49 protein-coding genes are annotated in these 56,797 nt (G+C 70.1%); 35 read left to right on the plus strand and 14 right to left on the minus strand.

Annotation, left to right across the window (positions count from 1 at the left end):
- The first annotated feature begins 69 nt into the window (after positions 1–69).
- The 4 genes from ACFYPM_RS04780 to ACFYPM_RS04795 all read left to right on the plus strand — a co-directional run bounded on the left by ACFYPM_RS04780 (position 70) and on the right by ACFYPM_RS04795 (position 3,645).
- Entirely contained in the window at positions 70–744 is a 675-nt protein-coding gene (locus ACFYPM_RS04780; protein WP_387191247.1) for a GPP34 family phosphoprotein, read from the plus strand.
- Between the two features lie 28 nt (positions 745–772).
- Complete coding sequence (locus ACFYPM_RS04785) at positions 773–1,441, plus strand: GNAT family N-acetyltransferase (protein WP_387191249.1); 669 nt, start codon at positions 773–775, stop codon at positions 1,439–1,441.
- Positions 1,442–1,957: 516 nt separating this feature from the next.
- Positions 1,958–2,776, plus strand: a complete 819-nt coding sequence (locus tag ACFYPM_RS04790; protein WP_387191251.1) for a hypothetical protein — start codon at positions 1,958–1,960, stop codon at positions 2,774–2,776.
- A 245-nt stretch (positions 2,777–3,021) separates the two neighbouring features.
- Complete coding sequence (locus ACFYPM_RS04795) at positions 3,022–3,645, plus strand: hypothetical protein (protein WP_387191253.1); 624 nt, start codon at positions 3,022–3,024, stop codon at positions 3,643–3,645.
- A gap of 275 nt (positions 3,646–3,920) precedes the next feature.
- On the opposite strand, the gene ACFYPM_RS04800 is transcribed toward ACFYPM_RS04795, so the two are convergent.
- The 4 genes from ACFYPM_RS04800 to ACFYPM_RS04815 are packed head-to-tail and all read right to left on the minus strand — an operon-like array spanning position 3,921 to position 11,823.
- Positions 3,921–7,136, minus strand: coding sequence for a type I restriction endonuclease subunit R (locus ACFYPM_RS04800; protein WP_387191255.1), 3,216 nt, complete (start codon positions 7,134–7,136; stop codon positions 3,921–3,923).
- A gap of 31 nt (positions 7,137–7,167) precedes the next feature.
- A complete protein-coding gene (locus ACFYPM_RS04805; RefSeq protein WP_387191257.1) occupies positions 7,168–8,373 on the minus strand; it encodes a restriction endonuclease subunit S in 1,206 nt (401 codons plus the stop codon).
- Positions 8,366–9,982 (minus strand): N-6 DNA methylase, encoded by a 1,617-nt coding sequence (locus ACFYPM_RS04810; RefSeq protein WP_387191259.1) that lies wholly within the window; start codon positions 9,980–9,982, stop codon positions 8,366–8,368. The genes ACFYPM_RS04805 and ACFYPM_RS04810 overlap by 8 nt, the downstream gene beginning before the upstream one ends.
- Positions 9,983–10,002: 20 nt before the next feature.
- Complete coding sequence (locus ACFYPM_RS04815; RefSeq protein WP_387191261.1) at positions 10,003–11,823, minus strand: SAM-dependent DNA methyltransferase; 1,821 nt, start codon at positions 11,821–11,823, stop codon at positions 10,003–10,005.
- Between the two features lie 365 nt (positions 11,824–12,188).
- Between ACFYPM_RS04815 and ACFYPM_RS04820 the strand changes: the two genes are divergently transcribed.
- From ACFYPM_RS04820 to ACFYPM_RS04845, 6 genes are all read left to right on the plus strand, one after another.
- Complete coding sequence (locus ACFYPM_RS04820; RefSeq protein ID WP_387191263.1) at positions 12,189–14,597, plus strand: AAA family ATPase; 2,409 nt, start codon at positions 12,189–12,191, stop codon at positions 14,595–14,597.
- Positions 14,594–14,968 carry a hypothetical protein gene (locus ACFYPM_RS04825; protein WP_387191265.1) on the plus strand — a complete coding sequence of 125 codons (375 nt, stop codon included), beginning with the start codon at positions 14,594–14,596 and terminating at the stop codon, positions 14,966–14,968. Before ACFYPM_RS04820 ends, ACFYPM_RS04825 begins: the two co-directional genes overlap by 4 nt.
- Complete coding sequence (locus ACFYPM_RS04830) at positions 14,962–15,456, plus strand: hypothetical protein (protein WP_387191266.1); 495 nt, start codon at positions 14,962–14,964, stop codon at positions 15,454–15,456. The genes ACFYPM_RS04825 and ACFYPM_RS04830 overlap by 7 nt, the downstream gene beginning before the upstream one ends.
- Positions 15,457–15,793: 337 nt before the next feature.
- Positions 15,794–19,849, plus strand: coding sequence for an AAA domain-containing protein (locus ACFYPM_RS04835; protein WP_387191268.1), 4,056 nt, complete (start codon positions 15,794–15,796; stop codon positions 19,847–19,849).
- The gene (locus tag ACFYPM_RS04840) at positions 19,846–20,682 is read left to right on the plus strand and encodes a hypothetical protein (protein ID WP_387191270.1); all 837 of its coding nucleotides are present in this window, start codon (positions 19,846–19,848) and stop codon (positions 20,680–20,682) included. The genes ACFYPM_RS04835 and ACFYPM_RS04840 overlap by 4 nt, the downstream gene beginning before the upstream one ends.
- A gap of 204 nt (positions 20,683–20,886) precedes the next feature.
- The gene (locus ACFYPM_RS04845) at positions 20,887–22,728 is read left to right on the plus strand and encodes a hypothetical protein (protein ID WP_387191272.1); all 1,842 of its coding nucleotides are present in this window, start codon (positions 20,887–20,889) and stop codon (positions 22,726–22,728) included.
- 75 nt (positions 22,729–22,803) lie between these two features.
- Here the strand turns inward: ACFYPM_RS04845 and ACFYPM_RS04850 are convergent, their stop codons facing one another.
- From ACFYPM_RS04850 to ACFYPM_RS04865, 4 genes are all read right to left on the minus strand, one after another.
- Entirely contained in the window at positions 22,804–24,087 is a 1,284-nt protein-coding gene (locus tag ACFYPM_RS04850; RefSeq protein WP_387191273.1) for a hypothetical protein, read from the minus strand.
- A gap of 158 nt (positions 24,088–24,245) precedes the next feature.
- The gene (locus ACFYPM_RS04855; protein WP_387191275.1) at positions 24,246–24,983 is read right to left on the minus strand and encodes a DUF2637 domain-containing protein; all 738 of its coding nucleotides are present in this window, start codon (positions 24,981–24,983) and stop codon (positions 24,246–24,248) included.
- Positions 24,980–25,372 carry a hypothetical protein gene (locus ACFYPM_RS04860; protein WP_387191277.1) on the minus strand — a complete coding sequence of 131 codons (393 nt, stop codon included), beginning with the start codon at positions 25,370–25,372 and terminating at the stop codon, positions 24,980–24,982. Before ACFYPM_RS04860 ends, ACFYPM_RS04855 begins: the two co-directional genes overlap by 4 nt.
- A gap of 276 nt (positions 25,373–25,648) precedes the next feature.
- Complete coding sequence (locus ACFYPM_RS04865; RefSeq protein WP_030490864.1) at positions 25,649–25,771, minus strand: 50S ribosomal protein L36; 123 nt, start codon at positions 25,769–25,771, stop codon at positions 25,649–25,651.
- A gap of 110 nt (positions 25,772–25,881) precedes the next feature.
- Here ACFYPM_RS04865 and ACFYPM_RS04870 point away from each other — a divergent pair, with 110 nt between their 5' ends.
- Positions 25,882–26,241: an SdpI family protein gene (locus tag ACFYPM_RS04870; protein ID WP_387191279.1), complete on the plus strand. Its 360-nt coding sequence runs from the start codon at positions 25,882–25,884 to the stop codon at positions 26,239–26,241.
- Positions 26,242–26,298: 57 nt separating this feature from the next.
- On the opposite strand, the gene mgrA is transcribed toward ACFYPM_RS04870, so the two are convergent.
- The gene (mgrA, locus tag ACFYPM_RS04875) at positions 26,299–27,294 is read right to left on the minus strand and encodes an L-glyceraldehyde 3-phosphate reductase (RefSeq protein WP_387191281.1); all 996 of its coding nucleotides are present in this window, start codon (positions 27,292–27,294) and stop codon (positions 26,299–26,301) included.
- A gap of 70 nt (positions 27,295–27,364) precedes the next feature.
- Here mgrA and ACFYPM_RS04880 point away from each other — a divergent pair, with 70 nt between their 5' ends.
- The 8 genes from ACFYPM_RS04880 to ACFYPM_RS04915 all read left to right on the plus strand — a co-directional run bounded on the left by ACFYPM_RS04880 (position 27,365) and on the right by ACFYPM_RS04915 (position 35,903).
- Positions 27,365–28,345 carry an aldo/keto reductase gene (locus ACFYPM_RS04880; RefSeq protein WP_387191283.1) on the plus strand — a complete coding sequence of 327 codons (981 nt, stop codon included), beginning with the start codon at positions 27,365–27,367 and terminating at the stop codon, positions 28,343–28,345.
- Complete coding sequence (locus ACFYPM_RS04885) at positions 28,342–28,848, plus strand: hemerythrin domain-containing protein (RefSeq protein ID WP_124854064.1); 507 nt, start codon at positions 28,342–28,344, stop codon at positions 28,846–28,848. The genes ACFYPM_RS04880 and ACFYPM_RS04885 overlap by 4 nt, the downstream gene beginning before the upstream one ends.
- 54 nt (positions 28,849–28,902) lie before the next feature.
- A complete protein-coding gene (locus tag ACFYPM_RS04890; RefSeq protein WP_387191285.1) occupies positions 28,903–30,147 on the plus strand; it encodes a histidine kinase in 1,245 nt (414 codons plus the stop codon).
- Positions 30,144–30,794 (plus strand): response regulator transcription factor, encoded by a 651-nt coding sequence (locus ACFYPM_RS04895; protein ID WP_387191287.1) that lies wholly within the window; start codon positions 30,144–30,146, stop codon positions 30,792–30,794. The genes ACFYPM_RS04890 and ACFYPM_RS04895 overlap by 4 nt, the downstream gene beginning before the upstream one ends.
- Before the next feature lie 76 nt (positions 30,795–30,870).
- Complete coding sequence (locus ACFYPM_RS04900; RefSeq protein WP_387191289.1) at positions 30,871–31,938, plus strand: hypothetical protein; 1,068 nt, start codon at positions 30,871–30,873, stop codon at positions 31,936–31,938.
- Between the two features lie 56 nt (positions 31,939–31,994).
- Positions 31,995–33,455 (plus strand): sigma 54-interacting transcriptional regulator, encoded by a 1,461-nt coding sequence (locus ACFYPM_RS04905; RefSeq protein ID WP_387191291.1) that lies wholly within the window; start codon positions 31,995–31,997, stop codon positions 33,453–33,455.
- Between the two features lie 2 nt (positions 33,456–33,457).
- The gene (locus tag ACFYPM_RS04910) at positions 33,458–35,410 is read left to right on the plus strand and encodes a VWA domain-containing protein (protein ID WP_387191293.1); all 1,953 of its coding nucleotides are present in this window, start codon (positions 33,458–33,460) and stop codon (positions 35,408–35,410) included.
- 28 nt (positions 35,411–35,438) lie between these two features.
- The gene (locus tag ACFYPM_RS04915) at positions 35,439–35,903 is read left to right on the plus strand and encodes a hypothetical protein (RefSeq protein WP_387191295.1); all 465 of its coding nucleotides are present in this window, start codon (positions 35,439–35,441) and stop codon (positions 35,901–35,903) included.
- A 147-nt stretch (positions 35,904–36,050) separates the two neighbouring features.
- On the opposite strand, the gene ACFYPM_RS04920 is transcribed toward ACFYPM_RS04915, so the two are convergent.
- Positions 36,051–37,055, minus strand: a complete 1,005-nt coding sequence (locus tag ACFYPM_RS04920) for a GlxA family transcriptional regulator (protein ID WP_387191297.1) — start codon at positions 37,053–37,055, stop codon at positions 36,051–36,053.
- 1 nt (position 37,056) lies between these two features.
- Here ACFYPM_RS04920 and ACFYPM_RS04925 point away from each other — a divergent pair, with 1 nt between their 5' ends.
- Positions 37,057–38,412, plus strand: a complete 1,356-nt coding sequence (locus ACFYPM_RS04925) for an MFS transporter (RefSeq protein WP_387191482.1) — start codon at positions 37,057–37,059, stop codon at positions 38,410–38,412.
- A 19-nt stretch (positions 38,413–38,431) separates the two neighbouring features.
- On the opposite strand, the gene ACFYPM_RS04930 is transcribed toward ACFYPM_RS04925, so the two are convergent.
- On the minus strand, positions 38,432–39,115 hold the full coding sequence (locus tag ACFYPM_RS04930) for an RICIN domain-containing protein (RefSeq protein WP_387191299.1): 684 nt from the start codon (positions 39,113–39,115) through the stop codon (positions 38,432–38,434).
- 73 nt (positions 39,116–39,188) lie between these two features.
- Positions 39,189–39,659 carry an aminoacyl-tRNA deacylase gene (locus ACFYPM_RS04935; protein ID WP_387191301.1) on the minus strand — a complete coding sequence of 157 codons (471 nt, stop codon included), beginning with the start codon at positions 39,657–39,659 and terminating at the stop codon, positions 39,189–39,191.
- Positions 39,660–39,752: 93 nt separating this feature from the next.
- Here ACFYPM_RS04935 and ACFYPM_RS04940 point away from each other — a divergent pair, with 93 nt between their 5' ends.
- The 9 genes from ACFYPM_RS04940 (at position 39,753) to ACFYPM_RS04980 (ending at position 48,823) form a co-directional block, all read left to right on the plus strand.
- Positions 39,753–41,150 carry an FAD-binding oxidoreductase gene (locus tag ACFYPM_RS04940; protein ID WP_387191303.1) on the plus strand — a complete coding sequence of 466 codons (1,398 nt, stop codon included), beginning with the start codon at positions 39,753–39,755 and terminating at the stop codon, positions 41,148–41,150.
- On the plus strand, positions 41,147–42,490 hold the full coding sequence (locus ACFYPM_RS04945; RefSeq protein ID WP_387191305.1) for a class I SAM-dependent methyltransferase: 1,344 nt from the start codon (positions 41,147–41,149) through the stop codon (positions 42,488–42,490). The genes ACFYPM_RS04940 and ACFYPM_RS04945 overlap by 4 nt, the downstream gene beginning before the upstream one ends.
- A 101-nt stretch (positions 42,491–42,591) precedes the next feature.
- Entirely contained in the window at positions 42,592–43,149 is a 558-nt protein-coding gene (locus ACFYPM_RS04950; protein WP_387191307.1) for a helix-turn-helix domain-containing protein, read from the plus strand.
- Positions 43,142–44,011 (plus strand): SRPBCC family protein, encoded by an 870-nt coding sequence (locus ACFYPM_RS04955; protein WP_387191309.1) that lies wholly within the window; start codon positions 43,142–43,144, stop codon positions 44,009–44,011. The genes ACFYPM_RS04950 and ACFYPM_RS04955 overlap by 8 nt, the downstream gene beginning before the upstream one ends.
- A 236-nt stretch (positions 44,012–44,247) precedes the next feature.
- Entirely contained in the window at positions 44,248–44,481 is a 234-nt protein-coding gene (locus tag ACFYPM_RS04960) for a zinc-ribbon domain-containing protein (protein WP_357376428.1), read from the plus strand.
- Between the two features lie 6 nt (positions 44,482–44,487).
- Positions 44,488–44,664 (plus strand): hypothetical protein, encoded by a 177-nt coding sequence (locus ACFYPM_RS04965; protein ID WP_357376429.1) that lies wholly within the window; start codon positions 44,488–44,490, stop codon positions 44,662–44,664.
- A gap of 248 nt (positions 44,665–44,912) precedes the next feature.
- Positions 44,913–47,168 carry a putative bifunctional diguanylate cyclase/phosphodiesterase gene (locus ACFYPM_RS04970; RefSeq protein WP_387191311.1) on the plus strand — a complete coding sequence of 752 codons (2,256 nt, stop codon included), beginning with the start codon at positions 44,913–44,915 and terminating at the stop codon, positions 47,166–47,168.
- Between the two features lie 50 nt (positions 47,169–47,218).
- A complete protein-coding gene (locus ACFYPM_RS04975) occupies positions 47,219–47,977 on the plus strand; it encodes a MerR family transcriptional regulator (protein ID WP_387191313.1) in 759 nt (252 codons plus the stop codon).
- Positions 47,978–48,049: 72 nt separating this feature from the next.
- Entirely contained in the window at positions 48,050–48,823 is a 774-nt protein-coding gene (locus ACFYPM_RS04980) for a hypothetical protein (RefSeq protein WP_387191315.1), read from the plus strand.
- A gap of 7 nt (positions 48,824–48,830) precedes the next feature.
- Here the strand turns inward: ACFYPM_RS04980 and ACFYPM_RS04985 are convergent, their stop codons facing one another.
- Positions 48,831–50,183: a serine hydrolase gene (locus ACFYPM_RS04985; RefSeq protein WP_387191317.1), complete on the minus strand. Its 1,353-nt coding sequence runs from the start codon at positions 50,181–50,183 to the stop codon at positions 48,831–48,833.
- Between the two features lie 157 nt (positions 50,184–50,340).
- Here ACFYPM_RS04985 and ACFYPM_RS04990 point away from each other — a divergent pair, with 157 nt between their 5' ends.
- Positions 50,341–50,625, plus strand: coding sequence for a putative quinol monooxygenase (locus tag ACFYPM_RS04990; RefSeq protein WP_387191484.1), 285 nt, complete (start codon positions 50,341–50,343; stop codon positions 50,623–50,625).
- A gap of 23 nt (positions 50,626–50,648) precedes the next feature.
- On the opposite strand, the gene ACFYPM_RS04995 is transcribed toward ACFYPM_RS04990, so the two are convergent.
- A complete protein-coding gene (locus ACFYPM_RS04995; protein WP_387191319.1) occupies positions 50,649–52,202 on the minus strand; it encodes a gluconokinase in 1,554 nt (517 codons plus the stop codon).
- Positions 52,203–52,447: 245 nt separating this feature from the next.
- Here ACFYPM_RS04995 and ACFYPM_RS05000 point away from each other — a divergent pair, with 245 nt between their 5' ends.
- The 5 genes from ACFYPM_RS05000 to ACFYPM_RS05020 all read left to right on the plus strand — a co-directional run bounded on the left by ACFYPM_RS05000 (position 52,448) and on the right by ACFYPM_RS05020 (position 56,695).
- Complete coding sequence (locus tag ACFYPM_RS05000) at positions 52,448–53,581, plus strand: hypothetical protein (RefSeq protein ID WP_387191321.1); 1,134 nt, start codon at positions 52,448–52,450, stop codon at positions 53,579–53,581.
- 45 nt (positions 53,582–53,626) lie between these two features.
- A complete protein-coding gene (locus tag ACFYPM_RS05005) occupies positions 53,627–54,166 on the plus strand; it encodes a hypothetical protein (RefSeq protein ID WP_387191323.1) in 540 nt (179 codons plus the stop codon).
- Positions 54,167–54,224: 58 nt separating this feature from the next.
- Positions 54,225–55,499: an RNA polymerase sigma factor gene (locus ACFYPM_RS05010; RefSeq protein WP_387191325.1), complete on the plus strand. Its 1,275-nt coding sequence runs from the start codon at positions 54,225–54,227 to the stop codon at positions 55,497–55,499.
- 115 nt (positions 55,500–55,614) lie between these two features.
- Positions 55,615–56,280, plus strand: a complete 666-nt coding sequence (locus ACFYPM_RS05015; RefSeq protein ID WP_387191327.1) for a DUF998 domain-containing protein — start codon at positions 55,615–55,617, stop codon at positions 56,278–56,280.
- Between the two features lie 34 nt (positions 56,281–56,314).
- Positions 56,315–56,695, plus strand: coding sequence for a YciI family protein (locus tag ACFYPM_RS05020; RefSeq protein ID WP_387191329.1), 381 nt, complete (start codon positions 56,315–56,317; stop codon positions 56,693–56,695).
- Positions 56,696–56,797 lie beyond the last annotated feature (102 nt).

A 56,797-nucleotide genomic window follows, 5' to 3' on the forward strand; every position in this document is an offset into this window, starting at 1 on the left:
GCCCCCGCCTACGGCGGGGTACACGCCCAGCTGCGGCAGCACGCGACCAGACTGCGATAGGGGCAGGCGATGACCGCGTCGACTCCTCAACTGCCGCTGCGCGACGAGCTGTTCTTACTCGGCCATAACGACGACACCGGCCAACCCCACGTCCACCGCCAGGCCCTCGCCCTCGGCATGGCCGGCGCGGTCCTGATCGACCTGTTCCTGGCCGGGAGGATCGCCCTCGACGACGGCCGCCCGGGCGGGCAACAGCGGCTGTGGTTGCACCTCGACCGGCCCGTCGGCGACCTGATCGCCGACACCGCCATCGCCTCCGTCCGCTACGCCAACCCCGCCCCACCCCTGCGGGGATGGCTGACATGGTTCGCCGACGACCTGTACGAACGCACCCGCGCCGGGCTGCACGCCGGCGGCATCTTGCGCCACACCACGCATCGCCGCCTCGGCGGCCTGGCCCGCGCCGACAGGTACCTCGCCACCGACACCAAATGGGCGGTCGTCGCCCGGGCCCGGCTGCGTTACCTCGCCGTCGGTCGGGACCAACCCGACAACCACACCGCCGCCCTCGCCGGACTCGTCACCGTCCTGGGCCTGACCGAACACCTCTACCTCGACGAGGACACCGCCGCCCTCACCGCTCAACTGCGGGCCATCGCCGAACAGCACCACCGGCAGGTACGCGACATAACCACGGCCGTCGACGCCGCCGTCGGTGACCTCGCCACCGCCGCCTACCGCTAACCACCCGAAGGACAAGGAGACCGAATCGATGGACACTGACATGCGCATCCGCGCCGCCCGCTGGGCAGACAAAGACCCCGTCGCCGCGCTGATCGCCGCCGCACTGCATCCAACCCCGCTCGCCGCGTGGCTCGTACCCGACCCGGCCGGGCGGCGCCGGGTACTAACCGATGTCCTCGCGATCTGGGTGGAGCACGCCATGTTCTACGGCGACAGCCACGTCGCCGACGACCTGACCGCCGCCACCGTTGGGTTCCACCGCTACCGGCCCATTCCACCACCGGCCAACTACCGCAGCCGGCTGCTCGACGCTGCCGGTCCGCACGCCGACCGTTTCGACCAGCTCGACACCCTGCTGGCCGCGTCACGGCCCACCGAACCGCACTACCACCTGGCGTTCCTCGCCGTACACCCCGACGCCCGAGGCGCGGGACGGGCCACGGCGATACTCACCCACCACCGCAGCCGACTCGACCGCATCGACCTGCCCTCCTGGACCGACACCACCACCGACGCCCACACCCTGTACACCCGCCACGGCTACACCCCACGACCGCCGGCCACGCTGCCCGACGGACCGACGCTGTGCCCGATGCGCCGCGATCCCGACCGCAGTTCGGACACCTGGCCCACCAACCGTGCCCACCCCGCCGCAGCCGATCAGACAAGCGCCGCCCCCTCAGCGGCACGACGTTGAGGTTTCAGCGGCAGGATGCCGCGGCGCATGACGCCCGCATTTCGCCCGAGCTGACCGCGGCTGTCGACGCCTGTCGTCGTCGCCGGGCCTGCCCGACACGCTGGCCAAGCGGTCAACGCCACCCACGTCCGAGCATCAACGAGCTGTCCGAGGAACGTCGAGCCAATGGCCTACCCCCGCAAGTACTCTGACGACTTCATCGGCGCCACGGTCCAACGGGTGGCCGACGCACGTGACAACGGGCACCGTGGTCCGATCTCCGCGGTCGCCCGCGAGCTGAACCTCGATCGGCGTCTCGTGCAGGAGTGGGTCAGCAGGACCCGAACCACCGGCGCCGCCCCACCCGCCCCTCCGCCCGAGGCCCAGCTGGTCGAAGACCCGTCACGGGTTGTTCTGTCAGCCGAACTTCTGCTCTGCCGCACCTGCGAACAACCCATGACGGGCGCTCCTGACGGCGACCGGCTCGTCTACCAATGCCCGGGAAACTGCCGGCCGCGCGGACTCGACGCCGCCGCTGTGGCCGATACCGTCGGTCGGGCGGTCCTGCGCCACACACCCGCCATCATCACCGCCACCGGCCACCCCAAGAGCGCCAACCTCGCCGCCGCGCACGCCAGCCGGGTCCTCGCCCGCATCACCGCCGGGCACACCGCCACCGACCTGCGCTTCACCTGGCGCGTCGCTCTCGCCCCGGCAGAACACGCCACGCCGGCCCTCGCCGATCGGCTGCGCTCAGCCCGAACTCTCGCCGCCACCGACCCCGTGCGCGCCCGCGAGGTCCTGCGTGACGCCCTCGCCGGCGTCGACCCAGCCACCGCCGAGGCGAACCCCGCCCTCGCCGACGCCGCGCACCTGCAAGCCGAGTTACTCATCCGCCTCGGCAACTCCGCCGCCGCGATCCGTTGGGCCAGCTACGCCCACCACAGTCACGCGCACCTGCACGGACCCTCCGCCCGGCCCGTCCTCGCCGCTCTGCACACCCTCGCCACCGCCCAACGGCAGGCGGGGCATCACCAACGCGCGTACTACGCCTACCGGCACCTCGCCGACCAACTCACCGTCACCGCAGGGCCGGGCGCCCACCCCACCCTCGCCATGCAGGCCACCCTCGCTCTTGTCCTGCGCGACCTCGGCCACTGCGGCGCCGCCCGACGCCTCCTCGCCGACACGATCACCACGCACCGCCGTGCCCACCCCCACCACCCCGCCACCGCCCGCATGCTTCAACACTTGAACGAGCTGCGGCGGCACTGCGCAGACCGCGGACACAACCACCCCGACATCGAGTTCGATGCCGCGGAAAACCAGCGGCAGCACAGCCAGGCGGGGAACTGAGACCTTTCGGCACCGCCGACGGTCACGTGTCCAGCCGTCGAGCAGGCGGCACGCGTGCGACCGGACCGACAGGCCGACGGGATCTGTACCGTTGCGTCAATGAGCACCGAGTCCTCACACGCGAAGTCGGGGACGGTCACTGGCGCCCAGCCATGATCGACTCGCGACCGGAAAACCCTCCCACGATCACGTCCGAGGGCGGTCACAACGCTGAACCGCCGAGCCCTCGCGTCCTCGCCCACCCCGTGAGCCGGCAGGCCGATGTCGGAGCGAACCGGATCCGGGTCCAGGTGCTCGGCACACCTACCATCCTCGGCGTCCCCGACGGGCAGCACATCCGCCCACAGGCGATGGAATTCCTCGTCTACCTGATCGTGCGCGGAGGATCGGCCTACCAGCACGATATTCTCGGCGACCTCCTCCCCGAGCCGACGCACCGCCTGGCCACGCAACGGCTGCACACCTACACCTACAACCTGCGCCAGACCTTCCGCACCATCAGCGGCGACAACACCTACCTGCGACTACGCCGACACCACTACACCCTCGACACCGACGCCTTCGACGTCGACCTCTGGACCATGCGCGACGCCATCACCGCAGCCCAGCACGCCACCAGCACCGCCGCCCTCCGCCGCGCCGTCGCCGCCTACCGCGGGCCCCTCGCCGCCAACACCGCATACCTCTGGCTCGCCCGACACCAGCAAGCGGTATCCCGCGAGTTCCTGACCGCGGCCATCAACCTCGCCGAGGCACTCGCCCACCGCCCCGCAGAAGCCAACGCCGTCCTCGACATCGCCGCCCACCACCACCCGGACGACGAAATCCTCGCCGCCGCCGCTGCCACCATCTGTGATCGGCTGGGCTGACGGCCGCCCTCGCCTCCGCCGCTGCCACGAACGACCTGAAGGTCTCTGCACTAACCAAAACGGCTTCTGTCAGATTCTACGAACGCCTCAACTTCGTGATCTTGCAAAATTTATCCGATTGACTGACGCTTAGAGCGGGATAAATAACGTCAGAACGGACACGGGTGAGTCACACCACAACCACCGTCACCAGATGCGGATCGGACCACAATCTACTCCGCGTCACCGAGACGCGTAGCCCAACCATTCGACTGGGCGTACGCCGCCCGATCCTGTCACCGTTGCGAGGCCGGACCTCCCGGAACCCACTCGTTCGCGAACGTCTCCATCTGGCGAATGACCAAGTCGACGGCCGCGCGCTCGTGGTCCGGCGGATAGTCGAAGCGGGCCAGCAGACGGCGGATGTGGCTGCGGAGCTTGGCACGTACCGGCTCGCGCGAGAACCAGTCCACCGTGATCGACGACTGGATCGACTTGACCAGCTGCCGGGCGATCTCCGCCAGGGTGCCAACGCCCATGAGCTCCGTAGCCGCCCCGTTCTGGGCAACGGCGTCGTAGAAGGCCAGTTCGGCGTGGTTGAGCGGAGGGTCGAACTGCTGGCCCCGCCGCGCGTCCGCGGACACCTGCTTGGCCAGCTCGACCAACTCGACGATCAGCTGCGCGCTGGTCAGCTGCTGGCGCATGTAGCGGTTCATCAGGTCTTCGAGCTGGACCGAGAAGCGTTCCTGACGGACCACGTTGTGCTTGGTGACCTCGCGCATCTTCCGCTCGATCAGCCGGCGCAGCGCTGCGGCGGCCAGGTGCGGGGTCTCCGAGTTCTGCAGGCGCTGCAACGCCACCCCGTTGAGCTCGGTAATGTCGAGCTTGCCGAGGCCCGCCTCCTCGTAGATGTCGGTGATGTCGGCGGCATCGACCACCTCGGCGGCGAGCTGGGACAGGTAGCGTTCCACCTCGGCCGTGTTGGGAAGGCCTTTGGCCTCCCGGTCGGCGGCCTCCTCCTTGACGATCCAGACCCGCACGTCGCGGAAGTAGTGGATGTCTCGGCGCATCCCATGGATGTCACCGGCACGTTCTACGAAGTCGCGGCTGGTCGCGCAGAGCGTGTAGAACCGTTCGAGCCGGCCCGCCGAGTCACGGAACCGCCGGTGCAGCGGCTTCGTGCCGGGTTCGACGTCGTTGCCGGGGGTCCGTGGGTTGCGTAGGAAGTTGGCAGCCTTCTTCACCGCCCGGCGCCAGCGGGTCGGGTCCGTCTCGTCGTCCAGGATCTTGCGCCACTTGACCGGGGTCAGCATGGCCTCGAGGACGGAGATCTCGTTGTGCACCTCACTGATGGCACGCTCGATCTCGCGGCCGAGGGTCTGGTCTTTCTGGTCGCTGGGCGTGTACTCGGTGAGTGCCTTGCGCAGGTTCTCGGTCAGCGGGGCGTAGCCGACCAGCAGGCCGTCCTGCTTCTCCCGGAACCGGCGGTTCACCCGGGCGAGCGCCTGCATCAGGTTGGCGCCTTTCATTGGCCGGTCCATGTAGATGGTGTGGATCGGCGGCGCATCGTAGCCGGTCAGCAGCATCGAGTGCACGATCAGCAGCTCCAGCTCGTCGTCCGGGTCCTTGGCGCGGGCCTGGATGGTCTTTTGCTGCGACGGGCGCAGGTGGTGCGGGCGTAGCACCTCCTTGTCGCTGGGCACCCCATGGAAGACGATCTTCATCTTGCCCTTGTCGACGGCCGAGTCCAACCAGTCAGGCCGCAGCTCCTTGAGGGCGTCGAAGACGCGGACGCAGATCTCCCGGGTCGCGCAGACCAGCATGGCCTTGCCCGGTCCGCCGAGCTGCGGCCGCATCAGCTCCCGCCGTTTCTCCCAGTGCTCGACGAGGTCCTTTGCGAGGGTCTCGACCCGGTCGGGGGCGCCGTAGACGGTGTTCATGGTGGCCGCGTACGCCTCGGCCCTACGCCGCTCTGCGTCGTCCAGGCTGGCGGTGAGCGTCTCCACCTGCTCGTCGATGCTGTCCGGGTCGATGTCGGGCGGCAGTGACACCGGGATGATCCGCGGCTCGTGGTAGACCCGCACGGTCGCCTCGTCATCGACGGCACGCTTGAGGTCGTACACGTCGATGTAGTCGCCAAAGACGGCCTGAGTGTTCACCTCGGCGGTGGCGATCGGGGTGCCGGTGAAGGCGATGAACGTGGCGTGCGGTAGCGCGTCGCGGAGATGCCGGGCGTAGCCGTCCAGGCTGTCGTAGTGGCTGCGGTGTGCCTCGTCGACGATCACCAGGATGTTGCGCCGATCGGAAAGAAGCGGATGCGGCCTCCCGGCGTCGCGCTCTTCTTTCGTACGCCCGAACTTCTGCAACGTGGTGAAGATGATGCCGCCGGCGTTCCGGTTCGACAGCTTTTGCCGCAGTTCGGCGCGGGTGTCGGCCTGCTCCGGCTCCTGGCCCAGCAGCGTCTGGCTGTCGAGGAACGTGTCGAAGAGCTGGTCGTCGAGGTCGGTGCGGTCGGTGAGCACCACGGTGGTCGGGTTCTTCAGGGCTGGGTGCCGGGCGGTCAACGCCGCCGTGCACACCATCTCCTCGGACTTGCCGGAGCCCTGGGTGTGCCAGACGACGCCCGCCTTCCCGTCGCTCTGCGACGCCCGCACGATGCACTCGACGGCCCGGATGACCGCGAAGTGTTGGTGCGCCTTCGCGATCCGCTTCGCCTTCGACGTGAAGTTGACGAAGCCGCCGGTGAGCTGCAGGAAGCGCCGCTGGTTGAACAGGCCGTAGAGGGCGACGGTGAGCGCCTCCGGGCCGTCGTAGTCCGGCGAGGTGGTGTCGACCCGTTCCCCCTCGTCGTCGACGTTCCACGGCGCGAAGTGCTCGTAGGGGGTGAACGGGGTGCCGTACTTCGCGGTGACCCCGTCGGAGATCAGGCACAGGACGGTGTGCCGGAAGGCGAGCGGAAACTCCGCGAGGTACGCCTGGAGTTGGGCGTGCGCACCGGTGAGGGTTGCGTTTTCATCGGCGGCGTTCTTTAGCTCGATGATGGCGACCGGCAGTCCGTTGAGGTAGAGCACGAGGTCGAACCGGCGCCGGAAGTCGCCGTCGACGATCGTGACCTGGTTAATCGCCCGGTAGACGTTGCAGTCGGGGTCGTTTAGGTCGGCCAGGCGCACGGTGGGGTTGTGCTCGGCACCGAATGCGTCGGTGTATGTGATCGATCGGATGCCGTGGACCAGCCGCTCGTGCGCCGCCCGGTTCTCGGCGAACGCCTCCCGAGAGGCCACGTCGGTGGCGGCCCGCACCGCGTCGACGACCGCCGTGGGCAGCAGGTCGGGGTTGAGCCGCTCGATCGCGGCCCGCAGGTCCTCGACGAGCACCAGATCGGCCCAAGACTGCCGCTGCCCCGACCCCGGCGCGAAATCCTTCCCGGCACCCGGCTCCCACCCGAACTCACCGAGCTGATCCAGCGCAAGCGCCTCCCAGTCCGCCTCGCTCATCCACCCGCCCACACCCATCACCACCCCTTCCCGCGAACCGTCTACTTACTTAAACCGCTTCTTCGACAACCTTCTCGGCGTCCTTGACCCGCATCCGTCCCGACATCAGCTCTGGCAACAGGCTGTCCCGTAGCGCAGCCAGCGTCAGGGACTCCTGCTCGGCAACTAACGCGCGCTGCCACAGGCTCCCCGCCTGTCGATCGAGACGGTCGATGGCTTCGGGGATCGGCATAACCACCTCTTCGTCTAGGTGGCGTCGCTGAATGTGCCCCATCGTGGTCGCTTTGTCTGCGGCGATGGCTCGATAATCAGCTAGTTTTGATTTCACCGCTTCAAAGGCGAGCCACTTCGGGGTGTCGCCATGCGGGATCACCTTGAAGATATGCTGATTGATAATTGCCTCGGGCCTGAACCAGCGCGCGACTGTAAGAGAGCCGGACCAGGAGAATAGCACGTCGCCAGGGCGGGCGAGGTGCTTCTCGTCTACCACTATATCGTTGTAAACCGTAGCTGGTCCCGGGCCGGAGTTAATTTCCGCGATGCGGACTACCATGCGGCCATTTCCAGTAGCGCCCTTCGTGAAGGCGCGGCCGTTGATGAACTCGGCCACCTGCGATAAAGGCTGGGCCACGAACTCGCTCGGCTGCTGCTGCGCGTCGGTCAGGAGTGCCGAACGAAGCATGTCGGCCACGGCTGCGATGCGGCCGTTGGCCGCAATTCTTTCATCTAGTGCACCAAGGGCTTCTGCTGTCGCTCGCTGCACCGCTAGTGGAGGATGTGGAACGCGGATGGCTTTGATCGTTGCGACAGGTTGGGCCAGCCCTGGAACTCCAACCGTCGATATTCCGCTAAGCAATGCGCGCTGGCCGGCAGGCGAAAGGAACCAGTATAGGTAAAATTCCGGTAGGGCGATATTTGAATCGAGGCGAGCCTTGACCTGACTTGTTGAGACGATATATCGGGGGAACCTTGGTGAGCGTGGCACCATTGCTACTTGACCGATGACACCCCGATGGGTAAATACCAGGTCGCCTCCTTGAAGATTTGCTCCAGGCGCTTTATCTGCCTTGCTTTCGGAGATGTATACGAAGTTTTCATCGATGAATTTTCCTGTTCCCAGGTTTGCTCCCCGCACCATGGGGATTCCGGACTCAACGTAGTCTTTGGCGGTGAATGCCGAGCCGTAAGGCTTCGATATCGAGCTTCTCTCGCTAGCCGCCAACTCTTCTAAGCGAACCATCGGCCAGTCAGGCATCAAGCCTCCCGAGCTGGTCGCGGACGACTGCTTCGAGCCGCGACGACTCATCGAAGTGGGCATACAGCTCCTTGGTAAGGCGGTCGATCCGATCCGCAAGCGGCTCGGCGTCCGGGTCCTCTTCGGCTTCGGCAGCGCCGACGTAGCGGCCGGGGGTGAGGGCGTGGTCGTGGGCGGCCACCTCGTCGAGCTTCGCGGAGTAGCAGAAGCCGGGACTGTCCTCGTACGTATGACCCTTGGTCTGTGCAGACTTGGTTCCGCGCCAGGCGTGGTAGGTGTTGGCGATTTTCGCGATGTCATCGTCGGCGAGGATGCGTTCGGTGCGGTCGACCATCGTGCCGAGGGCGCGGGCGTCGATGAAGAGGATCTCGCCGCGCCGGTCGGTCAGCGCCTTCGCGCCTTGCGGGGTCTTGTCCTTGGTCAAGAACCAGAGGCAGGCGGGGATCGCGGTGGTGCGGAACAAGTTCGGCGGGAGCGCGACCATGCAGGCCACCATGTCCGCTTCGACCATCGCGCGGCGGATCTCGCCTTCGCCTGATTGCTTCGAGGACATTGAGCCGTTGGCGAGGACGACGCCAGCGCTTCCGCGGTCGCCGAGCTTAGAGAGTATGTGCTGGAGCCAGGCGTAGTTGGCGTTGCTCTGCGGCGGCGTCCCGTAGCGCCAGCGCGGGTCACCCACCTTGCGCGCCCAGTCGCTCATGTTGAACGGCGGGTTGGCAATGATGAAGTCGGCCCGCCGGTCCGGGTGCTTGTCGTCGGCGAACGTGTCGGCCCATCGGTCACCGATGCCGACTGGATCCATGCCGTGGATGGCGAGGTTCATCTTCGCCAGTCGCCAGGTACGCTCGTTGGCTTCCTGGCCGTAGACGGCGATGTCGTGGGTGTGGTCGCGGCCGGCGCGGGCCTCGACGAACTTCTTGGACTGTACGAACATGCCGCCGGATCCGCAGCACGGGTCGTAAACCCGACCCTCGTAGGGTTCCAGCACCTCGACAAGTACCCGCACCACGCTGGACGGGGTGTAGAACTCGCCGGCCCGTTTGCCCTCGGCTCGGGCGAAGCGTTCCAGGAAGTACTCGTACACCTCGCCGAGGACGTCCTGTGCCTTCCGATCGCCGTGGCCGGTGAAGCGGGCGTCGCTGATCAAGTCGACGAGTTCCTTCAGCCGTTTCTGGTCGACGTTGTCCCGGTTGAAGATCTTCGGGAGGACGCCGGTCAGCGCCGGGTTCTCCCGCATGATCGCGTCCATGGCGTTGTCCAGCAGCTCGCCGACGCCGCTGGGGGCGTTCTCCACCAGGTAGTCCCAGCGGGCGGTCTCCGGGACCCAGAAGACGTTGGCGCTGGCGTACTCATCGCGATCGTCGAGGAACTGGGCGCGGCGGTTCTCCGGGATGTCGGCGAGGCTGTCCTTGATCTGGTCGCGGCGTTCGGCGAACGCGTCTGAGACGTACTTGAGGAAGACCAGGCCGAGGACGAACTCCTTGTACTGAGCGGCGTCCATGGAGCCGCGCAGCTTGTCGGCGGCCTTCCACAGGATGTCCTGGATCTGCTTGGTGCTGGACACGCCGAACAGCTCGGCCTGGCCGTTGGCGCGTTTGCGTGGGGGCACTGTGTGTTCCGATCTCTCGTTCAGAAGTTCGTACCGTACAGAGTCGTGAGGGTGCCGTCGGCGAAGCCGGTCACGATGAGTTCGCGCAACGTGGCCAAGAGGTCGGCCTGCCGCTGCAGTAGGTCATCGCGTTCCTCCAGACGGCGCAGCACGTCGTCCAGGCGGGCCGCCTCGTCCCGGGCCAGGTCGGGAATAGTGGCGTCCATCATTCTCGGGCCCCGCACTGCACCAGGGCTGCGTGTCATGTTGCGGGCGGTACCCAGGAGTGCCGTCAGCACTCGGGGCGTGAGCGGGTCGCCAAATGAGATGCGCAGGCCGCTGGCGGGGAACTCGATCACCGAGAAGCCGTCGTTGTCGAGGAGGACCCCGAACCGGGGGACGCTGGTGACCACGATGTCACCAGGTTCGGTGAGGGCGACCTGCGAATAGTGCGCGGCGAGGGTGAGCCGGTCCATCCAGCGCTTGGACGACTGCGCGAGTACCTCCGCCGCGCCGATGACCCGGTGGTGACCTCGCGGTCCGACATGCTCGGGGTTGAGGCGGTGCCCGGTGAGGGGGCGGACCCGGCGAGCCGTTCGGAGCGCCTCGCAAGAAAGCTCCTTCGGTCTGATCCCATCGCGCTGTACCGCTCCGGTGTTCAGGAAGCCGTTCTCCTTCCCGTACCGGACGGCCTCCTGCTCCGCGTCGGTGAGACGACCCTCGACCTCGCCGACGAGTGCGGGGCGGTCGGCGGCCAGGCGGGCACGCAGGGTGACTGACGCTGGACCGGGCGGCCGGAGCGCGGCAGCCCGGCGTAGGTCGAGGCTCTCCAGCGGGACGATTCGGCCGGTGCGCGGTTCGTGGCCGTCGCTGCGGTGACCCTCGGCGCGCCAGAGGAGGATGTCCTCGGCCGCCGACTCGACAGCAGGTTGGTCAAGCGCGTGACCGCTGAGGTCGGCGAGTAGCACGCGGCCCTTGGCGGCGGGGATCGGGTCCCTGGTCAGCAACCACAAAGCGGCGCGATGACCTGGCCTGGCCGGGTAGACGCCGCCCGGCAGTTGCACAATTGCCTCGACGATGCCGCTGTTCAGCAGCGCCAACCGGCGCAACGCCGCCTGCCCGTCCCGTAGTTGGTCGACGAGGCTGCTGGCGGGACCGACGACGATGGCCGTGCGGCCCGGACCGAGCAGATCGGCGATCGCTTCGACCCGGTTGAGGTCGGCGAGGGCGTGCCGGTTCTCCGCCGGCTGGTAGGGCAGCCGGGTGACGATGAGGTCAGGCTCGGCGAACTCCTCGTTCAACTCATCGGCGCGCACGTCGAACTGGAACTCGGGCAACTCGGCGAGGAGTAGCCGCCTGCGCACCAGACGGGCGAGTTCCTCGTCGGCGACGACCGCGTTGACTCGCAGATTGTCGCGGTCCTGGTCGCTTACCAGCGCTGTCAGTAGGTCGCCTGTGCCCGCGTTGCCGTCGGCGATGGTTACGGCGCGATGGGCGCGCAGCTGGGTCGGCACGTCGGCCACCCGACGGATCAGGGCTACCGTCTCCGGGGTGAGTGCGTCCGCTGTCAGCTCGGGCCAGCCGAGGCGGTTGGCGGAGTTGAGCAGGAACTGACAGCTGTGCCAGGGGTCGAAGGCTCCCTCGATCAGTTGCTCGACCAGTTGGGCGAGCCCGGTCGGTTCCGGTGCGTCAGCCAGCTCATGCAGCAGAAACTCGTCATCGGGATCGAGACGGCGAGCCAGCGGCAGAGGATCGGCTGGCAGTGCCTGGCCGGTGAGGTGGCGGAGGCAGAGCGCGGCGCCGAGGACGACGATCGTGCGTCGGCCGCCGTGCCGCCGGGCGTACGCCGCCAGCGTGTGCATGGACCGCTCGGCGCGCAAGGTGTCCGGGTCGGCGTGGCCAAGCCCGCTACGGAGTAGCCAAGCCACGACGGCGTCTGCGGGAAATAGAGGCTGGCCGTGGTTGCCCGGCACGGGTGCAGGGAAGTCGGGGTGCCGCCGGCGCCACGTGGTGACCGCAGGCTTTTTGACGCGCGCGAGCTGCGCGATTTCGCGCTGCGACATCAGCTCCGTCTCCATGGCTCACCTCCTCGCTCTGGCGGTCACGGTACGAATCCTGGAGCGTCGAAGAAGAACGTGGATCTGTTATCCCGGGATAACAGTGTGTAGGGCAGTGTAGGCGACCAATCTGCGGTTCCCTCGATGCGCCAACGACATCAGGGGGTCTGATGAACGACACGCTCACGCTCTACCAAGAGCTCACCGACCGCCTTCAGCGGTCCCAGGTGCCCGGCCCGGTCAGCGACCTGGTTCTTGCCGCCTTCCACGGCGAGCAGGTTCTCGATGACGTACTGCGAGGGGAGGCCCTTCCGCCGTCGCCCGAGCCGAGTGAGGCGGGCGGTGCAACGCCGCAGGCATTCCTGGAAGAGGTCCGGGTTGCCGGCTTCCGCGGGATCGGTCAGCAGGTCACGGTCGGGCGGCTGCCCAAGACCGGGCTGACCGTGTTCGTGGGCCGCAACGGCTCCGGGAAGTCCAGCATCGCCGAGGCCGTCGAGTACGCGCTGACCGAGGACTCCCTGCGCTGGGCGCAGCGCCCGCCGGCCTTCCGCGAGGGCTGGCGGAACCTGCACCACGACGGCGCATCGGAGATCCGCCTCAGCCTTCGGCTCGACTCCGGCCAGCAGGTGGCGACCCACCGCACCTGGCCGGCCGGGGCCACCGATCTGACCTCCGCGACGGTCACCACGACCACGGGCGGCGCCGCGATGCCGCCGGGTCAGGCGCCGGAGTGGATCGGGCAGGCCACCAGGTACCGGCCGTTCCTGTCCGCCCGTGACCTCGAACGGGTCATCACCGCGAAGCCGGCTGAACTGTACGACGCGATCGCGCCGATCCTCGGTCTTGGCCCGCTACGTGAGACCGATGCCCGGCTGCAGCGGCGGCGCAAGGTCTACGACGACCGGGCCAAGGCGCTCAAGGCGGCCTTCACCGAGCTGCGCGAACGGCTCGGCCAGATCGACGACGACCGCGCCCGCGACGCCCTGAGCGCGCTCGGTGCCCGTCCGCTCCGCGCAAACCTGACCCTGCTGGCTGACCTCGCCTGCAGCGACACCGCCATGTCGGAGGAACCTGCAGCGGCAGCCGCCCGGCGGCTCGCCGAGCAGGACTTGCCCAACCTCGGTGCGGCGCTGGTTGCCCTCGCCGAGTCTGTGGCGGCGATGCGCGAGGTGACCGCAACCGACAGTGGCGCCGCGGATCGGAGCGCTCGGCTGCTGCGGGCCGCGCTCGACGTGCACCACGATCGCGGGAACGGTGCTTGCCCGGTGTGTCGCGTCGGCACCCTGGACGAGGACTGGCGTACGCAGGCCGAGGAGGAACTCGCCAGAATGGCCGCGGTCGCCGCAGCGGCACGAGCCGCCCAGCAGGCTCACGCGCACGCCCGCCGTACGGTCGACGGGCTGCTCCGTGACATCCACCGGCTGCTGGAACCGGCCGCTGTGGAGCTGGCACCCCACATCCCTGGGGAGAGCGCGGCGATGCGCGAAGCTCTCGCCGGGCTCGGCCCCGATCGGGCCGCTTGGGACAGTGTCGTCGCGGCGTACACCGCCCTCGTGAAGGCGGCGGCCGGCTGGCTCGCCCAGCGTCACGACGCTTGGCGCGAGCCCGGTGCCGCGATCCGCCGGTGGGTCGACGCCGCGGTCGTGGCCCGCGCCGAGGCGCCGGCCCTGGCTCTGCTCACCAAGGCTCGTGCGGCTCTCGACACCGCCGAGAGGGCGATTCGGGCCGACCGACTGGGCAGCTTCGCCGCCCAGTCGGACCGGGTATGGCAGAAGCTGCGGCAGGAGAGCAACGTCGAGCTGCACCGGCTGCGGATGGAAGGAGTGAACAACACCCGCCGGGTCCTGTTCCCCGTGGCCGCCGACGGCGTCGAGACCAGCGCGCTCGCGGTGATGAGCCAGGGTGAGCTGCACGCCCTCGGCCTGGCGGTCTTCCTGCCCCGTGCCTGCGCCGAGGCCAGCCCGTACCGGTTCGTTATCATCGACGACCCGGTGCAGAGCATGGACCCCACCAAGATTGACGGCCTGGCCGAGGTGTTGCGGGAGGTCGCCCTGACCCGGCAGGTCATCGTGTTCACCCACGACGACCGGCTGCCGGAAGCGATCCGCCGTCTCGACATCGAGGCCGACGTCCGGGAGGTCACTCGCCGCGAAGGCTCGATCGTCGAGGTCCGGAAGGTCTGCGACCCGGCAGACCGCTACCTCGACGATGCCCGCGCCCTGGTCGCCGCGGAGATCTCGGACGAGGCGAAGTACCTGATGGTCGCCGGGTTCTGCCGGTCCGCGATCGAGTCGGTGAGCATGGATCGCTACCGGGCCGCCGAGCATCGGCGCGGCACGCCCTACCAGGAGATCCTGGAAGGGCTCAGTCGGGTGCACACCGTCAAGGACCGGCTCAGTCTCGGGCTCTTCGGCCGTGTCGTACCCCGTCCGGAGCTTTTCGCTCGTCTCGACCGTGACTACGGCCCGCAGGCCACCCGGACGGTTAAAGCAGTGGCGCAGGCGGTCCACGGCCACCGGAGCATGCCCGTCCGGGCGATGGTCACCAACACGGCTGCGCTCGTGGGGCGGTTGCGATGACGACGTCCCTGTACCTCGCCACCGCCGACCGGATGCTCAGCAGCGTCATCCGAGGCGCCCGCGGCGCCTGGCCCCGTGCGTGCGCGTGGCTGCTGCGCCACGAACTGGAATCGGCGATGGACCGGTACTGGGCCCGGGCCTGTCCGGAGATCGGACGGACCCGGGTGCAGCGGCCGAAGCTGCTGCTGCTCGCCCACTACGCCGGCCCCGACCTTGGGCGCCGGGCCAGCTACCTGTGGTGGGCGCTGTCCCGCGCCGGTCACCACCACCACTACGAACTCGGCGTCACCGCAGCCGAGCTGACCCGGCTCCGCGCCGAACTCGTCGAAATCGTCGCGCTCCTTGACCACTCGGAGGCACCCACATGCTGAAGCGAGATCAGGCCATGCTGATCCTCGGCGTTGAGGCGTTGGCCATCGTCGGCGTCGTCTACTACCTCGTCACGCTCGACCTCATCAGCCTTGCTTGGTCGGCGTCGATCGCGATCGCCATCCCGGCCTGGCTGCTCGCCGTGAAGGCGCCGACGACGTGCGGCGTGACCACCCAGAACGGCGGCCGGTGCGGACGGAAGGTCAACGGGGTGATCTTCGGCTGCGGCCGGTCGAGCCACACCTGGGCCAAGTTCTTCGCCCGCTTCGGCTGGCGTCGTCAGCCTGACCCGAGCAACCGGCCGAGCCGGTCCGCCGAGGCTACAGAGGCTGCCGAGGTGGTGACGGTAAAGATCGCCGAGGACTGGAAGAGCACCGTGGCATTCTGGCTCGCCCTCACCGCGACGACGTGCGCCCTGGTCAGTGCCACCGTCGATGCCACCAACCTTTTTCACGAGCCGCCGAAGCCGCCGGCCGCCGTCTCCCGCTGACCCTGACTTCCCCCATCGATGCGTCGAAGATCAAGTCCCGGCGAGGATCGCGCGCTACGGCCTCTTCCGCGCCACGTAACACCTGTTCGAGTTGGGCTTCAGCTGCGTCAAGCCGCGCGGCGCTGCAACATTTCGGCCTGCTCGATGAGCCGACAAGGCACAGCGGTGCTCCGGGCGCGGAGGTGAAGGTTGCTGAGAGAGGTCGTTCCGATGACGTCGGGTGTCGGAAATCGGATGCATAGATGAACGTGTTATGCGCCCTATCCTGGAGGGCTTTGCCTCGGGCCGACGGCCCGGCGGATCAGCATTGGCGTACGTCGACTGACTTGGAGACGAGATGCTGTTGACCCAACCGGATGTACTCCACCTCGTTCAACAGGCCGCTGGCCGGTGGGCAGACCAACTGATCGACTTCGGCCCGCGCAACACGCTGCTCTACTTCAAGGAGCGACAGACCACCACCCTCGATCTCGCTGACGCGGCTTCCGGCGTGGTCGCCGACCTGCTCCGAGGACAGAAGGTTCGCCTACGGACGCTGTTCCCGGACCAGGACCGGCACAACACCGCCTGCAACACTGCCCGCAGCCTCCGCCGGAAGCTGGTCGAGCTGGAGGAGGAGCAGGGCATCCAGGCAGGTTGGGTGAGCCGCGGCCTGCTCTGCATGGTCGGCCAGTACACCCGGGGGTCCGTGCCGATGCAACCGCTGCGGGCGCCGCTGATTCTGCAGCAGCTTGCGCTGGACAGCAGGACGGCGACGGAGAACGACTTCACGCTGGAGCTGTCGGAGTCACCCGAGATCAATCCCGTCCTTCTGTACGCGCTGGAGCGGCAGTACGGCGTGGAGGCGGATATCAGCGCACTCGGCGAGAAGCTGAGCGCGATGCTGTCCGAGATCGCTGACCCGGACCAGCAGCTCAGTGCCGCCTACGAGCTGATCGCCGAGGCAGTCGCTCCCAGCGGCCTGTCTCTCCGGCTCGAGCCCGCGGTGGTTGCCGGCGTCTTCAGCTTCGACAAGCTGCCCATGGTCGAGGACCTGCGCAACTCGGCCGAGCTGCTGGCATCGCACCCGGTGATCGGCGCAATGGCGGGCGACCGCGACGCTCGGCAACAGCTGCGCACTGAGCAAGCTCAGGGGTCCAGCTCCAGTGCCGATCGGATCGATCCGGCCAAGGAGTTCCTGGTCCACGACGCTGACTCGTCTCAGCAGTCGGCGATCGACGCGGTGCTGTCCGGCCGGCATGTGGTCATCGAGGGTCCACCCGGCACGGGCAAGAGTCAGACGATTGCGAACATCATCGCGTACATGGCCGCGATGGGGCGCAGCGTGCTCTTCGTCTCCGAGAAGCGGGCCGCGATTGAAGCGGTGATGAACCGCCTTGACGACGTCGGGCTCGACAACCTGGTGTTCGACCTGCACGACCGCAAGATCAATAAGCGGCAGGTCGCCCGGCGCATCGCCGACGTCCTCACCCAAGCGGGTGCCGAACCCCCGGTCGACACCGACGAACTGCATCGCCGCCTGCACAGCCGGCGGGCCGCAGCGAAACGGCACCCGGCCGAGCTGCACGAAGTTCGGCAGCCCTGGGGGGTAAGCGCTTTTCAGGTCATCGAGCAGCTCCTCGCGCTTCCGACTGGCGACGTTAGCGGCTACAACCTGCGCGCATCGGAGCTGCGGAACCTCGACCGGTCGAGGCTTGAGTCCGCGCGGGAGGACCTTCGGACGTTCGTGGATCGTGGCGGGCTGAGGATCTGGCGCGGGGAGTCGCCGTGGGCGAAGGCTGCCATCCGCACCCCAGGCGATGTCCGCAAGGTGCTGGTGCATCTCGACGAGCTCGCGGCCGGTGCCCTGCAGGGCGCACAGCGCCAAATCCGGGACTTGGTCGACCGGGCGGGGCTGGACGTGCCGGACGACCTCGCTGCATGGAGGGACCTGTTTGACCTGCTCAGCGAGGTCGAGCGCACCATCGCCAGCTACGGCGAGCAGGTCTTCGGCCCGGATCTGGACGACTTCGTCTACGTGACAGCACCAGGCCGATCCCGGCCGCGCCGCTCGGAGCCGCTCGGCATCTTCCGCCGGTTTCAACTGCGCCGCGAGCTGCGACGGCTTTGTCCGGCCCCGCCCAAGAGCCGATCCGAGATGTATCAGGGCCTGGTAGCCGCGGCGGATCAGCGTGAGCGGTGGCGGAGGCTCAGCCGTCAGGACAGCGCACCCGCTGCTCTGGCAGGTGCCGACCTGTGCATGTCGTCCTTCACCCAAGTGCGTAACCACCTCGCTGCGGTGGCGGCATGTGCCCGGATCGACGGCCTTGAGCGTGGGCCCACCACCACCGCGGCCAACACGCTCGCCGAGTTGAACGCCGACCGCGAAACGTTGTTCCTGATGCCCGACCTGAACAAGCAGCAGCAGCTGCTTCGCTCGTTGGGGCTGAGTCACATGCTCGATGACCTGGCCGCCAGGCAGGTCTCGAGCGACGAGGCAGCCGACACCCTGTTGCGCTCCTGGTTGCAGGTGGTCCTCGATGAGATGCGCATGCGGGTTCCGTACCTCGGTCAGTTCGTCGGGCAGCAGCATGCCGCGGTGGTCCAGGACTTCCGCGCTGTGGACAGCCGACATATCGAGATGGCCGCCCGGCACGTGCGTCGCAACGTGGCAGTGAACCTGCGGAAGGCCCGAGACGCCTATCCCGACCAGAACGGCCTTGTCCGACGGGAGGCGGCCAAGAAGAGCCGGCACCTCCCTCTGCGGAAGCTGCTCAGCAGCGCACCGGAGGTGCTCCTCGCCGCGTTCCCGTGCTGGGCCATGTCACCACTGGTGGTCAGTCGCATCCTGCCGCCCGAGCGGTCGTTCGACGTGGTGATCTTTGACGAGGCGAGCCAGATCGAGCCGCACGACGCGGTTGCCTCGATCATGCGGGGCAGCCAACTCGTCGTGGCCGGCGACCCGAAGCAGCTCCCACCCACGTCGTTCTTCCGGCGCCTCGTTCAGCAGAGCCCGGCTGACGAAGACGATGATCTCGTTGACGACAGCCTTGAGGATTACGAGTCCGTTCTTGACGTCCTCGGCGGCCTGATCTCGGACCGGTACCGCTTGACCTGGCACTACCGCAGCCGAGACGAGCGTCTGATCGCGTTCTCGAACGTCGAGATTTACGACCGGTCCCTCGTCACGTTCCCTGGCGTGCAGGTCGGCAGCCCGCTGCGCTTGGAGACGGTGGACGGCCGTGTCGCCCCCGGGCAGAGCGGCTCATCAACGGAAGAGGTCAACCGGGCGGTTGAGCTGATTCTCGAGCACGCCGAGCAGCGACCTAACGAGAGCCTCGGCGTCATCACCATGGGCCGAAAGCACGCCCTGCGGATCGAGGCGACCCTGCGCAGCCGACGCCGCGAGCACGAGCACCTCGACGACTTCTTCTCCCAGGACCGGGCCGCGAGCCAGCGGTTCTTCATCAAGAGCCTCGAGAACGTCCAGGGCGACGAGCGGGACGCCATCATCCTGAGCATCGGCTACGCCAAGACCAGAGACGGTCGACTTTCGCTGCGCTTCGGACCGCTCAACCAGGAGGGCGGTGAGCGGCGCCTCAACGTCGCGGTCACCCGAGCGCGGAGTCGGATGACCGTGGTGAGCGCCTTCTCCCATCACGACATGGACCCGAACCAGACCGCGGCGACACGGAATCGCGGGCCCGAACTGCTCCGCCGTTACCTGGAGTTCGTTGACCTAGGCGGCGATCTCGGCGCGCGACAGCACACCGGGGTCGAGCTAAACGGCCTCGAACGCAGCGTGCTGAAGGCTCTCCAACAGCAGGGCGTCAACGCCGTGCCGCAGTGGGGCGTGTCCGGCTACCGCATCGACCTGGCTCTCGCCCACCCGGACCAGCCCGGCCGCATGGTCCTCGCCGTGGAGACCGACGGTCACTCGTACCACCAGGCACACAGCGCCCGGGACCGGGACCGGCTGCGCCAGCAACACCTCGAGCGCCTCGGGTGGGAGTTCCACCGCATCTGGTCGACCGACTGGTACGTGGATCCGGCAGGCCAGACAGCCCGACTCATCGCCCGCTGGAAGCAGGCGGTCGACCGCGCCAACCACGCCGCGAGGAGCCACCCTGCACCGCCGGCACGCCGGCCCACTCAGCCGCCGCCGCCGGCGACCCGCCGTGGCCCACGCCCCGACGTGCCGATCGGTCTGCGGATCACCGAATACACGCGGGAACAGCTGGTACAGATCTGCACCTGGCTGGTGAGCGACCAGCTTCAGCGTGATCGGGATGAGCGCCTCCAAGAGGCCATGAGCGAACTTGGCTTCCGCAAGCGGGGCTCAATCATCCTCCAGCGCCTGACCGAAGCACTCGACATCGCGCAGCAGCGCGCCGACCGGGAGGTGTCCCGATGATTGCCCTCGACCCGCTCACTCTGGAACGCGTCGCTCGTCTGATCTGCGACGTCGATGGTCCGTACGAGCGGACCGGTACGCAGATCGAGCGGTTCCTGCACCGAGTTCGGTGGCCTGGCGATCCGCAGTACGACGGCTCTCCGCGGATCCCCTGGCTGACAGAAGTACTCAGTTCCCATGCCGACGATGCCGCCGCCCTCGACCGGCTGCTCTGTCGCAGCGGTGATCCTCTGGAGTACGACGGCGGCGTCGAGGCCGCCGAACCGATCGCGCAGGAGCTGAACCGGATCCTGGCCCCCGAACAGCTCACCATCACCTACATCGGCGGGCGTCCCGTGCTCGGGCAGCTCAGCCAGAGCAGCGACGTTCCCCTGTACGGACCGCCGCCAGATCTCCATGAGCGGGTGCGACGACTAACCGGGAACAGCAAGGCGGTCGACGTCCTTATGGCGCGCGCCGACGAAGCGTCGATCTGCCAGAACAACGGGGCCTACGCGCTGGCGATCATCGGCATCGGCAGCTTCGTCGAAGGGCTGCTGCACGTCGTGGTAACCGACCGCGACGAGACCGTGCGAAGGAACGGCCTGGTCGACCGTAACGGCCGACGGGTTCGGGCCGAACGAGCGGGCCTTCACCTGCTCCTCGAGTACGCGCATCGGAAGGATTGGGTCCAGACCGACGCCAAGGACTTCATGGAGAAGGTCCGGGACTACCGCAACTTCGTCCACCCCCGTCACCAGATCGACTACGGGCTCGTGCCCGACCTGGACACAGTGCGGATGTGCTGGGCTCCTGTACACGCGCTTCTCAACGACCTGGAATCCGCACCATGATCAAAAGCTCATCTCGGTGACCAGCAAGCAAGCGGATAGACCTCTCCTTGTCCAGATGCCGACCTCGACACCGCCGCTGCTACTCCAGTTTCGAACCAAGACCAGGTGCTGGAGCGGCAGGCGGAGGTCAGCGGGGCCGCATCGAGCGAGTGCGACGACGCGTACGGCGGAGCCCTCTCGCCTGTAACCCCTTAGGACGGCACAATGCTCGGTTTCAGGTCTGTGTTCACGACCCACCGCGAACGTAACCATCTGCAGCCACTGGTTCGGGAACAACTCGATCGTTGGATCACGGACCCCAAGGGCTGGGATCCGTCTGCGCTTCATGAGGATCGGTGGGCGACCATCGGCGACAACGTCAGGGCCCTCCTGCTACAGCACGAGGGGCAGGATGGATCGGCCTCAACGCGCGTACGGATCGTCGAGACGACGCCGGACGGGCAGTGGATCACCCAGCTGACCGTACATACGCCCAACGCAAGAGAGCGTGCGGCGTGGGCCTGGGTCGACATCGAATCCCCCGACCCCGACAGCGAGGACCGACGCAGCCGTCGCCGCGCCGGCACCCCCCGCTTTCTCGCCCCCATGCTCGAAATCATCGATGCCTGGGACGGTGTCGCACGCCTCACGACCAGACCAATCGTCATCCGCGGCGACGAAGTCGACGAGGTCCACCGAGCGCTCATGGACACCGAGCGACGAGGTGTCGTCTTCGTCGCCGGCAACGACGACTCGCTGCCTTCAGTCCCATGGACGAACCGGATCGCCAACCTGACCCGGTTCACCATCGGTATGGCCTCGTGCTACGTGCTGGACGGGGAGGCCACACAGTTGCTCAACGCCCGGCTCGGCCAGGCCCACGCCGTAGTGCCCGGCCGACTTCGGACCTTTCGCTCTCAGGTTCAACCGGACTCCGTCGTCGATGGGCTGCGGCACCGGGTCCTGAGCGCCGAACGGATCACCGACGACAGCGAACAGCCCCGCCTCGCGCGGGTACTCGCCTCCAACGCCCAACTTCAGGCTCTCGAACAGCCGCTACCCGCAACTGTGGCGCGGGTACACCGGATGCTGGAACGCATCGCCGACGACATGTTGGTGCACCGGCTCGGGGATGTCGGCTCGAAGCGGCGTTCGCTCGTTCCGTCTCAGCCCCGGGCGACGGCAGTCGAGACGCGCGAGAGTGATCGTCCCCAAGATGACGTCAACGCGCAGCAAGGCATGTTGCTTGACTACCTAAAGATCAAGGTCGGCATCGATGATCTGACCGTCGACCGAATCGACGAGATCGTGCGTTTGATCGAGGTCGGCCGGTCGTCGCAGGAGGCACAGGAAGACATCGCATCCCGACTCGCGCAGCTCCAGGCGGAGCTCGACGAGACACAGAAGGCGCATCACGACGTCAAATGGCAGCTGGATGACGAGCAGATCGAGAACCGCGACGCGGTCGACCTTCTGACCCGGTCCGAGGAGACCGTACGAACGCTGCGCCATCGGCTGGCCTCGATGGGGCAAGCTCAGGTGGCCTGGACGGCGCAGCCGGCGGATGAGGATGTCTCTCGGCCGGGTAGCTTCGGCGAGTTGCTCCGTTGGCTACCGAAGCTCAAGCACGTCGTGTTCACCGGCGATCCTGACCACGCTGAGGATCTCGACAGCAACGACCCCCTGGGAGCCTGGGCTTCGAAGACGTGGGACGCGTTGTTGGTGCTTCATGACTACGCAGTGGCTAAGGCGGACGGGCGCTGGGGCCGCGACGTGCACGGCTTCCTTGAACACACCCCTGATGGCTGCCACGAATGGCCGACGCGACGGCACGCCCGCGATGAAAGCGAGGAGGTGCGAACCAACCCAACGTTCCGGAGTCGGCGCGTTCTGCCCGTGCCAACCTCCGTCGTTCCGGTTGGACAGGCCTTCATGGGAGCCCATTTCAAGATCGTCCAGTTCGCCATGATCAGCCCGCGAATGCACTACTACGACGACACGGCGCAGAGCGGCCGGGTCTATGTCGGTTACATCGGCCGGCACCTTCCGACCGGACAGACGAACTGACGGCACGCGAAGGCTAATTGCTGGACACGACATGGAGGGCTGGAGCATCCACTGCTGGCTCGGGTCGTACACCTGTCAACTGGTGGCGCGGTAGAGCTTCACCCCGCCGCTGGCATCCGGTGGGCTGGCGACTGCGGCGTGTTCGTTGACGAGCCACGGCGTGAGGCCGGGAGCGGTTTCCCGGTCCTCGCCGGTGCGGCCGTCGAGGATGACGGAGCCGTTCGCCGTGCGGCCGTAGACGGCTCCGTGCCAGGCGGTCGTGACGGTGGGGGCGATGCGGTTTGCCTTCTTGTCGGGTAGTTCCCAGAGCCACTTCCCGCTGTCGTCGAAGGCGCCTGCCCAGTCCTGGCGTTGGTTCTGGCAGATGGTGACGCTGCCGCCGTCGTGTAGGCAGGTGATGTTGTAGGCGGTGCTGCTGGTGGCCTTTGACTCGTCGAGGAGGCGGCCGGTGGCGGCGTCGAGAAGGCGGAAGAACTGCTTGCGGCCTTGCAACGCTCCGGTCGCGGTCACGATTTTCGGGCTGCCCGGCTTGATGGCGATCGTCTCTGCCGGCTCGGTATGCCAGCGCTCGGCACCGCTGTCGATGGCGAGCGCACGTGCCACTGCACTCTTGGCGTCGGTACCGACCGCCACATCGCTAGCGATGGCACCGAGGTTGAAGTCCGGACGGCGCCAGACCTCGCGTCGATCATCAAGGTTCACGGCGACTGTGTCGGTGCCGACCTGGGCGACGACCACGGGGCCGTGCGCGCCGACGACGACCGGGTGCTTCCGGGTCAACGTGTGCTGGTCGTCGTCACTGGGCTCGATCTCGATGCGTTGAGCCTCATGCCCGGTGCCGGCATCAGCGGCGAGGACTTCGATAACCGGGCGCGGCGGTGTCGTGCCTTGACCGGGCGCGGTAGTGGCGAAAGCCGTCACCACACGGCGCTGCGCACCGAGGTCGGCCAGCACCGGCGGTTGGGCGGGGTTGCCGCCGACGAACGGGTTCTGCGTCGACGGCGACAGCGCAGGCTCGTGCGCGGGTCGCAGCGTGCCGGTGACCGTGCCGGAGGTGACGTCAACGATTTCCAACCGGTCCACTGATGAGATCCAGACGCGCTTCCCTTCGAGTAGCACTGGTAGCGGCTCGACGCGTTGTCCCCCCAGGTTGATCTTCGACAGCGAAGCGCTGTCAGGTAGCGATATGGCATCAGTCGTGTCGAAGGTGCGCGGCGGGTCGAAGGTCGGCCGCTCGCTCGGTGCGCTGGCGGTCGCTTGGGCTGGTGGCTGTTGCGCCTCCGGTGCGGTTCCGCAGCCGATGGTGGCGGCAAGGACGCCCAGACTTACGCCGAACACGCCCAAATTTGCTTTGCGCACCGCGTCACGTCTCCCCGTCGCCGTTGGGTACAGCCGGGAAGTGTAGCGACTTTGGTCCACTCTTCGTGTCCCGACCGTTGCAGCCCGAAGCCGTATTTCGTAAGGCCGGAGAGGGGCGAACCGGAACTTTGGGAGGCCGCTCCAAGGTCATCAGCACGTCAAGGTGAACTCTTTGCCGGCTGTCCGTCCACAAGCTCTTCCGTCACAAGGCGTCGGACATGACGTTCGGACACGCCTGCGGCCAAAGCCAACTCCGCCAGGCTGGCCTGGGGACGCTCGGCACGCAGCCGGGCCACAACGTCTGCCGTCCGCTCAGCGCGTCCCGTCATCCGCTTGCGTCGCCCGGTTCGCAGGAGGGGCACCGACACCTGGCTCGTCGCCGGACCGTCGGCGCCCCTAGCCTGCTGAGCTTGCTTCGCCTCGGTCGCGAAGTCCGACGGGCGCGACTGCGGTGGCAGCGCAGACGTAGCGTCGAAGCCCGGTGGTTGCTTCGGGCGGGCGTCGTCTGACGTTCGATGGTCGTTGTGTGGGGCCGGTTGCGATCTCGTCAGCATCTCTACGACCAGCAGCAACGCCACCGCTGGCCACGCCGCCACGATCCGCGCGCCGAGGCTCGGCTCGGCGGCGGCGATGTTCGCCGCCACGCTGGCCGCCACCCCGACCGCGAAAGCCGTCCGGGCCGACCAGCGCACTCTCCGGCCGACGCGTTTGTCCTCGACCATGGCCGCCGACGCGACGACCAGCATCCCGTCGACCGACGGCGGAAGTACGTAGGCGACCTCGGGACGCTCACCGAATCTCAACGCCAGGGCGACCATGTGACTCCATGACGACCAGGCGGCAATTCCGGCCACCGCCACCGTGCTCACGTCTCGGGCAAGCCGGGTCGGCGTCATTGAACCACCCCCGGCTCGAGCCGTCGCTCGATGGCGTGAACCTCGACGGGGTCCACGGACGGACATCCGCCGATGTCCAGACGCGTCTGGACATCGACCCATCGCCGCCACCGGTCGACGACTTCGCCCGCGTCGAGACCGGTCGCTTTCGCGATGTCCGTCAGGTCCGCGCCCGCCTGCAGGGCGGCGTGGATCATAGAGGGTTGCCAGCGAGTCCACCAGGACACCACCGCAGCGGACAACGCCAGCTCCGTCAGTGCGGCAACGCGTCCGGATTCCGGCGTCCGAGCGACGGCATGGTCATGAAGATCGACAAGGAGCTGGAACGGGTTGATCTTTTCCGCATCGGTGAACCGCATCGGCGGTTTGGACGGGCGGGTCGGGTTCATCGGGCACCGCCCGGTGCCCGTGAGCTGGGCAAAGTCAGCGGCAGCGGATTACCGGCGATCGTGGCGATGTGGTTCGCATGGTGGTACCTCCGGCCCACCTTGCGAACGTCGGGAAGCGGCCCGGTTGATGATCATCAACCGGGCCGCTTCTTGTCGCCCCCGTCCGCCCGCCGATGGCCCAGCGTCCGTCGTGGGGCCATCTGCGAACGGCAAAACGCCCCGACCGGGAGTGACCCGGTCGGGGCGTGCACTGCACTATGTCCGATAAGGGGGTTATCAGCCCTGGCGGCTCTTCCACTGCGGGTTCGCGCGGTTCACCACGACCACCCGGCCACGACGGCGGACCACCACCGAACCCGGCTTCTGCTTCAGCGCACGCAACGAGCTACGTACCTTCATGTCTGCCTCCTTGGTTCCAGCGGTTCCGAGTATCGAAACGCCGCGCCCACCCTGGGGATTCCCCGCCACCTAGAATGACCCTCAGCGATGGGTGGGGAGGTGCCGGAGTGTTGGCCGGGGCGTTTGTGACAGTGGTCTACGGGTTCCTCGGTTGGCTCCTGGTGTTCACCTCCGGGGTCGCGCTGCGACCCACGGTGAACAGAAACCGCAGCCCCGGTGTGCGGACCCCGGCGACGACGCGCTCGGCCAAGCACTGGCACGCGGCGCACCAACGGGTCGCCCGGCCCCTGCGACGCATGGGCATCCTGCTGGCGGTCGCCTCCCCACTGCCGATCCTGCTCGGGGCCGCCTACGGTGACCCGCCGGTGATCGCTGCCGTGCTGGTGCTCGCCCTGCTCGTCGTGCCCTACCTGGCCTACCTGGGCTATCTCGCCGATCGCGCCGCGGCCGCCCTCGACGGGACACGGTGACCGCGGCCAACCGCGTCGGGCGGGGCCGGATCTGCTGACCCGGCCCGCCCACGCGGGTCAGCGCAGCAGACCGTCGATCTCGGCCAGCTCCTCGGCGGTGAAGTCGAGGTTGTCCAGCGCGGCGATGTTCGTCGCCAACTGTCCGACGCTGCTCGCCCCGATGATCAGGCTGGTCATCCGTGGATCACGCAGCGCCCAGGCGAGCGCGAGCTGAGCGAGGGACTGACCGCGCCGCTCGGCGACCGCGCCGAGCCCGCGGATGGTGGCCATCTTCTCCTCGCTGAGGTCGCTCTCGTTGAGGAAGACACTCGTGCGCACCCGCGAGTCGTCCGGGATGCCGCCCAGATAACGGTCGGTCAGCAGGCCCTGGGCCAGCGGACTGTACGCGATGCAACCCGCCCCGACCTGCTCCAGCGTGTCGAGCAGGCCGTCGGACTCGGACCAGCGGTTGAGCATCGAGTACGACGGCTGGTTGATCAGCAGCGGTGTGCCCAGGTCGCGCAGGATCGCGGCGGCCCGTGCCGTCTGCTCGGAGTTGTAGTTCGAGATGCCCACGTAGAGCGCCTTGCCGGAGCGGACGGCGGCATCCAGCGCGCCCATCGTCTCTTCGAGCGGGGTGTCCGGGTCGAATCGGTGCGAGTAGAAGATGTCGACGTAGTCCAGCCCCATCCGGCCCAACGACTGGTCCAGCGACGAGATCAGGTTCTTGCGCGAGCCCCACTCGCCGTACGGGCCGGGCCACATGAGGTAGCCGGCCTTGCTGGAGATGACCAGCTCGTCCCGGTGGGCCCTCAGGTCGGTGGCGAGCAGCCGGCCGAAGTTCTCCTCCGCCGAACCGGGCGGTGGCCCGTAGTTGTTCGCCAGGTCGAAGTGGGTGACCCCCAGGTCGAAGGCGCGCCGGACGATGTCGCGCTGCCGTTCGAACGGACGGTCCGGACCGAAGTTGTGCCAGAGCCCGAGGGAGACGGCGGGCAGCCGCAGGCCACTGCGTCCGCTGCGCCGGTAGGTCATGGTGTCGTAGCGGTCATCCGCGGCGAGGTAGGTCACGATCATGAGCCTAGCCCCGGCCTGCGGTACCCCGGATCACGCGTGCGAATCAGGACAGCGGGGTAGTTTCGACGCCATGCGTTTCATTGCCCTCGACACCCCCAAACCGCTGTCCAGGATCGGGTTGGGCACCTGGCAGTTCGGCTCCCGGGAATGGGGCTACGGCCCGGACTTCGAGAAGCGGGCCGCGCAGATCGTCCAGCGGGCCGTCGAGTTGGGCGTGACCGTCTTCGACACCGCGGAGATCTACGGCTTCGGGCGCAGCGAACGGATCCTCGGCGCCGCGCTGGGCGACGACCGGCCCAGGGTGGTGATCGCCAGCAAGATCCTGCCGGTCCTGCCGGTGGCGGCGGTGGTGCAGCAACGGGCGGTCGCCTCGGCGGCCCGGCTCGGCGTCACCCGCATCGACCTCTACCAGGTGCACCAGCCCAACCCGCTGGTCGCCGACCACACCACGATGCGCGGCTTGCGGACCTTGCAGGACGTCGGGCTGGTCGGCGAGGTCGGCGTGAGCAACTACGGGCTGCGCCGCTGGCAGGTCGCCGAGGCGGCGCTCGGCCGGCGGGTGCTCAGCAACCAGGTCCGCTACAGCATGCTGGACCGCGCCCCCGAACAGGACCTGCTGCCGTACGCGCGGCAGGCCGGGCGGGTGGTCATCGCGTACAGCCCGCTGGCGCAGGGCTTCCTCTCCGGCCGCTACGACGCGAAGAATCCGCCGAGCGGCGCGGTGCGGCGGGCCAACCCGTACTTCCTGCCGGAGAACCTGGAACGCGGCGCGGTCCTGATCGACACCCTGCGCCAGGTGGCCGACGCCCACGACGCCACCCCCAGCCAGATCGCGCTGGCCTACCTGCTGCGCCACCCGAACGTGCTCGCCATCCCCGGCGCGTCCGGAGTCGAGCAGATGGAACGCAACGCCGCCGCCGCGGACATCGACCTCGCCGACGACGAGTACGCGGCGCTGGCCGAGGCCGCGAAACGCTTCCGCCCGGTGACCGGACTCGCCGCGATGCCGGCGATGCTGCGTGCCCGGTTCGCCAACACCACCGGAAAGTGAGCACAGTGGACGACATCACCGCACTGATCCTGGACGACCACGCCGCCTTCCGGCGCGGCTTCGCCCGCCTCGACGACGCCCGCGACGAGCAGGAGATGCTCGCCATCTGGGACGCCCTCGCCCTGCACCTGGACATCCACGCCGAGGCGGAGGAGGCGATCCTCTACCCGCACCTGGTCAAGCACGGCGACGACGGCGAGGACGAGACCGCCGACGCGATCGGCGACCACAACAAGATCCGCGACGCCGTCGCCGAGGCGAAACTGCACCCGGTCGGCTCGGACCAGTGGTGGGAGGCGGTCGGCACGGCCCGCCGGGAGAACAGCGAGCACCTCGCCGAGGAGGAGGACGAGGCGCTGCCGGACTTCCGCCGCCACGCCAGCACCGAACTCCGCGCCGAACTGGGCCAACGCTGGCTGACCTTCTACGGCGAGCACAAGAACGGCCGCAATTTGCCGTTCCGCGACAAGGACCCCCAGCAGTACGTGGCCGACCACCGCTGAGATCTCCCCGGCGCGGGGGAGTCGCCGAGCCGGCCCCGGCAGCAGAATGACGGAGTGACCCCCCGAACGGCGCTGGCCCCGCTGGTCGCCGGCACCACCTGGCGACGCGGCGTGTTCCTGCTGCTCGGTGGCGTGCTGGCGCTGCCGTACGGGCTGCTCGTGGTGACCTTCGTCGAACTGTTCGCCGACTCGGCGATCCCCCGCTCACTGACGTACGCGCTGCTGGTGATCGCGGTGCTGATCGCCGTGGTGCCGCTGCTGTTGGACGGCAGCCGGGCCCTGGAGATCGCCGCCGTACGGAGATTGCTCGGCGTCGACCTGCCCGAGCCGGCGCTGGGGCATCGCGGCGACCGGGAGACCCGACTGCGCAGCGCGCTCTGGATCACCACCCACCTCATCGTCGGTGCGCTGGTGATGACCGCGCTGTTCGGCGCCCTGCCGTTGGCGTTGGCCTTCATCGCCCAGCAGTTCGGCGTCGGCACCGAGTTGACCAGCGGAGGGCAGTTCGGGCCGCTGGACGGGCGGGACAGCGGCTGGCTGACCGTGAGCGGGGTGGCGCTGCTGGTCGGCCTCGGCTACGCCGTCGCCGGGCTCGGCGCGCTCGCCGGTCTGATGGCGCCGGTGCTGCTCGGCCCCGCGCAGGCGGAGCGGATCGCCGCCCTGGAGGCGCAGGCCACCCGGCTCGCCGAACGCAACCGACTGGCCCGGGAGTTGCACGACTCGATCGGCCACGCGCTGACCGTGGCCACCCTCCAGGCCGGCGCGGCCCGCGAGGTCCTCGACACCGACCGGGAGTTCGTCCGGCGGGCGCTCACCGCCATCGAGGAGACCGGACGGACCGCGATGGACGAGCTGGACCATGTGCTCGGGCTGCTCCGGGAGGCCGGCACCGGCCGGCCCGTGGTGGCGCCGCAGCGTACCCTCGCCGACCTGGACAGGTTGGTCACCGACGCCCGCGCGACCGGGCTGGCGGTGCACGCACACCGCGTCGGCGACCCGGCGCGGGTGCCCGCGGCGGTCTCCCGCGAGGGCTACCGGATCGTCCAGGAAGGCCTGACCAACGCCGCCCGCTACGGCGCGGGGCCGGTGACGCTGCGGCTGGACCTGCACCCGGGGGTACTGGAGTTGGAGCTGGTCAACGAGGTGCGCCGCCCCGACCGGGCGCATCCGGGGCGCGGCGGTCGGGGCCTGGACGGCATGCGGGAGCGGGTGCTGCTGCTCGGCGGCGGGATCACCGTGGGGCCGGACGGCGACCGTTGGCTGATCCGGGCCCGTCTGCCCTACGAGGAGGCGACATGACCACCGGGGTGCTGATCGTCGACGACGACGAGTTGATCCGGGTGGGGCTGCGCGCCATTCTCGACGCGCAGCCCGACCTGCGGGTGCTCGCCGAGGCCGCCGACGGCGCCGAGGTGCCGCCACTGGTCGCCCGGCACCGGCCGGACGTGGTGCTGATGGATGTGCGGATGCCCAGCATCGACGGCATCCAGGCCACCCGACACCTGATGGCCACCTCCGCCAACCCGCCCCGGGTGCTGGTGGTCACCACGTTCGCCAACGACGAGTACGTCTACGAGGCGCTGCGCGCGGGCGCGTCCGGCTTCCTGCTCAAACGGGCCCGGCCCGCCGAGGTGGTGGAGGCCGTCCGGGTCGTCGCGGCGGGGGAGTCACTGCTCTTTCCGGCGGCGATCCGTCAGCTCGTCGGAGCGTACGGGCCGGCCGGCGGCGACCAGCTGCGCGCCGCCCGACTCACCGAGCGGGAGGCCGAGGTGCTGCGGTTGATGACCACCGGCCGGTCCAACCCGGAGATCGCCGCCCACCTGGTGGTCGGGGTGGAGACGGTCAAGACGCACGTCGGCAACGTGCTGGCCAAGCTGGGCGCCCGCGACCGCACCCAGGCGGTCATCGCCGCCTACGAGTCCGGCTTCGTCACCCCGTCCGGCTGATCGACCCCTCCGGCGGGGTAGCGGCTTCACCGCCGGCCGGGAGGGAACCGGCCGGACATCGGTCGAGGCTGTGCGTATGACGACGATCACCGCCTCGCCGCCCCGATCCGACTCCCGCTGGCCCGACCGGTTCGCCCCACTGGCCGCCGGTTGGCTGGGCCTGTGGGGCGTACTCGCCCTGATCAGCGTGCTCACCGGCGCCGGCTATCCGCTCGGCGCGAACGAACCGCGCGGCGGTGACGACAACCTGCTGCACCTGGTGCCGGTTGAGCTGGCCACCTCGCTCTTCGCCGGTGTGCTCCTGAGCGCGGCCGTGGTCGCGCTGGCCATGACCCGGTCGGCCGGCCGGCCGCCCGGCCCGCTGCGGGCGTTGCTCCTCGGTTACGGCTGGGCCGTGGCGGTCCTCCTCGCCCTGGTGGTCCCGGACACGCGTGTGTTGACCATCCTCGGGTACCTGCCGATCCTGATCATCGGGGCGCCGTTCGGGTGGCCGCCGGTGGACTACTCCGACGTCTTCACCTGGGCACTGTTCGTCCGGTTCGCCGCGTTGGTCGGCGGGCTGCTGCTGGCCGGGGCGGTGCTCACCTGGCAGCGCCGCACCGCGGCGGCGTGCGTCGGCTGCGGTCGCGGTGACACCGGCCGGGGGTGGACCACCCCGGCCGCCGCCGCGCGCTGGGGCCGGTGGGCCACCGGCATCGCCGTGGTCATCCCGCTGACGTACGCGGTGACCCGGTTCGCCTGGGCGGTCGGCATCCCGCTGGGCATCTCCCGGGAGTTCCTGACCAAGATGCAGGACACCGGGCTGGTCTGGGCCGGGCTCGGGCTGGGCGCGTTCGCCACCGTCGGCGCGATCCTCACCCTCGGGCTGGTGCAGGGCTGGGGCGAGCGGTTTCCGCGCTGGATGATCGGGCTCGCCGGCCGTCGGGTGCCGGTGAAGCTGGCCGTGGTGCCGGCCACCCTGGTCGCCATCGCGGTGACCGCGGCCAGCCTGGGGCTGCTCGGTCAACCCGAGTTCTGGCAGGAGATCGACGTGGCCGGGGGCCCGGCGCGACTCTGGCCGCTGTGGGGCGTGGCGCTCGGCGCGGCCACCTACGCGTACCACATGCGCCGCCGCGGAGCCTGCCGGCGCTGCGGTCGGGGTTGAGGGTGGGAGTGGGGGTGCCCCTGATGCCCGGGGCGCCCCTGGGAAAGTGAGCTAGCGTGGGTCGGGTGACTGCGCCTAACCCGGTAATCCCGGTTCCACCGGCCGACCTGCCCGGCACGCTCGGCGCGCTGCGGGCGGCCGGTCACCAGTACCGCACCGTCAAGCAGGAACTCCGCGACAACCTTCTCGCCCGGATGCGCTCCGGCGAGGCCCGCTTTCCCGGCATCGTCGGCTATGACGACAGCGTGCTGCCCGAGGTCGAGCGGGCGCTGCTCGCCGGGCACGACATGGTGCTGCTCGGTGAGCGCGGCCAGGGCAAGACCCGACTGATCCGCTCGCTCGGCGCGCTGCTCGACGAGTGGACCCCGGTCATCGTGGGCTCGGTGCTCAACGAGCACCCGATGCACCCGCTCACCCCCGCGTCCCGCGCCCAGGTCGCCGAGACGGGCGACGACCTGCCGATCGGCTGGCTGCACCGCTCGATGCGGTACGGCGAGAAGTTGGCCACCCCGGACACCAGCGTCGGCGACCTGATCGGTGACGTCGACCCGATCCGGATCGCCCAGGGCCGCACTCTCGGCGACCCGGAGACCATCCACTTCGGGCTGGTGCCGCGCACCAACCGGGGCATCTTCGCCGTCAACGAGCTGCCCGACCTGGCCGAGCGCATCCAGGTGGCCCTGCTCAACGTCCTGGAGGAACGGGACATCCAGGTCCGTGGCTACCAGCTGCGACTGCCGCTGGACCTGCTCCTGGTGGCCAGCGCCAACCCGGACGACTACACCAACCGGGGCCGGATCATCACTCCGCTGAAGGACCGGTTCGGCGCGGAGATCCGTACCCACTACCCGCTCGACCTGGAGTTGGAGCTGGCGTTGATCCGGCAGGAGGCCGACCTGGTCGCCGCCGTGCCGGAGCACGTCCTGGAGGTGCTGGCCCGCTTCGCCCGCGCGGTCCGGGAGTCACCGTCGGTGGATCCGCGCTCGGGTGTCTCCGCCCGGTTCGCCATCGCCGCCGCCGAGACGGTCGCCGGTGCCGCGCTGCGCCGCGCCGGCCTGCTCGCCGCGACCGGCACCCCGCAGGACCGCCCCGAGGCGGCGGTGGCCCGGGTCGGCGACGCCGTCTCGGTGACCAGCACGCTGCGCGGCAAGGTGGAGTTCGAGTCCGGCGAGGAGGGGCGGGAGATCGAGATCCTCGCCCACCTGCTGCGGACCGCGACCGCCGAGACGTTCCGGGCGCACCTGGCCGGGCTGGACCTGTCCGGGTTCACGGCACTTGTCGAGGACGGCGCGGCGATCGAGACCGGCGAGCTGGTCAGCGCGACGGAGCTGCTGCGCCAGGTCGGCACCGTACCCGGACTGGCGAAGGTTCTCGACCGGCTCGGCCTGGGCGACGCGCCCACCCCGGAGGAGGCCGCCGCCGCCGTCGAGTTCGTGCTCGAAGGGCTGCATCTGACCCGCCGGCTGGGCAAGGACGTCACCGACTCGGGGCGCACCGTCTACGGCGGTCGGGGCTGACCATGGCCGGCAACCGGTTCCGGTACGGGCAGTGGACCGGCGGGCCCGACCCGCTGGCCCCCCCGTACGACGTACGCGAAGCTGTCGACCAGGTCGGCGCCGAGGTGCTGGCCGGCGGCAGCCTGCGGGAGGCGCTGCGGGACTTGCTGCGCCGTGGCCCGCAGGGGCGGGGCGGGCTGGACGACCTGGCCGCCCGCGCCCGGCGGCTCCGCCGGGAGGCGCTGCGCCGAGGCGACCTGGACGGCGCGGTGACCAGGGCACAGGCACTACTCGACCAGGCCCTCGCCGCAGAGCGGGACGAGCTGCGCGGCCGCGACGACGACGGCGCGCGGTTCGCCGAGTCGGTGCTGGACAATCTGCCCCGCTCGACCGCGCGGGCGGTGGAGGAGCTGTCCGGCTACCAGTGGGCCAGCGAGGACGCCCGCCGGTCGTACCAGCAGATCCTCGACCAGCTCCGGGACGACGTGCTCGGTCAGCGTTTCGCCGGGTTGCGCGACGCGGTGCGGGCGTCCGCCGACCCGGCCGCCCAGCAGCGGCTGGCCGCAATGATGAGCGACCTGAACGACCTGCTGGAACGGCACGGCCGCGCGGAGGACACCACCGACGCGTTCGCCGAGTTCATGCGCCGACACGGCGACTTCTTCCCGGAGCAGCCGGAGACGGTCGACGAGCTGATCGACGTGCTGGCCCGCCGCTCGGCGGCCGGCCAGCGGCTGATGAACTCGCTCTCCGACCGGCAGCGCGCCGAGTTGGCCGGCCTGATGCAGCAGTCGCTCGGCGACCGCCTCGCGGGGGAGTTGTCCGCGCTGGACGCCAACCTGCGAACGCTGCGCCCGGATCTGCGCTGGGGGCGCGGTGAGCGGGTCCGGGGCGATCAGCCGCTGGACTACGCCGACGCGGCGGGTGCGCTGGGTGAGATCGGCGAGCTGGACGACCTGCTGGACCAGCTCGACCAGGAACACCCGGGGGCGACGCTTGACGACGTGGACGTCGACGCGGTCGCCCGCACGCTGGGCCGGGAGGCGGCCGACGACGTGCGCCGGCTGCGGGATCTGGAGCGGGAGCTTCGTCGGCAGGGCTGGGTGAGCCGGGACGCGGAGGGGCTCACGCTGAGCCCGAAGGCGCTGCGCCGGCTCGGTGGGACCGCGCTGCGACGGGTCTTCTCCGATCTGACCGCCGGGCCGCGCGGGCAGCACGACCTGCGCTCGGCGGGGGCCGCCGGCGAGGTCAGCGGTGGGTCCAGGCCCTGGGAGTACGGCGACGAGCAGCCACTGGACGTGGTCCGGACGCTGACCCGGGCGGTCCGCCGGGCCGGGCCGACGGTTCCGGTGCAACTCGCGGTGGACGACTTCGAGGTGGTGGAGACCGAGCGGCGGGCCTCGGCGGCGGTGGTGCTCTGCGTCGACCTGTCGTACTCGATGATCTCGCAGGGTCGTTGGGGGCCGATGAAGCAGACGGCGCTGGCGCTGGCGCACCTCATGGAGACGCGTTTCCCACAGGACGCCCTGCAGATCGTGGGCTTCGGCCGGGAGGCGATGACGCTGACCCAGCAGGAGTTGGCCGCCGTCGAGCCGGACGGGGAGCAGGGCACCAATCTCCAGCACGCACTGCGGCTGGCCGGTCGGCACCTGCGCCGGCACCCGGACGCCGAGCCGGTGGTCCTGGTGGTCACCGACGGCGAGCCGACCGCCCACCTGGACCCGGACGACGGGGAGGCGTTGTTCCACTGGCCGCCGCTGCCGGAGACGATCGAGGCGACGGTCCGTGAGGTGGATCGGCTGAGCCGCTACGGTGCCACGCTCAACCTGTTCATGCTCGGCGACGACCTGGGCCTGCGGCGCTTCGTCGACGCGGTGGCCCGCCGCAGCCGTGGCCGCGTGTTCACCCCCGACACCGATGACCTCGGCGAGTACGTGGTCAGCGACTACCTCCGCTCCCGCCAATCCCGCCGCTAACGTCCCTGCGGGCAGGTTGACTGGGGGGATGGAGAGTGCAGGGCTGCGGCGGGCCTATGACGGGGTGTTCGTCGAGCTTGACGCGGGGGAGTTCGGGACGGCTCCGGAGGGTCAGCTCAGCGCCGAGCAGATCGTCGCGCATCTGGTCGCCAACGACGAGCTGATGATCCAGGCCACCGAGGCGCTGTTGGCCGGGTCGCCGTTCGCCTACTACGAGTTGGAGGACGACATGCACCGTCCGCAGCTCGACGCGTTGGCCGCCGAGCAGGGCGGTCTGCGAGGGCTGACCGCTCTGCTGCACGGCACCAGCGACCGGCTGTGCGGGCTCGTCGACCGGCTCGGCCTGGCGGCGGAGACCCCGGTCGAGACCCACCTGCGCGAGGGCTTCGACCTCATCGTGGACGAGTCACTGCCCTGGTCTCGCACCCTCGACCTGCACACAAGGGTCCACCTGCCCAAACACCAGGCCCAACTGCACGTCCTGCGCGCCTAACCGACGCCCCCCGCCCGCCCCGCCCCGCCCAACCTCTCCGCCGATCTTGCACTTTCTGCCTCGACAAAAAGCGCATAAAGGGGCAAGTGGGCGACAGAAAGTGCAAGATCGCGGGGGTGGGCGCCACCGCCCACCCTGCCCTCGCGGTTACGGGGTTAGGGCTGGGCGGGGATGGAAGGTGCGGCGGTAGGTGGAGGGCGCCACGCCGACGCGCTGGTGGAGTTGCTGGCGCAGGGCGGCGGTGCTGCCGAAACCCGTGCGGTGCGCGATCTGGTCGACGGTGAGGTCGGTCGTCTCCAGCAGCAGTCGCGCGTGGTCGGTGCGCTGTTGCAGCAGCCACTGCGCGGGGCTCAGGCCGGTCTCCGAGCGGAAGCGCCGGGTGAAGGTACGCACACTCATCCGCGCCTGCTCGGCCAGGTCCCGCAGGGCGATCGGCTCGTGCAGCCGCTGCCGCGCCCACTCCCGGGCGCCCGCGGTGCTGGAGTCGGTGACCTTCGGCACCGGCCGCTCGATGTACTGCGCCTGGCCGCCGTCCCGCCACGGTGGCATCACGCAGCGGCGGGCCGCCCGGTTGGCCACCTCGCTGCCGTGGTCGAGGCGGATCACGTGCAGGCAGAGGTCGATGCCGGCGGCGACTCCGGCCGAGGTGAGCACCCGATCGTCGACGATGAAGAGCACGCCCGGGTCGAGGTCCACCTCGCCGTGCAGGTGACGGAACTGCTCCGTGTACGCCCAGTGGGTGGTCGCCCGACGACCGTCGAGCAGCCCGGCGGCGGCCAGCACGAACGCCCCGGTGCAGATCGACATGATCCGGGCGCCCCGCTGGTACGCCGCCCGGAGCGCCTCGGCCGCCGCCGACTCGACGGTGCCCGCGGTCAACGCGGTGCCGGCGTGGATGCCGGGGACGATCACGGTGTCGGCGGTGTCGAGCAACTCCAGACCGTGGTCGGGGAGCACCTGGAAACCGGCCGTGCTGCGGACCGGTCGCCCGCCCGGGGTGCACACCCGCACGTCGTACAGGTGCGTGTCCTCGGCCGTCCGGGCGGTGCTGAAGACCTGCGACGGGGTGCCGAGGTCCAGGCCGACCACCTGGTCCAGGGCGAGTACGGCGATCCGGTGCGGGCGAGGCGTCATGGCCCGATTATTGCGCATGATGGCTTTCCGGCCACTCGTCGCGGTGCGTGGCCCCGCCCAGACTGGTCGCGTGACCAAGAACCGCCGTCTGCATCCCGCCTGGCTGGTCGCCGCCGTCGCCTTCGTGGCGCTGGTCGGCGCAGCCGGCTTCCGAGCCACCCCGTCGGTGCTGCTGCACCCGCTGCACGAGGAGTTCGGCTGGCCACTGGCCACCATCTCCGCCGCCGTGTCGGTGAACCTGCTGCTCTACGGGCTCACCGCGCCGTTCGCCGCCGCCCTGATGGACCGCTTCGGCATCCGCCGGGTGGTCTCGGTTGCCCTGCTGCTGGTCGCCGCGGGCAGTGGGTTGACGGTCTTCATGAGCGCCAGCTGGCAGTTGCTGCTCTGCTGGGGTGTGTTGGTCGGGCTGGGCACCGGGTCGATGGCGCTGGCGTTCGTGGCCACCATCACCGGGCGCTGGTTCGTGCACCGACGAGGTCTCGTCACCGGAGTGCTGACCGCCGGTGGGGCGGCCGGACAGCTCGTGTTCCTGCCACTGATCGCCATCCTGGTCCGCGACCACGGCTGGCGTACTGCCGCTCTCGTCGTGGCCGGAGCCGCGCTGGCGGTCGTACCCCTGGTGGTGTGGTTGCTGCGTGAGCACCCGGCGGATCTCGGGCTGCCCGCCTACGGGGCGACCGAGGTCGTCGCGGCGCCGCCGGCGACCGGCGGTGCGGCGTCCCGGGCGCTGGGCGCGCTCGCGACGGCGGCCCGGACCCGCCCGTTCTGGCTGTTGGCCGGCGGGTTCGCGATCTGCGGCGCGACCACCAACGGCCTCGTCGGTACGCACTTCGTGCCCGCCGCGCACGACCACGGCATGCCCCAGACCACCGCGGCCGGGTTGCTCGCCCTGGTCGGGCTCTTCGACATCGTCGGGACCATCGCCTCCGGCTGGCTCACCGACCGGGTGGACAGCCGATTGCTGCTCGGCATGTACTACGCGCTGCGCGGGGCGTCCCTGCTGATCCTGCCGAGCCTGTTCGCCGGCACCGCCGAACCGAGCATGCTGGTGTTCATCATCTTCTACGGCCTGGACTGGGTGGCGACCGTGCCGCCGACCGTGGCGCTGTGCCGGGAGTACTTCGGCGGCGCCGGGGCGGTGGTGTTCGGCTGGGTGTTCGCCGCCCACCAGTTCGGCGCGGCGGTCGCCGCGACCGGTGCGGGGCTGCTGCGGGACCAACTCGGTGACTACGCGATGGCCTGGTACGTGGCGGGTGCCCTGTCGATCGGCGCCGCCGGGCTGTCGTTGCTGCTGCGCCGCAGGCCGGGCCGGCCGGTGCCGGCGGCCGTGCTGGCCGCCGCGACCGCACCGAAGGCGTGGAGCTTCCGGGGCTGAGCTGCCCTGCGACGGCCGGTCAGCCCAGGGTCCACTGCTGGGCTGGCCGACTGTCGCAGGGTCGCTGTCGGATGTCGTCGCCAGCCGCGACTCCGTCGTCGTCGGCCTGGGCGCACTTGCCGCTGTGCACGGCGACCAGCAGCACCGGGCCGGCGCCGGTGGGGCTCAGCCGCCACTGCTGGTTGGCCTGGTTGTGGCAGGGAAACTGCATCAGATGTGTGCCGTCATCACGACTGCCACCCTCGACGTCGAGACACTGCCCGGACGCGGCGTTGGCCACCGTCGCCGCGTCCGTGCCGACAACCGGGGTGACCACCCACTCCTGTTCCGGGCCGCCGGTGCAGGACGCCAAGTGGGCCTTCGCCTGCGTGTCCGTGCCGACGAGACCCAGGCAGAGGCCCGAGGCAGCCGTGAACACCCGGGGCCCGGTCACCGACTCGGCGGTTGCGCTCGGGCTCGGCTCGGCCGGCGCGCCGGTGGGCTGCGTGTCGCTGGTCGGCGCGCCGACCGGCGCCGGGACGGTCGGCTCGTCGTCACCGTCGAGCAGCCCGGTGGCGAAGACCACCCCGAGGAGTGCGCCGACCAGCCCGACCGCCAGCGCCACCCGCAGCAGCGGATCGGCCAGCGGGCCGGACCGTGCTGCTCGTCGGCTGCCGCCGTAGACGGTGCCGGTGTTGTCGGGGCGTTCCTCGGGCGCGGACATAGCCGCCATCCTCACCCACCGCCGTCGGCGACTGCCAGTCGGTGGGTCGGTTGGCGACCCGGATCGCCGGCGCTCAGCGGGTGGGTTGCGGGTCGGTGACGTCGGCGACGGTGGCGTCGAGGGCCGTGATCGCGGCGTCGGCGTCGATCGCGATGGCGAGGCCACGCTCGCCGGCGCCCAGACTGATCTCGCGACCGCGCAGTCGCTCGTCGGCGATGACCGGCCAGGCCGTACTCGCGCCGAACGGGGTGATGGTGCCGCGCTCGTAGCCGGTCGCGGCCAGGGCACCGGCGGCGTCCGGCATGGAGAGGCGGTGCACCCCGAGCAGGGCGCGCAGCTTGGGCCAGGAGATGACCCGGTCGCCGGGGGTGAGCACGAACAGGTGATCGTCCGCACTCCGGCGGACGACGATCGTCTTGACAACGTCGGGGACGGCCACTCCCCGGGCCGCGGCGGCCTCCGCGAGGCTGCCGACCGCACCGTGGCTGAGCAGCCGATACGTCAGTCCGGCGGCGTCCAGGGCGGTGATCGCGGGCGATGGCATGCCCGCCACGGTAACCGCCCGGCCCGCCACCGGACGGGAAACTGCCAGCGCCGACATCCCACCGTTTCCACATGGCGAGCGTAAGGTGATCACATGCGCGCTGAGCGTGTGGATCACCCCATTGACCATGATCAAGCGGTGGACACGCTGCGGCGGTCGTACGCCGCGGTGCCCACGGGCGAGCCTGTCCGGCTGGCCAAACGCACCTCCAACCTGTTCCGCCCCCGGTCCGCACCCCGGACTCCGGGGCTCGACGTGAGCGGCCTGAACGGCGTGTTGTCGGTCGACCCGACCGGGCGCACCGCCGACGTGCAGGGTATGTGCACGTACGAGGACCTGGTCGACGCGACGCTGCCGCACGGGCTGATGCCGCTGGTGGTGCCGCAGTTGCGCACCATCACGCTGGGCGGCGCGGTGACCGGCCTCGGGATCGAGTCCACCTCGTTCCGCAACGGCCTGCCGCACGAGTCGGTCCGGGAGTTGGACGTGCTCACCGGCTCCGGCGAGATCGTCACCGCCCGAGGAGACGGGGAGCACGCCGACCTGTTCGCCGCGTTCCCCAACTCGCTGGGCAGCCTCGGTTACGCGACCCGGCTGCGCATCGAGCTGCAACCGGTCGGCCGGTACGTGGCGTTGCGCAACGTGCGGTTCACCGACCTGGAGGCGCTCACCGACGCGATCGCGGAGGTGACCGCGACCCGGTCGTGGGCCGGGCAGCCGGTCGACGCGATGGACGGGGTGATGTTCAGCCCCGGCGAGGCCTACCTGGTGTTCGCCACGTTCGCCGACGCCGGCGACCCGCCCAGCGACTACACCGGTCAGGCGATCTACTACCGGTCACTGCGCCGGCGCACCCGGGACGTGCTCACCGCGTACGACTATCTGTGGCGCTGGGACACCGACTGGTTCTGGTGCTCGTCGGCGTTCGGCGCGCAGCACCCGGTCGTACGCAGGCTCTGGCCGGCGCGTTACCGGCGCAGCGACGTCTACCACCGGCTGGTCCGTCTCGAGCACCGCCACCAAGTGGCGGCCCGGATCGACCGGCTGCGCGGGCAGCCGGCCCGGGAGCGGGTCGTGCAGGACGTGGAGATCCCGCTGGACCGTACCGCCGACTTCCTGCGCTGGTTCGCAGGCAGGGTGGGGATGAACCCGGTGTGGCTGTGTCCGTTGCGGTTGCGGGAGCCGGCGGGTGCCGGTTCGGCGCGGTCGTGGCCGCTGTATCCACTCCGGCCAGGGCAGGACTACGTCAACATTGGGTTCTGGGGGAGCGTGCCGATCGCGCCGGGCGCCGCCGAAGGCGACGTCAACCGCACGATCGAACGCAGGGTGTCGGAGTCGGGTGGCCACAAGTCGCTCTACTCCGACGCGTACTACGACCGGGACGCCTTCGATCGCCTGTACGGCGGCGACACGTGGCGGGCGGTGAAAGACCGCTACGACCCGGACCACCGGCTGACGGGACTGTACGAAAAGGCGGTAGCACGAGCATGAGCCTGACCGACAGAGATCAAGGGGCGGCGAGCGTCCCCGCCACCGGACCGGCGGGGGGCCGGCAGACGGGTCCGACCGTGGCGGATGTCATCCGCGCGGTCACCACGGGGCCGTTGCCGGTGCGGATCGCCGGGTACGACGGCAGTTCAGTCGGACCGTCCGACGCGGGCATCACCCTGGCGATCCAATCCGAGCGGGGCTTGTCCTACCTGCTCACCGCGCCCGGTGACCTGGGCATGGCCCGGGCCTACGTCAGTGGTGACCTGGCGTTGCAGGGGGTGCACCCGGGTGACCCGTACGAGGCGTTGCGGGTGCTCAAGGACGAGCTGCGGTTGCGCCCGCCGTCGCTCGCCGAGGGGCTGGCGCTGGTCCGAGGGTTGGGCTGGGAGCGGCTGCTGCCACCGCCGGCTCCACCGCAGGAGGCGCAGCCGCGGTGGAAGCGGGTGGTGAACGGGCTGCGGCACTCGCGGGTACGCGACAGCACGGCGATCTCGCACCACTACGACGTCTCCAACGCCTTCTACGAGAAGGTGCTCGGCCCGTCGATGACGTACACCTGTGCGGTCTACCGGTCTGCGGGCGACACGCTGGAGCAGGCCCAGGCGGCGAAGTACGACCTGGTCGCCGGCAAGCTGGCGTTGCAGAAGGGGATGCGGCTGCTGGATGTGGGCTGCGGCTGGGGCGGCATGGTGCGCCATGCCGCCCGCGAGTACGGCGTGAAGGCGCTCGGGGTGACCCTGTCGAAGGCGCAGGCGCAGTGGGCGCAGGCCGCGATCGAGCGGGAGGGGTTGAGCGGGCTGGCAGAGGTGCGGTACCTGGACTACCGGGACGCGCCGGCCGAGCAGTTCGACGCCATCTCCTCGATCGGGTTGACCGAGCACATCGGGGTGCGCAACTACCCGGCCTACTTCGGCGCGCTGCGCAGCCGGCTGCGGCAGGGTGGCCGGCTGCTCAACCACTGCATCACCCGCGCGGACAACCGGGCGCCGCACCGCTCGGGCGCGTTCATCGACAGGTACGTCTTCCCGGACGGCGAGTTGGCCGGCCCGGGTCGGTTGATCAGCGAGGTGCACGACGCCGGGTTCGAGGTGCACCACGAGGAGAATCTGCGCCAGCACTACGCGCTGACGCTTGCCGCCTGGTGCCGCAACCTGGTGGAGCACTGGGACTTCTGCGTCTCCGAGGTTGGTGCGGGCACCGCCCGGGTGTGGGGGCTGTACATGGCCGGGTCGCGGATGGCGTTCGAGCGCAACGGCATCCAGTTGCACCAGGTGCTGGCCACCCACAACGGCCCGGACGGTGTGAACGGCTACCCGTTGCGACCGGACTGGTTGCCCTGATCACCTGCTGACCGCTGCCTGAAGCCGCGTCGGAGAAAGTCGGCGCGGCTTCTCGCGAACCGATTGACAAACAAGTTTTGTATGTACAAACTGATTTTGCCATGAGAGACGTCCTGTACCTGGAGCAGATCGAGCAGGCCGAAGTCCTGCTCAAGCCGCAGCGCGTCGAGGTGCTGCGGCAACTCGCCGAACCGCGCACCTGCACCGAGGTCGCGGCCCGACTCGACCAGACGCCACAGCGCGTCTATTACCACGTCAAGCAGCTCGTTGCGGCTGGCCTCGTCGAGCTGGTCAACGAACGCAAGGTCCGCGGCATCACCGAGGGGATCTACCAGGCGGCCGCCCGGTCGTACTGGCTGTCCCCCCGGCTCGTCGGCCGGATCGGCCTCCGCCGCGCCCGGGACGAGCTGAGCCTGGGCTACCTGCTCGACCTGATGGAGGAGGTCCAGGCCGACATCGCCGGTCTGGACCGGGCCGCGCCCGAGCTGCCCTCGATCGGGGTCTCCGGCGAGATCCGGGTGCCCGCCGAGCAACGCCAGGAGTTCCTGCACGACCTGCAAACCGCACTTCAGGATCTGTTCACCCGCTACGGCGGCAGCGAGGGCGACGCCTTCAAGCTGGCCGTCGCCTGCTATCCGAAAGGGAACGACAATGAGTGAGCCGATGAAGGTCCAGGCCCGTCTCTCCGCGCCCGTCGCGCGCGTCCGCCAGGCCCTGACCGACCCGGCCGAGCTGCGTCTCTGGCTGGCCGAGCACGCCGAGGTCGAGCTGCCCCAGCGGTACGAGTTCTGGGGCCGCTACACGCCCGAGGGCGACGCCCCGCACCAGCGGCTGCTGCACGCCGACGACGACACGCTGCGCTTCGGCTGGCTGCTCGACGGCGTGGAGACCACCACCGAACTCCAGCTGACCGCCGAGGGCACCGACAGCACCGTGCTGACGCTGATCCAGAGCCACTTCGACTTTGCCGAGGCGATGAGCGGCTCCACCATCCGGGGCGTGCTCCAGACGTACTGGGCGCTGTCCATCGTCAACCTGGCCGCCCACGTGGAGGGCAAGCCACTGCTGCCCCGCACCGACTTCACCTCCGCCGACCTGCGCGGTGAGCTGGTCATCGCCGCCCCCGCCGACAAGGTGTGGGAGTCGCTGACCGACTCCGAGCAGGCCAGCGCCTGGTTCGGCTATCCGATCGGCATCGAGCCCTGGGTCGGCGGCCGGTACGCCATGGGCGGCTTCGAGACCGGTTACGCGGCCAAGGTCGTCGACCTGGAGCCCGGCCGACGGATGTCCATCGACTGGGGGCCGACCGGCGTGACGAGCTGGGAGCTGGCCGAGTCCGGTGGCCGCACCACGCTGACGTTCGTGCAGAGCGGCTTCGACGAGGCCAACCCCCCGTACGGGGCCTGGAGTGGGTCGGTTGCCGGGCTGTCCGAGCTGCGCCGCTTCCACGAGGTGCCGAACTGGCAGCCGATCTGGCTCTCCGAGGAGATCCCCGGCCTGGAGCCCGCACCGGCCAACTGAGTTCGACGTCCCCGGTCGCCCAGCCCTTGCTCGTGCTGCGTCAACCGAGCCTGCATCGCGATCTTGCACTTCCTGCCCCGACATTAGGCTTCATTACCGCCTAAATCGGCGACAGGAAGTGCAAGATCGGCGCGATTCTCCTGCTCGACGCTGCCCCTGGCACTGAGGGCGCGGTTCGACCTGATCCGTTGGCGGAACCTGGTGACTTTTCGCGGCTGAGTGGGTACTGGCGGGCGATGTTCTTCATCTTTGGTCTGCGTACCAAGGTCGCCAGGTCCGGTGTCGTGCAGCAGGTCTGCCGGCACTGCGGCAACCAGGCCGCACAGGTGATCACCCGTCGTTCGACGAAATTCACCCTGTTCTTCATTCCCCTCATTCCGATCCGTACCCGGTACGCGCAGCAGTGCACGTTCTGCGGTGCCGAGTACGACATCTCCAGGTCCGAGGCCGAGCGCCTCCCGGTCGGCTGATCGTCGATGGAGCGTTTCCTCTGCTGGCTGATCGGCCGACCGACGCCACCTGTCGACGTGGCGGTGCACACCGTGGCCCGCCCGCCCTGCACCCCCGGCCGCCGCAGACGCCGCCGCGCCCGCCGCCCACTGGCCGGCACCGCGCTTCCCCGCTCTCCCTGGAACCGCTCCGCCGGCCGGTGACCGGGTACGCGGCCGTGCATGGAGAGTCGGAATGTGGGCACTGTGGCGTGGGGCACCCCCGTCCCCCGTTCGGGGCAGGTCTACAGCGGCATCCACCAGGGGTGCCTGTCGAGGTTGGACAGTCGTTCCGGCTGACCCGGCGGGCACGGTCGGCCCTGGCGGCGTACCTGAGGGCTGGTTAGGCTTTCGGGGTTTGCCGTGGACCGGTCTTCCGAGGGTGCACGCACGATCGAAGAGCCGGAGCGACCGTGTCCCGACAGGACGGAAAGCAGGCTGTGGGGCGGCTCAGCCCCGCTGGTGCTGTCGCCGCGGCCGCGGTCATCCTGGTGGAGGCATGCTGGCTGGTCACCGCGTTGCCCGGAGCCGCGCTGGTCAGTGACATCGGCGCGCTGCTGGTGGCCGGTTGGGCGACGGTCGCGTGTCTCGGGGTGGCCCGCCGGCATCCGGCCCCGCTGCGCAGATTCTGGATGCTGCTCGCCGTCACCATGGCGCTCGCCGCGCTGGGCCGGGCCATCTGGACCGCGCAACGTCTCGTCGGCGGCGACCTGCCGCACACACCGGTGGTCGGCGTGGTCTTCACCGCCGGCATCCTCACGGGTACGGCCGCGCTGCTCAGCTCACCGTCCGCGCCACGGACCGCGGTGGGGCGGGCCCGCACGTTGCTGGACGGGGTGATTGTCGCCCTGGCCCTGGTGCCGATCGCCTGGGTGCTGGTGTTTCGGGGGGTCGCCGCCGCCGAGTTGGCCGACCCGGCGCGCACGCTGGGCCTGCTCTACCCGATGTTCGACCTGATGCAGCTCACCATCCTGGTCGCGGTGGCCGGGCCGGCCCGGCCGATGTGGCGGCCGATGAGTCTGCTCGCGGTGAGCCTCACGCTGCGGGTCGTCGCCGACGTCGTCTACGTCTCGCTCGTCGCGCGTGCCGACTACGCCGCCGGTCACCCGATCGATCTGTGCTGGCCGGTGAGCTACCTGCTGATCGGCCTGGCCTCCCGCAAACCTCCGCCGCCGGACTGCGACGGCACCGACGACACCGCCGAGTCGCCGCTGCCGCCCTGGTGGCGGGTGGCGTTGCCGTACCTGCCGGTGGGTGGGGCGATCGTCGCGGTGGTGCTGGCCCGCCGACCCACCGGGCAGACCCCGCACCTGATCTTCGTGACCATGATGGTCCTGCTCGCGGCCCTCGCCGTGCGGCAGGGGTTGGCCGCCAACGAGAACCTGCGACTGGTGGTCCGGCTGCGCCGTCTCGCGTACGGGGACCAGCTCACCGGCCTGCCCAACCGGTTGCTGTTCAACCGGAGGCTGCGGCTGGCCCTGCGCGACGGCCGGCCCGCAGCCGTGCTGCTGCTCGACCTGGACGGGTTCAAGCAGGTCAACGACCGTTTCGGGCATGCCACCGGCGACACCCTGCTGACCGGACTGGCGGCCCGGATGCGGGCTGTCGTGGCCGACGACGGCATCATCGCCCGGCTCGGCGGGGACGAGTTCGCGGTGCTTGTCGACGGCGACCGGCAGGTCTCACCCGAGCGGCTCGCCGAGCGGCTGCTGGACGCGCTGCGACCCTCCGACGGTGAGGATGACGTCGGCGTGCACCCGTCGGCGAGCATCGGCATCGCCGAACTCGGCCCGCAGCACGCCTCGCACACCGACCTGCTGCGCGACGCCGACATCGCCATGTACGCGGCCAAGGCGGCGGGAAAGTCCGCGTACCGGACGTGCACCTCGGCGCTGCGCGAGTCGGCCGTGTCGCGTGCCGAGCTGATCGCCGATCTGCGCCGCGCGGTCGACGAGGATCAACTGTGTCTGGAGTTCCAACCCATCGTCGACCTGGCCACCGGCACGGTACGCAGCGCCGAGGCGCTGGTGCGGTGGCGGCACCCCCGGTTGGGGATGCTGCCGCCGTCGAGGTTCCTGCCGCTGGCCGAGGAGACCGGGCTGATCCTGCCGATCGACAGGTGGGTGATCCACGAGGCGTGCCGGGCGGCGGCGACCTGGCGGGACCGGGCGCCGGACGCGACGGTGGCGGTGAACATCGCCGCGGCGCACCTGCGCCGTCCGGACCTGATCGCCACGGTCACCGCTGCCACGAGTGCCGCCGGGCTGGCGCCGCGGGCGCTGACCCTGGAGCTGACCGAGTCGGCCCTGATCGAGGGCACCGAGGCGGTGTTGGAGCGGCTGCACCAGCTCCGTGAGTTGGGCATCAAGATCGCCATCGACGACTTCGGTACGGGCTACTCGTCGCTGAGCTACCTGCACCGCATCCCGGCGACCGAGTTGAAGATCGACAGGTCGTTCGTGAACCGGCTGGGGACGGACGACCGGGCGTACGCCACCGTGGAGATGGTCACCCGGTTGGCCGGCGCGTTCGACCTGACGGTCGTCGCCGAGGGGGTGGAGACCGAACGTCAGCACGAGGCGGTCGCCGCGATCGGGTGCCCACGCGGTCAGGGCTATCTGTACGGGCGGCCGGACGCGCCCGCCATGGTGGGCCAGAATCGGGCTTGACCCTGACGTAGCGGCAGGCGGGAGCCTGGTTTCCGGAAGGGAGGGGAACCATGGCGTACACGGTGGGTCAGGTGGCGAAGGTCGCTCGCGTGACGGTGCGGACTCTGCACCACTACGACGAGATCGGCCTGCTCTCGCCCAGCGGGCGGACCCCGGCGGGTTACCGCCGCTACGACGACGCGGACCTGCAACGGCTGCAACTCGTCCGGTACTACCGGGAGCTGGGTTTCCCGCTTGAGGAGATCACCGCGATCATCGACGACCCGGCGGCCGACCCGGCCGCGCACCTGCGCCGCCAGCACGAGTTGCTGACGGGACGGGTGAAGCGGTTGCAGGAGATGGTCGAGGCGATCGAGTTCGCGATGGAGGCGAGCAAGATGAACATCCAACTCACCCCGGAGGAGCGGTTCGAGGTCTTCGGTGACGTCGACCCGGAGCAGTACGAGGCCGAGGTGAAGCAGCGGTGGGGTGACACCGACGCGTACCGGGAGTCGAACCGACGGGTCTCCCGCTACACCAAGGAAGACTGGCTGCGTAACAAGACGGAGAACGAGGACTGGGGCCGGCGGATCGTCACGCTGATGGCCTCGGGCGCGCCGGCGGACAGCCCGGAGGCGATGGACCTGGCCGAGGAACACCGGCAGCTCATCAGCCGCTGGTTCTACGAGTGCTCGTACGAGATGCAGACCGGGTTGGCCGACATGTACCTGGCCGACGAGCGGTTCACCGCGTACTACGAGAAGGTCGCGCCGGGGTTGGCCGTGTACCTGAACGAGGCCATCCACGCCAACGCGATCAACCGCGCCTGATCGGCCCGGGACAGCGGCGGGGTGCGGTCCGGCTACTCTGGCCGGATCGCCACCGCCCCCGGGGAGAAGACCGTGCAGAAGCCGAAGCTGATCGCCGCCGGTGCCATCCTCGCGGTGGCGGTCGCCGCTGGGGTGTGGGCACTCGTGGCCACCGGCGACGAACCCGACCCGGGTCGCGCGCCGGCGTCAGCGGCACCGACCGACCCGGTGGGCGTGCTGACGGCCGCCGCCGCGAAGGTCGACGAGCGGACCTACAAGCTGACGTTGAGCACCGGCGGGACAGCGGGCGGCGACGGCACGGTGGTGCTCTGGGACCCGACGACGAAGCGTGGCCTGGAGACCACCTCGCTCAAGGTGCCCAGCGGTGAGGTGAAGATCGAACGGCTCACCACCGGGCCGGACGTCTACGTGCGGATCAGCGCCCCGGACCGCCGCGTCCCGGTGTGGGACGGCAAGACCTGGTGGCACGTCGGTGCGCCGGGTTCGCCGCCCGCCCAACAGGGCTTGGACAACACCAAGCTCGCCGGCACGCTCAGCACGGCGACGGCCGTCCGGCAGACCGCGGTACGGGAGTACGCCGGCACGCTGGACCTGCGGGAGAGCAGCGCGGTGCTCGGCACCGGGGTCGGCGGAAGGCTCGGCGACCGGGCCGGGGCGGTGCCGTTCACGGCGACCGTCGACGAACAGGGCCGGTTGGTCCGCTACCGCATCGAGTTGGCCAGGGAGCAGTCGGAGACCGCCCAGCTCGAACTGACGTACTCGGACTTCGGGTTGTCGGTGTCGGCCGATCCGCCGGCGGCCGACCTGGTCGGCGAGGATCCGCCGGCGAACATCCCGGGCGCCTGACCGTCGGTCACTCCTCGACCGCGCCGGCGGTGGGGGTGACCAGGAAGTCGTAGACGGTGCGTGCCATCCGGCGGACCGTCTCGTCGCCGCTGGCCATCGGGCCGGCGGTGAGGAACGCGACGGCGGTCTCGGTGCCGGGGATCAGGTAGTAGCCGACGTCGTGGGAGGCGTCCGGCAGGTCACCGGTCTTGTGGGCCACCGGCACCCCGGGTGGCAGCGCCGCCGGGATCTTGGTGTTCAGGGTCTGTTCCCGCATGAACCCGACCACCAGGTCGCGGGAGGCGGGGGTGAGGATCTCGCCGTCCCAGACCGCCCCGAGCAGGGACACCACGTCGTCGGGGCTCGTGTAGTTCTCCTCGCCGCGTTGCGCCGCCGCGCTGTCGAGCATCCGGCGGGCCAGGATGGTCGATCGTTGGTTCATCGAGTCGATCAGCGCATTGACCGGGGCGAACCCGCCGAGGTAGGTGATCAGCACGTTCGCGGCGACGTTGTCGCTGTACCTGATCAGGTACCGGGCGAGTCGATGCAGGGTGACCACCTGCGGGAACGTCTCGAACTGGAGCTGGCCGGTGCCGCCGACCACGTCTTGCGGGGTGACCAGCACGCCGTCGTCGAGTGCGACCTGTCCACAGTCGACCCGGCGCAGCAGCTCGACGAGGATCCACAATTTGATCACGCTGGCGGCCTTGGGGCGCAGCGCGCCGTTGACGGCGATCTGCTGGTCGCCGTACCGGCCGGACAGGTCGCGGACGGTGACTCCGGCCGGGTTGAGGCTCGCGTCGGCGACCACCCGGGCGAGCTGCCCGCTGAGCGGGAACAGTCGGGCTCCCGCGACCGGGTCGGTGGGCGGCTGCGGGCTGGTGACCACCACGCCGGTCAGCTCGACCGGTGGACGGTGCTGGGGGATCACCTCGAGCGTGCCCTCGCTGCGGCCGGTCAACGGCACCCGGTAGCGGTAGGCCGTGCCCCCGACGACTACCGTGCCGCTGGCCACCCCGGCGGCGACGAGCATGCCCGGGTCGGCGACCCGTCCGGTGTCACCGTCGCAGGCCCGGTAGCGCACGGTGTGCCCGAGCGAGTCCACCGCGAACACCCCACCGGGAAACGACAGCCAGGACACCTCGCTTGTCGGCGCCCGCTCCGGCGTCGGCTCGACACCGGGCTCATGGCCCTGCCCGCCGCCCGGGTACCCCGGCTCGGCCGGCCGCGCCGGGTCCGTGCCGGGACCGGGGCCGTCCGCGGTGGCCGGCCCGGTCGTGGCCAGCACGGCGAGCGCGACCGCCGCCGCCAACCCCTTCCGGGGTACGCGCACGGAGATCGCCAGGGGGAAAGATGAGGCACTCTTGTCGCTTTTCTTCACGTTTGCACGATATGAAGCTCGGCGGTGCGATGCGACAAGCGGAGCCGGCGTCACCCGTCCGGGCCGGCTCGCCCTCGCGACCCTGCTGCCTCACGTGTTCTCACGAGATCACAGTGGCACCATGGTCATCACTCACACCAACCCCCGGGAGGCCCTCATGTTGATCATCGCAGGCAGTTTGCAGGTCGAACCTGCCGCACGCGAGGCGTACCTGTCCGGCTGCGAGCAGGTCATCGCGCAGGCACGCGGCGCCGCCGGTTGCCTCGACTTCCTGCTCGCGGCCGACCCGCTGGAGCCCGGCCGGATCCACGTCTACGAACGCTGGGAGTCCCCGGAGCAGTTGGCGGCCTTCCGAAGCTCCGGGCCGAGTGACGCGCAGGAGGCCGCCATCATCGACGCCGACGTGCGGCGCTACCTGATCGCCGGCGTCGAGGCGCCCTGACCCGGTCACCGACGGCCGGAGGTTCACATCGGCGGCCCTGTCGCGGGCTCGGGTTCCGCGGGCAGGCCGGGCGCCAGCCGGCGGATCGAGGCGAAGGTGGGCGTCAGCGCGTCGTACAGCTCGGCGAACAGCGGCAGCAGCGCCGCGTACGTGGCGGCGGCGGCCGGGTCGGGGCGGATCGTCTCCTCGATCCGGACGAGGTCGGCGGCGACGTCGATGCTGGGGATCAGCCCGAGCGACTGCATGCCGAGCAGTGCCGCGCCGAAGCTGGACCCCTCGTGTGCGGCCGGGAAACTCACCGGCACGCCGAGCACGTCGGCGAGCATCTGCCGCCACAGGCCGCTGCGGGCGAAGCCGCCACCGGCACGGATCTCGCGGACCTCGTTGCCGGCTGCCCGTACCGAGCTGAGCACCAGGGCGAGCTGCTGGCAGACCCCCTCCAAGGCGGCACGGATCAGGTGCTCGCGGCGGTGGCTGTGCGTCAACCCCACGTACGCGCCGCGCGGCAGGGCGCTCCAGTGTGGTGCCCGTTCGCTGTGCAGGTACGGCAGCATGATGAGCCCGCCCGAGCCGGCCGGCGCGCGGGCCGCCAGGGTGACGAGGTCCTCTTCGGAGTGCTCACCCAGATCCGGGGCGAGCGCCTCGCCGGCCCACTTGAGGACGATGCCGCCGTTGTTGATCGCACCGCCGACCGCCCAGCGGTGCTCGGTCAGCGCGTAGCAGAAGACGCCGCCGAGCGGGTCCACGCCGGGCCGCTCGACCATCACCCGCATCGCGCCGCTGGTGCCGATCGAGCAGGCCACCATGCCCGGGTGCACCGCGCCCAGGCCCAGGTTGGCGAGGGGGCCGTCGCCGGCACCGACCACCACCGGGGTGCGTTCCGGCAGGCCGGTGGTGGCCGCGGCCTGGGGGGTGAGGCCGGGCAGCACGGCGTCGGTGGCGACCAGTTGGGGCAGTTGCTCCTCGGTGATGCCGGCGATGGTCAGCGCTTCGGTGTCCCAAACCAGTCGGTGGATGTCCAGTAGGCCGCTGGCCGAGGCGATCGAGTGGTCGGTGACCAGCGCGTCGCAGAGCCGCAGCAGCACCCAGTCCTTGATGCCCACCCAGTGCGCGACGCGCTCGAAGAGTTTCGGCTCCTGCTCGGCGAACCAGACCAGCTTGGGCAGCGGCGACATCGGATGCACCGGCGTGCCGGTACGCCGGTGCAGGGCCAGCCCGGACGGCATCGCCCGGAGCCGCTCGGCCTGCCGGATCGCGCGGGAGTCGGCCCAGGTCACCGACGGCGTGAGCGGGTTGCCGTCCGGGTCCAGCCCGATCAGGCTGTGCATGGCGGAGCAGAATGCCAGCCCGGCCACCGGCTGGACCAGCTCGGCCACGACCACGCTCACCGACTTGAGCACCGCGTCGAGGATGAGGTGCGGGTCCTGCTCGGCGTAGCCGGGTTGCGGGTCGTTCAACGGGTAGCCGACCGAGTGGCTGCCGAGCTGTCGCCCGTCGGTGTCGTACGCGACGGCCTTGGTGCTGGTGGTGCCGATGTCGACGCCGACGACCACTCCGGGCCGGGTGTCCTGTGGCACGCGCTCACCCCTTCGCACGGCGGTGCGGCGGCGACGCCACCCGGCTGCGGTTGACGTTACCGAGACGACGACCGCCCCCGCAGGACACGCGCACAGGACATCCGTCGACGCGACAGTATCGGCCTATCGTACGGTTTTAGCCGCCGACCGGACATTTTGCCCGTTCCGTCGTGTCCGGGTGCCACACCGCGTCTGTTGAACGGGGAGACACCCAGATTGGTGGCCTACGCGGCGAAGGAGTCGGCGTGGCAAAGACTGATTCAACGGGTTCCACCTGGCGGTACCGGTGGGCGCACCGGCAGAACGTGCGGCGGGTCAGCACGTTCCGGGGCGCCGAGACGGCCTGGCGGCGACGGGCCGACGAGTTGCGGCGACTGCGCGCTCTCGCAGCCGACTTCCAGGGCTCCGCCGCGGCCGGCGACGGCCTACCCCTGGAGTTGGCCGCCGACGAGGCGGTGCTCTGGGTGCTGCCCGCCGCGCAACTGGTCGAGGTACGGCACACCCCGGTGCTGCCCGCCCCGGACCTCACTGTCGCCGCGCCGACCGGACCGCTACGCCCGCGCCGCCCGGACGGCGTACGCGTCACCGACGCCGGCATGGCCGTGATCACCAGCCGTCGCCTGGTGCTGCTGGGCGGACGCGGCCGGCGCGACTGGGCGTACGGCCGGATGACCGGCCTGGCCCACGACCCCGCGTCGCCGGTCACGCTGATCCAGGTGCTGGACCGGCGGTCGACCGCCGGGCTGCTGCTGCCCACCGACGCGGCGCCGGACTTCCGGTTCAAGCTGACCCTGGCCTTCGCCGACGCGATCGAACAGCGCGCCGCGGTCCTCGCCCAGCTCGACGAGCTGATCGCCGAGCACGCCCAGCTCAAGCCGTTCCGGCCGGCCGCGGCGACCCCGGCGCAGGCCCGGCTCACGTCGTTCGTCCCCGGTGGACGCCGGACCATCGCGGTGGCTGCCGCCCTGGCGCTGCTGGTGCCGGCAGCGCTCATCGAGTCGGATCCGTCCGACCCGACCGGCGGCCCGGAGGTCGCCGCCGCCGCGACCCCCAGCGGGGAGCCCGTGCTGATCCGCCCGGCGGCCCCGGCGCTCACCCGCGTCACCCCGCCGCCGACGACGTCGCCACGCTCGGCCCCCCGCACGACCGGCGACCCGCGCTGCGGAGCGCCGGAGAACCCCCTGGGATACGGCTTCTGCGGCGGCACCCGGATTCGTCGGCCCGCCGCCGAGGTGTGCGACTGGTTCGACTGCGTGCCGCAGTTCTGGGCCGGACGGGGTTACCTCGTGCAGTGCCGCGACGGTTCGGTAAGCCTGGCCGGTGGCGGGGCCAAGGCGTGCGGCGAGCACCGTGGGGTGCGGCGAACAATCACGAAGTGACCGATTTGGGGTTTAAAGTCTGCTTCGGTCGGCCACAATTGGCGAGTGGAGATCAGGTCTGACGATGGCGCGCGGGTGCGGATACGCCCCGTCGGCTACCAGCCTGGCATCGACCCACCCGACGACCCCGACCGGGCCGCGCCCGGCTGGCACGACTGGCTGCTCATCGAGGTGGATGCCCGCACCGCCGACGGCCAGACCTGGTCGCACCACTACCCGAGCCTGATGGTCGAGGAAGCCCGCGCGTTCGGCGGCTGGCTGCGCGGGCAGGCCACCTCGGCGCTCGAATCGAACCCGCCACCGGCGATGGTCAGTTTCACCGAACCCAACCTGGCCCTCCGCTCCCGGGTGCTCCGCCGCCGCCGGCTGGAGCTGATCGTGGAGTTCTCCGCCGAGTCGCTACCGCCGTGGATGCGCCGCCCGGCCGGCGCGATCTACCCGTTGCTGCTCACCGTCTCGGCGGACGCCCTCGCGGCGGCCGCCGAGCAGTGGGCCGAGCACTGCGCGGCGTACCCGCCGCGTATCCGGTCGAGGTTCCCCGCCGAAGACCCCAGGTCGGTGCACCATCCGCGCCGCGCGGGCTGAACGGCTCACCACGCGTTGTCCTTGTGGAGCCGGTAACGCCCTGCTCTGATGTGCGGTCATGGGTGCTGAGCAGGTCCACCGCACGGTGGAGGCGGTGTGGCGGATCGAATCCGCACGGGTCGTCGCCGCCCTGGCCGGGCTGGTCCGCGACGTCGGCTGGGCCGAGGAGTTGGCCCAGGACGCCCTGGTCGCCGCGCTGGAGCAGTGGCCGCGCGACGGCGTACCGGCCAACCCGGGCGCGTGGCTGACCACCGTCGGCAGACGGCGGGCGATCGACGCGCTGCGTCGGCGGAGCCTGCTGGAACGCCGGGTGGCCGACCTCGGGCGCGACCTCGACGACGAGCGGTTCACCCCCGACTTCGATGCCGCGTTCGAGGAACGCATCGACGACGACCTCCTGCGGCTGGTGTTCACGGCCTGCCACCCACTGCTGTCACCACAGGCGCGCGCGGCACTGACCCTGCGGGTGTTGGGCGGGCTGAAGACCGAGGAGATCGCCCGGGCATTCCTGGTGGCGGAGACGACCGTCGCGCAGCGCATCACCCGGGCCAAGAAGGCGCTCGCCGAGGCGAAGGTGCCGTTCGAGGTGCCCGGCGTGGCCGAGCGCGGCGAACGGCTCGCCTCCGTGCTGGAGGTCATCTACCTGATCTTCAACGAGGGCTACTCCGCCACGGCCGGCGACGACTGGATGCGCCCGGCGCTCTGCGCGGACGCGCTGCGGCTGGCCCGGCTCGTGCAGGAGCTGATGCCCGAGGAGCCGGAGGTGCACGGGCTGGCCGCGCTGCTGGAGATCCAGGCGTCGCGTACCGCCGCCCGGGTCGACGCCGACGGCGAGCCGATCCTGCTGCTGGAGCAGGACCGGGGGCGCTGGGATCGGCTGCTGATCCGTCGTGGCCTCACCGCGCTCGGCCGGGCCAGAGCGGCGAACCGCCCGCCCGGCCCGTACACCCTCCAGGCGGAGATCGCGGCCTGCCACGCCCGCGCGGCTACCCCGCAGGAGACCGACTGGGCGCGCATCGCCGCCGGCTACGCGGAGCTGGCCCGGGTCGTACCGTCCCCGGTCGTGGAGCTGAACCGGGCCGTCGCGGTCTCCTTCGCCGACGGCCCGGCCGCCGGTCTGGAACTGGCCCGGGCGTTGGCCGACGAGCCGGCGCTGGCCGGCTACCACCTGCTGCCCAGCGTGCTCGGTGACCTGCTGGCCAAGCTGGGCCGCCACGACGAGGCGCGCGCCGAGTTCGAACGGGCCGCCGACCTGACCGCCAACGAACGCGAACGCGCGCTGCTGCACGCCCGTGCAGCCGACTGCGCCCGTGGGATCACGCCAACCCGCTGAAGATTTCTTCGACCGTCCTGTCGTATCCCGCCCCGGCCACTCGACGCGTCAGCGAAGGCCGGCTCGCACCGGCATGCGGGACCGGCGACCGGCCGGCAGGAACGAGGAGATCGACATGACGACCAACACGATGAGCGCGGGGTCCGCGGCGGCGGGTGTCGACTCCCGGCGTACGACGACCAGGGCTCTGCTGGCCGGAGCCGCCGCCGGCCCGCTGTTCCTGGTGGTGGCCGCCGCCCAGGTGCTCACGCGCGACGGGTACGACCTGAGCCGGCAGCCGCTCAGCCTGCTGGCCCTGGGCGACCTGGGTTGGATCCAGATCGCCAACTTCGTGTTGACCGGGCTGCTGGCCCTGGCCGGCGCGGTGGGGCTGCGCCGGACGCTGCGGGGTGAGTCGAGCGGAACGTGGGGGCCGGCGTTGATCGCCGTGCACGGCCTCGGCCTGGTCATCGGCGGGGTGCTGGTCTCCGACCCCAGCATGGGCTGGCCGGCCGGTGCGCCGGAGGGCACGCCCGACACGCTGAGCTGGCACGCCATCGGTCACGGCGTCGGCGCGGGGTTGGCCTTCGGCTCGCTGCCCATCGCCTGCCTGGTCTTCGCCCGCACCTGGTGGCGGGCCGGGCAACGCGGTTGGGCCGCCTACTCGCTGGGCAGTGCCCTGGCCGTCGTCGCGATCCTGGCCTGGCCCGACCAGGACACCCTGAGCGTCCGGATGGCGCTCGCCTGTGTCGTCACCTTCGGCTGGCTCACGGCGCTCTGCGCTCGACCGCTGACCCGCTGACCCGCCATTCATCGATCAGGAGAGGACCACACCGATGCGCTACATGATGATGCACAAGCTTGACGAGAACCTGCCCGGGGCGTTCAACCCGAGCCCGGAGTTCATGGCCCGGATGGAAGGTTTCATGAAGGAGGTCGCGCAGGCCGGGATCTTGGTCGCCGCCGAGGGGCTCTGCCCGACCGTCACCGACGCCACCCGGATCACCGTGAGCGGCGGCACGACCACCGTCACCGACGGGCCGTTCACCGAGACCAAGGAACTGATCGCCGGATTTGCGCTCGTCGATGTGCGTTCCCACGAGGAGGCCGTGGAGTGGGGGCGCCGGTTCGTCGACGTCTTCGCCCAGACGATCGGCGAGGTGGAGGTGGACATCCGCCGGGTCTACGAGGCTCCCGAGGCCGGCCAGCCGGGCTGACCCCTCGTCGCGGGGGCCCCCCCGGGGGCCCCGGGGGGGCCCCCCCGGGGGCCCCGGCCGGGGGGGGGGGGGGGGGTTGGGGGTGAGACCCAAGAAATGGGT

This window comes from Micromonospora sp. NPDC005203, assembly GCF_042872705.1.
Taxonomy (GTDB): Bacteria; Actinomycetota; Actinomycetes; order Mycobacteriales; family Micromonosporaceae; genus Micromonospora.

Coding starts and splice junctions, on each gene's coding strand:
- ACFYPM_RS04780 (WP_387191247.1), top strand. CDS start 70: ATGACCGCGTCGACTCCTCAACTGCCGCTGCGCGACGAGCTGTTCTTA.
- ACFYPM_RS04785 (WP_387191249.1), top strand. CDS start 773: ATGGACACTGACATGCGCATCCGCGCCGCCCGCTGGGCAGACAAAGAC.
- ACFYPM_RS04800 (WP_387191255.1), bottom strand. CDS start 7,136: ATGGGTGTGGGCGGGTGGATGAGCGAGGCGGACTGGGAGGCGCTTGCG.
- ACFYPM_RS04805 (WP_387191257.1), bottom strand. CDS start 8,373: ATGCCTGACTGGCCGATGGTTCGCTTAGAAGAGTTGGCGGCTAGCGAG.
- ACFYPM_RS04815 (WP_387191261.1), bottom strand. CDS start 11,823: ATGCACACGCTGGCGGCGTACGCCCGGCGGCACGGCGGCCGACGCACG.
- ACFYPM_RS04820 (WP_387191263.1), top strand. CDS start 12,189: ATGAACGACACGCTCACGCTCTACCAAGAGCTCACCGACCGCCTTCAG.
- ACFYPM_RS04825 (WP_387191265.1), top strand. CDS start 14,594: ATGACGACGTCCCTGTACCTCGCCACCGCCGACCGGATGCTCAGCAGC.
- ACFYPM_RS04830 (WP_387191266.1), top strand. CDS start 14,962: ATGCTGAAGCGAGATCAGGCCATGCTGATCCTCGGCGTTGAGGCGTTG.
- ACFYPM_RS04835 (WP_387191268.1), top strand. CDS start 15,794: ATGCTGTTGACCCAACCGGATGTACTCCACCTCGTTCAACAGGCCGCT.
- ACFYPM_RS04840 (WP_387191270.1), top strand. CDS start 19,846: ATGATTGCCCTCGACCCGCTCACTCTGGAACGCGTCGCTCGTCTGATC.
- ACFYPM_RS04845 (WP_387191272.1), top strand. CDS start 20,887: ATGCTCGGTTTCAGGTCTGTGTTCACGACCCACCGCGAACGTAACCAT.
- ACFYPM_RS04855 (WP_387191275.1), bottom strand. CDS start 24,983: ATGACGCCGACCCGGCTTGCCCGAGACGTGAGCACGGTGGCGGTGGCC.
- ACFYPM_RS04860 (WP_387191277.1), bottom strand. CDS start 25,372: ATGAACCCGACCCGCCCGTCCAAACCGCCGATGCGGTTCACCGATGCG.
- ACFYPM_RS04865 (WP_030490864.1), bottom strand. CDS start 25,771: ATGAAGGTACGTAGCTCGTTGCGTGCGCTGAAGCAGAAGCCGGGTTCG.
- mgrA (WP_387191281.1), bottom strand. CDS start 27,294: ATGATCGTGACCTACCTCGCCGCGGATGACCGCTACGACACCATGACC.
- ACFYPM_RS04880 (WP_387191283.1), top strand. CDS start 27,365: ATGCGTTTCATTGCCCTCGACACCCCCAAACCGCTGTCCAGGATCGGG.
- ACFYPM_RS04895 (WP_387191287.1), top strand. CDS start 30,144: ATGACCACCGGGGTGCTGATCGTCGACGACGACGAGTTGATCCGGGTG.
- ACFYPM_RS04900 (WP_387191289.1), top strand. CDS start 30,871: ATGACGACGATCACCGCCTCGCCGCCCCGATCCGACTCCCGCTGGCCC.
- ACFYPM_RS04910 (WP_387191293.1), top strand. CDS start 33,458: ATGGCCGGCAACCGGTTCCGGTACGGGCAGTGGACCGGCGGGCCCGAC.
- ACFYPM_RS04915 (WP_387191295.1), top strand. CDS start 35,439: ATGGAGAGTGCAGGGCTGCGGCGGGCCTATGACGGGGTGTTCGTCGAG.
- ACFYPM_RS04920 (WP_387191297.1), bottom strand. CDS start 37,055: ATGCGCAATAATCGGGCCATGACGCCTCGCCCGCACCGGATCGCCGTA.
- ACFYPM_RS04925 (WP_387191482.1), top strand. CDS start 37,057: ATGGCTTTCCGGCCACTCGTCGCGGTGCGTGGCCCCGCCCAGACTGGT.
- ACFYPM_RS04930 (WP_387191299.1), bottom strand. CDS start 39,115: ATGTCCGCGCCCGAGGAACGCCCCGACAACACCGGCACCGTCTACGGC.
- ACFYPM_RS04935 (WP_387191301.1), bottom strand. CDS start 39,659: ATGCCATCGCCCGCGATCACCGCCCTGGACGCCGCCGGACTGACGTAT.
- ACFYPM_RS04940 (WP_387191303.1), top strand. CDS start 39,753: ATGCGCGCTGAGCGTGTGGATCACCCCATTGACCATGATCAAGCGGTG.
- ACFYPM_RS04945 (WP_387191305.1), top strand. CDS start 41,147: ATGAGCCTGACCGACAGAGATCAAGGGGCGGCGAGCGTCCCCGCCACC.
- ACFYPM_RS04950 (WP_387191307.1), top strand. CDS start 42,592: ATGAGAGACGTCCTGTACCTGGAGCAGATCGAGCAGGCCGAAGTCCTG.
- ACFYPM_RS04955 (WP_387191309.1), top strand. CDS start 43,142: ATGAGTGAGCCGATGAAGGTCCAGGCCCGTCTCTCCGCGCCCGTCGCG.
- ACFYPM_RS04960 (WP_357376428.1), top strand. CDS start 44,248: ATGTTCTTCATCTTTGGTCTGCGTACCAAGGTCGCCAGGTCCGGTGTC.
- ACFYPM_RS04965 (WP_357376429.1), top strand. CDS start 44,488: ATGGAGCGTTTCCTCTGCTGGCTGATCGGCCGACCGACGCCACCTGTC.
- ACFYPM_RS04975 (WP_387191313.1), top strand. CDS start 47,219: ATGGCGTACACGGTGGGTCAGGTGGCGAAGGTCGCTCGCGTGACGGTG.
- ACFYPM_RS04990 (WP_387191484.1), top strand. CDS start 50,341: ATGTTGATCATCGCAGGCAGTTTGCAGGTCGAACCTGCCGCACGCGAG.
- ACFYPM_RS05010 (WP_387191325.1), top strand. CDS start 54,225: ATGGGTGCTGAGCAGGTCCACCGCACGGTGGAGGCGGTGTGGCGGATC.
- ACFYPM_RS05015 (WP_387191327.1), top strand. CDS start 55,615: ATGACGACCAACACGATGAGCGCGGGGTCCGCGGCGGCGGGTGTCGAC.
- ACFYPM_RS05020 (WP_387191329.1), top strand. CDS start 56,315: ATGCGCTACATGATGATGCACAAGCTTGACGAGAACCTGCCCGGGGCG.